52 protein-coding genes (2 of these 52 only partly in view) are annotated in these 57,671 nt (G+C 63.5%); 19 read left to right on the top strand and 33 right to left on the bottom strand.

Annotated features, from left to right (window positions below):
• Positions 1-394, top strand: the end of a protein-coding gene (locus tag HMPREF3157_RS01165) for an acyl-CoA thioesterase (RefSeq protein WP_070435277.1). The gene continues 512 nt to the left of window position 1, outside the view; only the last 394 of its 906 coding nucleotides appear in the window; its start codon lies off the left edge, out of view; the stop codon is at positions 392-394.
• Positions 375-1,307, top strand: a complete 933-nt coding sequence (locus HMPREF3157_RS01160) for an SMP-30/gluconolactonase/LRE family protein (protein ID WP_070435276.1) — start codon at positions 375-377, stop codon at positions 1,305-1,307. The genes HMPREF3157_RS01165 and HMPREF3157_RS01160 overlap by 20 nt, the downstream gene beginning before the upstream one ends.
• Here HMPREF3157_RS01160 and HMPREF3157_RS01155 read toward each other — a convergent pair.
• Positions 1,304-2,077, bottom strand: a complete 774-nt coding sequence (locus HMPREF3157_RS01155; RefSeq protein WP_070435275.1) for a TetR/AcrR family transcriptional regulator — start codon at positions 2,075-2,077, stop codon at positions 1,304-1,306. The genes HMPREF3157_RS01160 and HMPREF3157_RS01155 overlap by 4 nt on opposite strands.
• Positions 2,078-2,197: 120 nt before the next feature.
• On the opposite strand from HMPREF3157_RS01155, the gene HMPREF3157_RS01150 reads away from it, so the two are divergent.
• Positions 2,198-3,106, top strand: a complete 909-nt coding sequence (locus tag HMPREF3157_RS01150; RefSeq protein ID WP_070435274.1) for an NAD-dependent epimerase/dehydratase family protein — start codon at positions 2,198-2,200, stop codon at positions 3,104-3,106.
• Positions 3,107-3,115: 9 nt separating this feature from the next.
• Here HMPREF3157_RS01150 and HMPREF3157_RS01145 read toward each other — a convergent pair whose 3' ends face one another.
• The 10 genes from HMPREF3157_RS01145 to HMPREF3157_RS01100 form a co-directional block, all read right to left on the bottom strand.
• Positions 3,116-4,408 (bottom strand): ABC transporter substrate-binding protein, encoded by a 1,293-nt coding sequence (locus HMPREF3157_RS01145; protein WP_070435273.1) that lies wholly within the window; start codon positions 4,406-4,408, stop codon positions 3,116-3,118.
• 98 nt (positions 4,409-4,506) lie between these two features.
• Positions 4,507-5,337, bottom strand: a complete 831-nt coding sequence (locus HMPREF3157_RS01140; protein ID WP_070435272.1) for a carbohydrate ABC transporter permease — start codon at positions 5,335-5,337, stop codon at positions 4,507-4,509.
• Positions 5,338-5,348: 11 nt separating this feature from the next.
• Positions 5,349-6,215, bottom strand: a complete 867-nt coding sequence (locus tag HMPREF3157_RS01135; protein WP_070435271.1) for a carbohydrate ABC transporter permease — start codon at positions 6,213-6,215, stop codon at positions 5,349-5,351.
• A 91-nt stretch (positions 6,216-6,306) separates the two neighbouring features.
• Complete coding sequence (gene glgP / locus HMPREF3157_RS01130; RefSeq protein WP_070435270.1) at positions 6,307-8,835, bottom strand: alpha-glucan family phosphorylase; 2,529 nt, start codon at positions 8,833-8,835, stop codon at positions 6,307-6,309.
• A gap of 103 nt (positions 8,836-8,938) precedes the next feature.
• Positions 8,939-9,781: a hypothetical protein gene (locus HMPREF3157_RS01125; protein WP_141740571.1), complete on the bottom strand. Its 843-nt coding sequence runs from the start codon at positions 9,779-9,781 to the stop codon at positions 8,939-8,941.
• Positions 9,762-10,478, bottom strand: coding sequence for an ABC transporter ATP-binding protein (locus tag HMPREF3157_RS01120; protein WP_061211227.1), 717 nt, complete (start codon positions 10,476-10,478; stop codon positions 9,762-9,764). The genes HMPREF3157_RS01125 and HMPREF3157_RS01120 overlap by 20 nt, the downstream gene beginning before the upstream one ends.
• Entirely contained in the window at positions 10,475-10,855 is a 381-nt protein-coding gene (locus tag HMPREF3157_RS01115; protein WP_016664212.1) for a GntR family transcriptional regulator, read from the bottom strand. Before HMPREF3157_RS01115 ends, HMPREF3157_RS01120 begins: the two co-directional genes overlap by 4 nt.
• Positions 10,856-10,986: 131 nt before the next feature.
• Positions 10,987-12,669, bottom strand: coding sequence for an energy-dependent translational throttle protein EttA (gene ettA / locus HMPREF3157_RS01110; RefSeq protein WP_070435268.1), 1,683 nt, complete (start codon positions 12,667-12,669; stop codon positions 10,987-10,989).
• A 101-nt stretch (positions 12,670-12,770) separates the two neighbouring features.
• Complete coding sequence (locus HMPREF3157_RS01105) at positions 12,771-13,484, bottom strand: HAD family hydrolase (protein WP_070435267.1); 714 nt, start codon at positions 13,482-13,484, stop codon at positions 12,771-12,773.
• A gap of 47 nt (positions 13,485-13,531) precedes the next feature.
• On the bottom strand, positions 13,532-14,635 hold the full coding sequence (locus tag HMPREF3157_RS01100; RefSeq protein ID WP_168161670.1) for a YlbL family protein: 1,104 nt from the start codon (positions 14,633-14,635) through the stop codon (positions 13,532-13,534).
• Between the two features lie 142 nt (positions 14,636-14,777).
• Between HMPREF3157_RS01100 and HMPREF3157_RS01095 the strand changes: the two genes are divergently transcribed.
• Complete coding sequence (locus HMPREF3157_RS01095) at positions 14,778-16,325, top strand: zinc-dependent metalloprotease (protein ID WP_070435266.1); 1,548 nt, start codon at positions 14,778-14,780, stop codon at positions 16,323-16,325.
• Entirely contained in the window at positions 16,322-16,858 is a 537-nt protein-coding gene (locus HMPREF3157_RS01090; RefSeq protein WP_070435265.1) for an NUDIX hydrolase, read from the top strand. The genes HMPREF3157_RS01095 and HMPREF3157_RS01090 overlap by 4 nt, the downstream gene beginning before the upstream one ends.
• A gap of 89 nt (positions 16,859-16,947) precedes the next feature.
• Here the strand turns inward: HMPREF3157_RS01090 and HMPREF3157_RS01085 are convergent, their stop codons facing one another.
• Positions 16,948-17,505, bottom strand: a complete 558-nt coding sequence (locus HMPREF3157_RS01085; protein WP_246816470.1) for a M48 family metallopeptidase — start codon at positions 17,503-17,505, stop codon at positions 16,948-16,950.
• Between the two features lie 574 nt (positions 17,506-18,079).
• On the opposite strand from HMPREF3157_RS01085, the gene HMPREF3157_RS10340 reads away from it, so the two are divergent.
• On the top strand, positions 18,080-18,241 hold the full coding sequence (locus HMPREF3157_RS10340; RefSeq protein ID WP_016664205.1) for a DUF5679 domain-containing protein: 162 nt from the start codon (positions 18,080-18,082) through the stop codon (positions 18,239-18,241).
• Positions 18,242-18,325: 84 nt separating this feature from the next.
• On the opposite strand, the gene HMPREF3157_RS01080 is transcribed toward HMPREF3157_RS10340, so the two are convergent.
• Both HMPREF3157_RS01080 and nudC read right to left on the bottom strand, forming a co-directional pair.
• Positions 18,326-20,422: an ATP-dependent DNA helicase UvrD2 gene (locus tag HMPREF3157_RS01080; protein WP_083287998.1), complete on the bottom strand. Its 2,097-nt coding sequence runs from the start codon at positions 20,420-20,422 to the stop codon at positions 18,326-18,328.
• Positions 20,419-21,303, bottom strand: a complete 885-nt coding sequence (gene nudC / locus HMPREF3157_RS01075) for an NAD(+) diphosphatase (protein WP_070435263.1) — start codon at positions 21,301-21,303, stop codon at positions 20,419-20,421. The genes HMPREF3157_RS01080 and nudC overlap by 4 nt, the downstream gene beginning before the upstream one ends.
• 57 nt (positions 21,304-21,360) lie before the next feature.
• On the opposite strand from nudC, the gene HMPREF3157_RS01070 reads away from it, so the two are divergent.
• A complete protein-coding gene (locus HMPREF3157_RS01070; protein ID WP_070435262.1) occupies positions 21,361-22,335 on the top strand; it encodes a phosphotransferase in 975 nt (324 codons plus the stop codon).
• A gap of 23 nt (positions 22,336-22,358) precedes the next feature.
• On the opposite strand, the gene HMPREF3157_RS01065 is transcribed toward HMPREF3157_RS01070, so the two are convergent.
• Both HMPREF3157_RS01065 and HMPREF3157_RS01060 read right to left on the bottom strand, forming a co-directional pair.
• On the bottom strand, positions 22,359-25,655 hold the full coding sequence (locus tag HMPREF3157_RS01065) for an ATP-dependent DNA helicase (RefSeq protein ID WP_246816469.1): 3,297 nt from the start codon (positions 25,653-25,655) through the stop codon (positions 22,359-22,361).
• The gene (locus HMPREF3157_RS01060) at positions 25,652-28,858 is read right to left on the bottom strand and encodes a PD-(D/E)XK nuclease family protein (RefSeq protein WP_070435260.1); all 3,207 of its coding nucleotides are present in this window, start codon (positions 28,856-28,858) and stop codon (positions 25,652-25,654) included. The genes HMPREF3157_RS01065 and HMPREF3157_RS01060 overlap by 4 nt, the downstream gene beginning before the upstream one ends.
• 148 nt (positions 28,859-29,006) lie before the next feature.
• Here HMPREF3157_RS01060 and HMPREF3157_RS01055 point away from each other — a divergent pair, with 148 nt between their 5' ends.
• From HMPREF3157_RS01055 to HMPREF3157_RS01045, 3 genes are all read left to right on the top strand, one after another.
• Positions 29,007-29,618, top strand: coding sequence for a TetR/AcrR family transcriptional regulator (locus HMPREF3157_RS01055; RefSeq protein ID WP_061211216.1), 612 nt, complete (start codon positions 29,007-29,009; stop codon positions 29,616-29,618).
• Between the two features lie 195 nt (positions 29,619-29,813).
• Positions 29,814-30,035 carry a DUF3107 domain-containing protein gene (locus HMPREF3157_RS01050; protein ID WP_016664198.1) on the top strand — a complete coding sequence of 74 codons (222 nt, stop codon included), beginning with the start codon at positions 29,814-29,816 and terminating at the stop codon, positions 30,033-30,035.
• Positions 30,036-30,054: 19 nt separating this feature from the next.
• On the top strand, positions 30,055-31,548 hold the full coding sequence (locus HMPREF3157_RS01045; RefSeq protein WP_034372526.1) for a DEAD/DEAH box helicase: 1,494 nt from the start codon (positions 30,055-30,057) through the stop codon (positions 31,546-31,548).
• A 19-nt stretch (positions 31,549-31,567) separates the two neighbouring features.
• On the opposite strand, the gene HMPREF3157_RS01040 is transcribed toward HMPREF3157_RS01045, so the two are convergent.
• A complete protein-coding gene (locus tag HMPREF3157_RS01040; protein ID WP_141740570.1) occupies positions 31,568-32,830 on the bottom strand; it encodes a hypothetical protein in 1,263 nt (420 codons plus the stop codon).
• A 92-nt stretch (positions 32,831-32,922) separates the two neighbouring features.
• A complete protein-coding gene (locus HMPREF3157_RS01035; RefSeq protein ID WP_034372520.1) occupies positions 32,923-33,774 on the bottom strand; it encodes a PHP domain-containing protein in 852 nt (283 codons plus the stop codon).
• Positions 33,775-33,846: 72 nt separating this feature from the next.
• Here HMPREF3157_RS01035 and HMPREF3157_RS01030 point away from each other — a divergent pair, with 72 nt between their 5' ends.
• Genes HMPREF3157_RS01030 through HMPREF3157_RS01015 form a run of 4 tightly spaced genes read left to right on the top strand, consistent with a single transcriptional unit; the run spans position 33,847 to position 38,488 of the window.
• Positions 33,847-35,379, top strand: a complete 1,533-nt coding sequence (locus tag HMPREF3157_RS01030) for an aminopeptidase P family protein (protein ID WP_016664194.1) — start codon at positions 33,847-33,849, stop codon at positions 35,377-35,379.
• Entirely contained in the window at positions 35,376-36,695 is a 1,320-nt protein-coding gene (locus HMPREF3157_RS01025; RefSeq protein ID WP_016664193.1) for a magnesium transporter MgtE N-terminal domain-containing protein, read from the top strand. The genes HMPREF3157_RS01030 and HMPREF3157_RS01025 overlap by 4 nt, the downstream gene beginning before the upstream one ends.
• Before the next feature lie 5 nt (positions 36,696-36,700).
• Positions 36,701-37,363 (top strand): DUF1003 domain-containing protein, encoded by a 663-nt coding sequence (locus HMPREF3157_RS01020; RefSeq protein ID WP_016664192.1) that lies wholly within the window; start codon positions 36,701-36,703, stop codon positions 37,361-37,363.
• A 6-nt stretch (positions 37,364-37,369) separates the two neighbouring features.
• The gene (locus tag HMPREF3157_RS01015; protein ID WP_070435258.1) at positions 37,370-38,488 is read left to right on the top strand and encodes an Mrp/NBP35 family ATP-binding protein; all 1,119 of its coding nucleotides are present in this window, start codon (positions 37,370-37,372) and stop codon (positions 38,486-38,488) included.
• 26 nt (positions 38,489-38,514) lie between these two features.
• Here the strand turns inward: HMPREF3157_RS01015 and HMPREF3157_RS01010 are convergent, their stop codons facing one another.
• A complete protein-coding gene (locus HMPREF3157_RS01010; protein WP_016664190.1) occupies positions 38,515-38,946 on the bottom strand; it encodes a twin-arginine translocase TatA/TatE family subunit in 432 nt (143 codons plus the stop codon).
• Between the two features lie 130 nt (positions 38,947-39,076).
• Between HMPREF3157_RS01010 and HMPREF3157_RS01005 the strand changes: the two genes are divergently transcribed.
• The gene (locus HMPREF3157_RS01005) at positions 39,077-39,733 is read left to right on the top strand and encodes an O-methyltransferase (RefSeq protein ID WP_016664189.1); all 657 of its coding nucleotides are present in this window, start codon (positions 39,077-39,079) and stop codon (positions 39,731-39,733) included.
• 42 nt (positions 39,734-39,775) lie between these two features.
• On the opposite strand, the gene HMPREF3157_RS01000 is transcribed toward HMPREF3157_RS01005, so the two are convergent.
• The 3 genes from HMPREF3157_RS01000 to dapE all read right to left on the bottom strand — a co-directional run bounded on the left by HMPREF3157_RS01000 (position 39,776) and on the right by dapE (position 41,893).
• Positions 39,776-39,946, bottom strand: coding sequence for a DUF3117 domain-containing protein (locus HMPREF3157_RS01000; RefSeq protein ID WP_016664188.1), 171 nt, complete (start codon positions 39,944-39,946; stop codon positions 39,776-39,778).
• A 98-nt stretch (positions 39,947-40,044) separates the two neighbouring features.
• Positions 40,045-40,791: an LOG family protein gene (locus tag HMPREF3157_RS00995; RefSeq protein WP_040386885.1), complete on the bottom strand. Its 747-nt coding sequence runs from the start codon at positions 40,789-40,791 to the stop codon at positions 40,045-40,047.
• A gap of 10 nt (positions 40,792-40,801) precedes the next feature.
• The gene (gene dapE / locus HMPREF3157_RS00990) at positions 40,802-41,893 is read right to left on the bottom strand and encodes a succinyl-diaminopimelate desuccinylase (protein WP_070435257.1); all 1,092 of its coding nucleotides are present in this window, start codon (positions 41,891-41,893) and stop codon (positions 40,802-40,804) included.
• Positions 41,894-41,962: 69 nt separating this feature from the next.
• On the opposite strand from dapE, the gene dapD reads away from it, so the two are divergent.
• Together dapD and HMPREF3157_RS00980 are read left to right on the top strand one after the other, a co-directional pair.
• Positions 41,963-42,913 (top strand): 2,3,4,5-tetrahydropyridine-2,6-dicarboxylate N-succinyltransferase, encoded by a 951-nt coding sequence (gene dapD / locus HMPREF3157_RS00985; protein WP_070435256.1) that lies wholly within the window; start codon positions 41,963-41,965, stop codon positions 42,911-42,913.
• 2 nt (positions 42,914-42,915) lie between these two features.
• Positions 42,916-43,842: a hypothetical protein gene (locus tag HMPREF3157_RS00980; protein ID WP_016664184.1), complete on the top strand. Its 927-nt coding sequence runs from the start codon at positions 42,916-42,918 to the stop codon at positions 43,840-43,842.
• A gap of 19 nt (positions 43,843-43,861) precedes the next feature.
• Here HMPREF3157_RS00980 and HMPREF3157_RS00975 read toward each other — a convergent pair whose 3' ends face one another.
• From HMPREF3157_RS00975 to typA, 11 genes are all read right to left on the bottom strand, one after another.
• Positions 43,862-45,211 carry a citrate synthase gene (locus HMPREF3157_RS00975; protein ID WP_016664183.1) on the bottom strand — a complete coding sequence of 450 codons (1,350 nt, stop codon included), beginning with the start codon at positions 45,209-45,211 and terminating at the stop codon, positions 43,862-43,864.
• Between the two features lie 30 nt (positions 45,212-45,241).
• Positions 45,242-46,393, bottom strand: a complete 1,152-nt coding sequence (gene dapC / locus HMPREF3157_RS00970; protein ID WP_016664182.1) for a succinyldiaminopimelate transaminase — start codon at positions 46,391-46,393, stop codon at positions 45,242-45,244.
• A 31-nt stretch (positions 46,394-46,424) separates the two neighbouring features.
• Complete coding sequence (locus tag HMPREF3157_RS00965; protein WP_070435255.1) at positions 46,425-47,258, bottom strand: inositol monophosphatase family protein; 834 nt, start codon at positions 47,256-47,258, stop codon at positions 46,425-46,427.
• A complete protein-coding gene (locus HMPREF3157_RS00960) occupies positions 47,255-48,058 on the bottom strand; it encodes a glycerophosphodiester phosphodiesterase (protein ID WP_083286352.1) in 804 nt (267 codons plus the stop codon). The genes HMPREF3157_RS00965 and HMPREF3157_RS00960 overlap by 4 nt, the downstream gene beginning before the upstream one ends.
• On the bottom strand, positions 48,055-49,200 hold the full coding sequence (locus HMPREF3157_RS00955; protein ID WP_016664179.1) for an ABC transporter ATP-binding protein: 1,146 nt from the start codon (positions 49,198-49,200) through the stop codon (positions 48,055-48,057). The genes HMPREF3157_RS00960 and HMPREF3157_RS00955 overlap by 4 nt, the downstream gene beginning before the upstream one ends.
• On the bottom strand, positions 49,197-49,997 hold the full coding sequence (locus HMPREF3157_RS00950) for an ABC transporter permease (RefSeq protein WP_061211198.1): 801 nt from the start codon (positions 49,995-49,997) through the stop codon (positions 49,197-49,199). Before HMPREF3157_RS00950 ends, HMPREF3157_RS00955 begins: the two co-directional genes overlap by 4 nt.
• Before the next feature lies 1 nt (position 49,998).
• The gene (locus tag HMPREF3157_RS00945; RefSeq protein ID WP_065247500.1) at positions 49,999-50,892 is read right to left on the bottom strand and encodes an ABC transporter permease; all 894 of its coding nucleotides are present in this window, start codon (positions 50,890-50,892) and stop codon (positions 49,999-50,001) included.
• Between the two features lie 9 nt (positions 50,893-50,901).
• Positions 50,902-52,086 (bottom strand): extracellular solute-binding protein, encoded by a 1,185-nt coding sequence (locus tag HMPREF3157_RS00940; protein WP_070435253.1) that lies wholly within the window; start codon positions 52,084-52,086, stop codon positions 50,902-50,904.
• 233 nt (positions 52,087-52,319) lie between these two features.
• Entirely contained in the window at positions 52,320-52,652 is a 333-nt protein-coding gene (fdxA, locus tag HMPREF3157_RS00935) for a ferredoxin (protein ID WP_016664175.1), read from the bottom strand.
• Entirely contained in the window at positions 52,649-53,125 is a 477-nt protein-coding gene (locus tag HMPREF3157_RS00930; protein WP_016664174.1) for a hypothetical protein, read from the bottom strand. The genes fdxA and HMPREF3157_RS00930 overlap by 4 nt, the downstream gene beginning before the upstream one ends.
• 14 nt (positions 53,126-53,139) lie before the next feature.
• Positions 53,140-55,056, bottom strand: coding sequence for a translational GTPase TypA (typA, locus tag HMPREF3157_RS00925; protein ID WP_070435252.1), 1,917 nt, complete (start codon positions 55,054-55,056; stop codon positions 53,140-53,142).
• Positions 55,057-55,233: 177 nt separating this feature from the next.
• Here typA and pgi point away from each other — a divergent pair, with 177 nt between their 5' ends.
• Positions 55,234-56,925 (top strand): glucose-6-phosphate isomerase, encoded by a 1,692-nt coding sequence (gene pgi, locus HMPREF3157_RS00920; protein WP_070435251.1) that lies wholly within the window; start codon positions 55,234-55,236, stop codon positions 56,923-56,925.
• 197 nt (positions 56,926-57,122) lie between these two features.
• Positions 57,123-57,671, top strand: the 5' portion of a protein-coding gene (locus tag HMPREF3157_RS00915; RefSeq protein WP_016664171.1) for a 6-phosphofructokinase. The gene runs 486 nt beyond the window's last position; only the first 549 of its 1,035 coding nucleotides appear in the window; the start codon lies at positions 57,123-57,125; the stop codon falls past the right edge of the window.

Genomic DNA, 57,671 nt, shown 5'->3' with positions numbered 1-57,671 from the left:
CTTCACTCCGGACCCTGAAAAGCGCGCCGAACAGGCCGTGTGGATGCGCGCTCTCACCCCGATCGACACGCGCGATCCGCTCACCCATGAAGCGGTCCTGACGTATGCGAGCGACTACACTCCCTTCGAGCCGACCATCCGCCGCCAGGGCCTCACGTGGCTCACGCCCGGCCTGCGCGTCGCCACTCTCAACCATTCGATGTGGTTCCACTCGGATGTCAACGTCGACGACTGGCTGCTGTATGTGCAGCGCTCCCCTGCCGCGACCGGCGGCCGCTCGCTCAGCGTTGGTCAGATTTACACACGCGAAGGCTCGCTCGTCGCGACCGTGAACCAAGAGGGCATGTTCCGCATCCGCACGGAGGTGAAGGACAGTGACCACCCCGCCGTTTGATCCGAGCGCCCGCGTCGAGAAGGTCGCAACCGGCGCGGCCTGGGCCGAGGGCCCTCTGTGGTACCCCCTCGAGAAGGTCGTGCGCTTTAGCGACATCCCGAACAACCGCATCATCCAGCTCGACCCCGCAACCGGCGAAACGCTCGTGTGGAAAAGCGGCGTCAACTACGCCAATGGCCGCGCTCACCACCCCGATCTGGGAGTCGTCGAATGCAACCACGGGACCCGCTCGCTCGATAAGGCGCCGCTCGTGCCGTTCATGGACGCGGAAATGCTCATCGACTTCTTCGAAGGCGGGCGCCTCAACTCCCCGAACGACGTTGCCGTGCACCCGATCGAGCACACGATCTGGTTCACCGACCCTCCCTACGGGATCCTCAGCGAGGGCCAGGGGCAGCCGGGCGAGATGGAGTACGGACGCGCGTATGTGTTCAAGCTTGATCATCACGGCGACCTCGAGGCCGTTGTGACCGAACTGAGCCGCCCGAATGGCATCGCTTTCAGCCGCGACGGTAAACGCCTGTACGTCACGAACACCGCCGATAACCCCGATAAACCCGAGGAGAACGCCCCCGAATCCGTCACGGATAGCGCGGGCCGTCACCATATTTGGGCCTTCGACCTCGACGCTGACAACGCGGTCGTCAAGGGCAGCGGGCGTCCGTTTGCCTGCCCCGCGGCCGGGGTTCCCGATGGCATCACCGTCGACGAAGAGGACCGGGTGTGGTCCTCCGGCGGGGACGGGGTGAGCGTGTTCGATTCCGACGGCTCTCTGATCGCCCACGCGCCCGTTCCAGAGGTTGTGTCTAATCTCTGCTTCGGCGGGGAGGACGGCCAGGACCTCTTCATCACGGCCACCACGAGCCTTTACCGGCTCCGCACGAACACCCGCGAGCCGTGGAGTTTCGCCTAGCGACCACCCTTTACCGTCTCGGGGAAGAGCGTCGCGGTCCACGATTCGACGAGCCGCTCGAGAATCTCTCCGCCTACTTTGTCGAGGCCGGGACCGAGCTGGCCGAAAACCTCGGCGCTGATCGTGCCGAGTAGCGCGCACCAGAGGTCGATCGTGGTCGCCGCGCATCTCGTGGCCTCGTCGCGGTTTATTGCGCAGGCTTTTGCTGCCTCTGCTCCCACGTTGTCGAGATCGCTCCGGTCACTGGTCCCGAACACGTCCTCCAACCCGCCCTCGAGGAACGCGGCATAGGGGCCGCTGGGATCGGCGCCGATAAGGTTGCCGGCAGCGACGATGTGCGCGAGACGGGCGAGTAGACGCGTGCCCGGTGCGACAGTTTGATCGGCTGGCGCGGCGTAGCCGGGAACGGGGGTGCCGTAGACGAGACCCCATCGCGTTGTGTTTGCGAGCGCCCATGAGCGCATGGCGCGCGCGAACGTTCCGAGGCCCTCGGGGCTTTCTGCGCCACACCGCTCTTTTGGGTCCAGACCCAAGGCGTCGTCAACAGCATCAGCAAGGTCGGTGTAGGCGTCGATGACGAGGAGCGTGAGCAGCTCATCGCGGTCGCGCACGTATCTGTACAGGGCCGATGACGCGACCGACATATCTCGGGCAATTTCCCGCAATGAGAGGTCTGCGGGGCCCTTTTCCTCGAGCTGCTGCCTGGCAAGGCGCAAGATTTCAGTTTCCATGCGCCGCCGATTCTCGGCGCGGCTTCGGCGTTCACTCATGCGTCCATCCTCGCATTTCACAGGCTCGAAATCGACAGCGAGAGCGGTGCTCTTGTTTTTAAGGGTGCGAACGCCTATATTCCTTAAACGAGAGCACTGATCACATTTTGGAGGGCTGTTTTGAAGATTCTCGTCACGGGGGCCGGGCAAATCGGCAACGCAATCGTCAGGTCACTGCGCGCAACGGGTGACGACGTGACAGTTATCCGGCGCAGCGCACACCCAATCGAAGGGGTGCGCGTCATTGCGGGCGACGCAGGCAAGCGCGCTCTACTCGAACGCGAGGCGCGCGGCGCGGACGCGATCATGCACTGCATCCACGCGCCCTACACCGCAAAGGCCTGGCGAGAGGAACTGCCCCACCGCGAGCAAGCGGTCATGGACGTCGCCGAAGGCCTTGGCATCCCCGTTATCTTCCCCGAATCCGTCTACGCATTCGGGGCACAGGCGCACGACCTGCACGAGGGAGCGCCGATACACCCGTGCTCTCCCCTCGGGGACGTGCGCGCCGAGCTCCTCGAAGCTCGCGCGGCACATGCGGCGCACACCGCGAGTGTCGTTGCCGCCGACCTCGTGGGAAAAGGCGCCTCCGCAAAGGCGTCGGTGCCCACGATGAGCATCGTCAACCCCACCCTCACGGGAAAAACATGCTGGGCTCTCGGAGGCCCCGACACCCCTCACGCCATGACGTTCGTATCGGACCTCGCCGACGCCATGATCCACGTGGCCCGAGAGCACACGCGCGTATTCGCGGGCAACTCGAGCGCTATACTCAACGCCCCCTCCCCCACACCGGTCACCTTCCGCGAACTGGCGCGCATCGTCTCCACCCGCGCAAACGTGAGCGCTCCGAAGATTCACACAATCCCGGCCTGCACACTCTCTTTAACGGGGATGGCGAGCCCCACACTCCGTTCGCTTTCTCAGCAACGCTATCTGTGGGACTCGCCATCACGCCTCGCACCCGGAGCGCTCACCGAAGAGCACGGCCTCGAGTCAACGAGGTGGAGCGAGGCAATTTTCGCCTAAACCGCGGGCTCACGCCATCGCGGCATTACCCTCTTCCTGGGCCTTCTTGACACCTTCCTCGGCGGAGAGATTGCCCGCGAAGATCTCCTGGAAGACGGGCATTACGGCATTAAGGCCGGCGAGGGACTTTGCGCCGGTATCCGCGGGGCCGGGATTCTTCGCCGCTTCGATGAACTGCTCGACGTCGACGCCCTGCTCTTTCCAGAAGTCCACGAAGGACTGCTGCGCATCCACGTGGCCGGGGAACGAAATTCCCTGCTCACCCAGGGGCAGCTGCCCCTCCTTCGAGCCGAGCCATTCGAGAAGCTTCACAACCGACTCCTGGTCCTCGCGCTTCGCGTTACCCGCGGCAACCACGCCGTGCACGAGCGACTTCGCCCCCTTCGGGCCTGCCACCATGGGGGCGATAGCCCACTCGAAGGCGCCGTCGACCGAGTCGTGGATCGTCTTGAGGCTAAACGGGCCGCTCTGGAAGAGGCCGAGCTTACCCTGAATAAACAGGTCACGCGCGAAATCGCCGTTCGTATTGGTGTCAGCGGCCGAAGGCGCAACCTTGAGTTCGTTGACGAGCGCAGCGAGGTAGGAGAACACCTGGACGCCCTGCTCTGAATCGAATGCGTACATATCGTTGGCATCCTGCCACTCGGCACCGTTCGAGCTCAGGAAGGGGCCAATGATGGATTGGCGATCGCACGCCGCATTGAAACCGAACACGCCATCCTTCGTGAGCGCGGTGGCGGCATCGCGAAGGGCATCCGAGCCGGCGGTGGGATCGAAGGCGAGTCTCGTGGGGTCCACGCCAGCGGCGTCGGTGAGGTTCTTGTTATAGAAGAGAGCGATCGAGTCCCAGACCTGCGGAACACCCCACAGCGAGCCGTCGCGGGTGTACAGGTCAACGACAGCCTTCTCCCAGTCCTTCACGGACCCGCCGAGCTTCTCCGAAATATCGACGAGCGCTCCGGCCTGCTGGAACTGAGTGAAGCTCGCGGAGTTCAGCCAGAACACATCAGGGGCGCTATCCGAAGCGCCGTCAGAGAGATCGAGAGGCAACTTCGTCCAGTAGTCGTCCCACGGAACAACCTCGACCTCGACCTTGATCCCCGATTCCTCGGTGAACTTCTTGAGCGACTCCTCGTATGCCGCCTTCGCCGTGCTATCCCAAATGCGGAACTTAAGCGCCCCAGCGTCGGAACCCGAGCCCTTCTTCGCGGACGAGCCCGAATCTGACGGCGAGCACGCGGCGAGCGCCGCGGCCGCGGAGGCTACGAGTCCACCGGAGAGAACTGTGCGACGTGAAACCATGTGATGGCCTTTCTTCAGCGGTCGTGCGGGCACCCTCGTGCCCTGCACATTGTTAACGCAAGAGCATACCGGATATTTATGGATGCCATAAGCGATGTTTATCGCAGTTCGGTTCCACCGATCGACTGCGCTACCTGCTTCTGGAACACGAGATACAGGAGGATGAGCGGAATCATCGCGAGCGTCGTTGCCGCCATGACCATCGTCCAATTGTTGTTGTATTGAGTACTGAGTGCCGAGGTCGCAACCGTAAGGGTCTGCCACGTGTCCCCCGTCGTGATAATGAGCGGCCACATGAAGGAGTTCCAGTGGGTCACCACGGTGATCACGATGAGCGTCACGATAATCGGACGGTTGAGGGGCACCACGAGGCTGCGAATCATCCGCAGATGCCCCGCGCCATCAACGCGCATCGCATCCAGCAACTCCTGAGGCACGCTCCGGAAATTTTCACGGAGCAAGAACACGGCGTAGGGGCTGCCAAACACGAACGGCAACACGAGCGCCCAGAATGTATTGCGCAGCCCCATCTGCTGGAAGGCGAGGAACAGAGGCACGACAACCACGACCTGCGGAACAAGCAAGGTCGCAATAAACGCCCAAAACAGCACGTCACGACCGGGAAATTGCAGATACGCAAACGCGTAGGCCGCGAGAATGGAAAAAACGATCTGCCCCACAAGGATCACCGCGACCATTTGCGTCGTCACGGCAAACGGTGTCACAAAGCTGTGGGGCCCCGTGAAGAGCGACGAAAAGTTCTCGATCGTCGCGGGGTCCGGAAGATGAATGGGGCCCTGGCGCAGGAAGTCACCGGGTGCACGCAGCGCCGTCATGATCGAGAGCGAAAACGGCGCGAGTGTAAGCACGGCAGCAATGATGAGGATCGTGTACGCCACGATCGCCGAAAGCACCGACTTTTTCTTCATAGACACCGCCCTCAGGACATGTCGTAGGTGATGCGGCTCGAGAAGAACCGCTGCTGAATAAACGAGAGAGCCGCGAGGATGACGAAGAGGATCACGGCTACGGCTCCAGCCCGCCCAAGCCGACCCGCACCAAATGCCTCGTTGTAGATGAGCGAGGCAATGACCTGGGTGCTATTGCCGGGCCCTCCCCCGGTCAGCGAATACACGGTGTCGAACACCTGGAAGCTCGCGACCATCTGCGTGAGCGCCACGAAAAACGTCGTGGGATTCAAAAGCGGCAGCGTAATCGCAAAAAACCTCCGGATGCTGCCCGCACCGTCAAGCTCAGCGGCTTCGTAAATCGACGGCGGGATCTTCTGGAGCCCGGCCTGATAGAAAAGCGCGTTATATCCGACGGCCTGCCACACCGCGACGAATGCCACGGCAGGAAGGGCGAGCGTGTGCGAGCTCAACCATTCGATTCGGGTTCCAATCAGCGCGTTCAGGGCCCCGTAGGTGGGCTGGTAGATCCATTTCCATACGACGCCGATCGCAACGGGCGCGCACACCCACGGGATCACGACGATCACCCGGAACAGGGTTGACCCGGGGAACATTTTATTGAGCTGAATCGCGAGCAGTAACCCGAGCGCAATCCCGAGAGGCACGCTCATGAGGGTGAAGAGAAGCGTGACAAACAAGGAGTTCCACAGTGCGTCGCCCGTGAACAGGATCTCGTAGTTTTTGAGACCGATGAAGTCGTGCGAGCCGACGATCTCCCAGTTCGTCAGTGAAAGCCCGAAGGCCACAACGACCGGCAAGAGAATGAAGGCAAACACGCCTATCGCCGCGGGCAACACGAAGAGCCACGAAAGAATCGGGTGGCGAAGTCGCATCATCGATCGACTCCTTCCACCCGATACTCTCTGACATCTTGAGGTCGATACTTATGCCCGACCTAACGACAAGCTATGCCAGCGTACACCCCATTCACTGTGCGACGCGCACTAGGCCAAGCTCAGCGGTGTGAGCAAGAACGCGATGCGACGGCACGACACGCACGGTGTAGCCCACCGACCCGAGGGTTTCGAGCGAGTGCTCGGCCGCATAGCGGCCATCCACGCCCTGCGTCATCGCCACGGTGATGGGATCCTCAAGCTCGCCGTCCTCGTTCGCGGAGCCCACGACAAGTTGGACCTGGACGTCGTCGGCATGGATCTCCCCGAGCTCAACACTCGCGCTCACGGCGAGAACATCGCCGTCAACCGAATCCTCGACGTCGCGAACACTCACGCCGCCCCAGCCTTGCGCGAGCCGCTGCTTGTACTCGGCGAACTCGTGAGAGAGACCCTCATCGTTCGCAAACAGCGCAACCGACTGCGATGCCGGCGCATACAGCTGCTCGACGTAATCGCGCACCATGCGAGTCGCGGTCACCTTCGGCGCGATTTCCACGAGGGAATTGCGCACCATCTGCAACCACTTCGCCGGAACGCCGCTCTCATCCCTGTCGTAGAACAGCGGAACGATGCGGTTCTCGAGAATGTTGTAGAGGCTCTCCGCCTCGAGGCGGTCGCGCTCGGCGCGGTCCTCGATGTCGACGGTTTCGATCGTCCAGCCGGCGTCGTCGGTGGCCATTTCATCCCACCAACCGTCGGAGGTCGAGAACGTGAGACCGCCGTTGAGCGCAACCTTCATACCCGAGGTGCCCGAGGCTTCCTCCGGACGAATCGGGTTATTGAGCCACACGTCCGAGCCGGACACGAGGTACTGCGCCATGCGAATGTCGTAGTCCGCGAGGAACACGATGCGGTGGCGCACGCCGTGATCGTCCGCGAACTGCACGAGGCGCTGCATGAACTCCTTGCCGGGGTAATCCGCGGGGTGCGCCTTGCCAGCCACGACGATCTGCACGGGCCGCTCCTCGTTGAGGAGGATGTCCCGCAAGCGCTCCGGCTGGCTCAACATGAGCGTGAGGCGCTTGTAGGTTGAGACGCGACGCGCGAAGCCGATCGTGAGCACGTTCGGGTCGAGCACCGAATCAACCCAGCCAAGCTCGCCCGGGTGCGCACCACGGCGCACCCACGAACGGCGTACATCTTCGCGCGCACGCTCGACAAGATTCGCGCGCAGCGTATTTCGGACATCGAGAAGTGCCTTGTCACTCAAGGTCCCAAGCTGCGACCAGTCGCTGCGCGCCGACAGGTCAATATCGCCGAACACGCTCTTGTACAGCGCATCCATGGGGCGCGAGATCCACGTGCGGCGGTGTACACCGTTCGTAATCGAGGTGATCGGCACCTCCGCCTCGTCGAAGCCCGGGTAAAGGTCCTTGAACATGCGGCGGCTCGTCTCGCCGTGGAGCTTCGCAACACCATTCGACCGCTGCGAGAGGCGGAACCCCATGTGCGCCATGTTGAAGATCTGCCCGCCATCCTCGACACCGAGCGCGAGCGCAGCCTCCACCGGCAGATTCGGGACGAGGCGTGAAATGCCGTTGCCGTCCGCATCGAGGAAGTGACGCAGCTGGCCCGCATCGAAACGATCGATACCGGCGGGAACGGGGGTGTGAGTGGTAAAGACCGAGCCCGCACGGGTCTTCGTGAGCGCCGCATCAAAACTCAGGCCCTTACCCATGAGCTGACCGATGCGTTCGAGGCCGAGGAAGCCCGCGTGGCCCTCGTTGAGGTGGAAGACGTCTCGCTCGCGGCGCCCCTCGAGCTCAGCAAACCGCTCGACGGCTCGCACACCGCCGATGCCGAGCACGATCTCCTGTTCAATACGGTGGAAGTGGTCGCCACCGTAAAGGCGGTCGGTGATCTGGCGGGCGCCCTCGTCGTTGCCTTCAACGTTCGTATCGAGGAGAAGCAGCGAGATGCGCCCCACCTGGGCCTTCCACAGAGCGATCGTGATGATCCGCTCGCCGGGGAACGTGACATTCACGCACACCTGGTCACCGTCGGCATCCGTCACGGGCACGACCGCGAGATCCTCAGTGACGTTCTGCTTGTAGTTTTCCTGCTGCCAACCTTCGCGGTTGAGCGACTGGGAGAAGTAGCCCCACTGATAAAGCAGACCCACGCCGATGAGGTCGACGCCGAGGTCCGAGGCGGACTTCAGGTGGTCACCGGCGAGGATGCCGAGACCACCCGAGTAGATCGGGAGGGTCGGGGTGATACCGAACTCCATCGAGAAGTACGCGATTGCCGGAGCGGCCGGCACCTCTTTCTGGAACCAGCGCTCACTCGTCATGTAGGTGTCGAGATCCTCGAGGCAGTCCTCGAGGGCAGAGCGGAACTTCGGATCAGCCGCAACCTCGCTGTAGCGGCGCGCGGGCACCATCCCGAGTTGCACAACGGGATTGCGGTTGCTCTCCTCGTACGCACGCGGATCGAGCGCCTCGAAAAGGTCGCGGGTTTCGGCGTTCCAGGTCCACCGAAGGTTGTAGGCGAGGGTGCGAAGCCCCTCGAGCTCGGCGGGGAGTTCTGACGTCACGGAAAGAGTACGAAGTGCCTTCATATCCCTTAAGGTAGCCGAGCCCGCCGCTTACCATGCATGTTCCGCATGAAAAGTTCTTGCGGAGTTTGCTTGAGGTTAGCGGCGGGCTCGACCACGGCGATCATTACTGGATATCGCGGATTTTCGAGCAGTCCCACGCGCACCAGAAGAGAACCGCGAGCGTGACGAGGCTCTGGAGAACAGGAAGTGCGATTGGGAGCAGTGGAACCTCCGCATCTGTCTTCACAGCGTTGATGATGGAGCCGAGGATGCTCACCGTCTCAATAGACCACGAGTCGACGTTAAACGACAGGGGAATGAGGATGGACACCACACCCACGAGTTGCGATACCACGGCCCACATGAACACCGCGACAATCACAGGCCCCGCGACTCCAAGCCTGCCCAAGAACCCCTTACTTCCCACAAGCACGGCGAAATACACGTAGGCGAGGAACGACACGACCCCAAGCACTATCCACATGAGCCCGCACGTCAACACCACCGGGTGCTCGCGGAATAGTTGCCCGACTCCGGTCATGAGATCACCGAGGGCGAGGTCTCCTTTGGGTGCAAGACACGCGAACGAAAGAATCACCATCACGAGCGTCCCCACGACCGATACGAATAAAGCAAGCACGCCGCTCACGAGCTTCCCTGCCAAAAGGGCGAGCCCACCGACGGGCCACGTGCGAGTGACCGGGGCTTCACGCCCCACCATGCTCACGTAGAAATACCCCGCAAGCACTAGGCCGGTCGCAGCGACCAACAGGCCCGCAGCCATCCATACCCCCACAAAAGCAACCGGCTTGAGAGGCGCCACGAGGGCCCCTAGGCCGGAGAACGCGAGTGCCACCGCAATGCCTGCGAGCGTGGCCATACCTGTCATCGGTAACACGCGGCTCATATCGAGCCGCACAATGGTCCCGAAGCCAGGCAACCTCATGCTATCTGCGTGTGCGTTCATATCCATACACCTTCCTCAGTCGTTCGACGAGCCCGTCGCCCGTCTGTTCACGCAGTTCATCGGGACAGACATCGTCGACGATCTGACCGCGGCGCATGAGAAGCGCCCGATCCACGATCAACTCGAGATCCTGCACCATGTGCGAAGTAATAAGGAGAGAACAGTCGTCGCCGAGAGCCGCGATCACCTCGCGCAACGTTTGCTCGCGCGAAAGCGGATCAACGCCAGAGATCGGCTCATCGAGAAGAAATAGCCGCGCGTCGCGTGCCATGGCGAGCGCGATATGCGCCTTTTCCTGCTGCCCTTTACTAAGTTCATGCAGACGCCGCGTTGGCTCTATACCGAAGTTTTTGAGGATCGCGCGCGCCTTAGCCTCGTCGAAGTCCGCGAACACCTGCCCAAACACGCGCATGCAGGACTCGACAGTAAAGCGCGCTGGAAGCGCCGAACGATCCGGCAGGTAGCTCACCATCGATTTCGATCGTGGCCCGACTAATTCGCCGCACACCCGCACTTCACCAGAATCCAGTCGAACGAGGCCCGCGACTGCCTTGAGGAAGGTCGATTTTCCACAGCCGTTCTCGCCGATCAGCCCGACGATGCTCCCAGGCTCGACATCGAGATCGACGCTGTCGAGGGCAATCGTTGCCCCGTAGGCCTTTGAAGCCTTGTCTACTCGCAAAAGTTGCGAAGTCATGGTTTTTCACCCTTTCGAGAGTGATTTAAGAGACGCTCACGGAAGAGCGTTTCAATATCCTGGGGCGAGAGTCCTAGCCCCGTGAGCTGCTCGAGTGCACGATCCGCAATCGCTTCACTCTCGCTAGTTTTGAGGTCATCCGTAGCGTCATCAGTGACGAGCACTATGCGCCCCGATGTTCGCTCGCTCTTGGTATGGCCCCGCCGGTCCATCTCGGCGAGGGCTTTCTGTACGGTGTTGGGGTTGACGCGATAGTCGAGGGCAAGGTCGCGAGTCGAAGGGACCTTTTGGCCCGCAATCCATTCGCCCGCCGCAATTTTTCGCGTGAACTCCTCGACCAGCTGGACCCACACCGGTCTCGAAGCATCGAAGTCCATCCACACCACCTTGTCTTACTGTATTACGTACTTAATACAGTAGCACAGATGTTAAGGCAAAGAAAACCCGGGACCTCGAAAGTCCCGGGTTTTTCGGTCGACTCCTTCGCTCAAAGGAGCGAGCGACGTTATTAGTCCCTCGTGAGGCGGCGATGCGTCACGCGGTGCGGACGCGCGGCATCCTCTCCAAGACGCGCAACCTTGTTCTTCTCGTACGACTCGAAGTTGCCTTCAAACCAGTACCAATTCGAGGGGTTCTCCTCGGTGCCCTCGTAGGCAAGGATGTGGGTCGCAACGCGGTCAAGGAACCAGCGGTCGTGCGAAACGACCACGGCGCAGCCGGGGAAGTTCAAGAGCGCGTTTTCGAGCGAGCTGAGGGTCTGCACGTCGAGATCGTTGGTCGGCTCGTCGAGGAGCAGCAGGTTGCCGCCCTGCTTGAGCGTGAGCGCGAGGTTCAAGCGGTTGCGCTCACCGCCCGAGAGCACGCCGGCCTTCTTCTGCTGGTCCGGGCCCTTGAAGCCGAACTGCGACACGTAGGCACGCGAGGGAATCTCAACCTTGCCCACCTCGATGAAGTCGAGGCCGTCACTAACGACCTCCCACAGGTTCTTCTCGGGGTCGATGTTCTCGCGGTTCTGGTCGACGTAGCTGATTTTCACGGTTTCGCCGACCTTGAGTTCACCACCGTCGAGAGGTTCGAGCCCCACGAGGGTCTTGAAGAGGGTGGTCTTGCCCACGCCGTTCGGGCCGATCACACCGACAATGCCGTTCGGTGGGAGCGAGAAACTCAGGCCATCGATGAGAACGCGATCGCCGAAGCCCTTCTTAAGATCCTTCGCATCGATCACGACGTTGCCGAGGCGCGGGCCCGGCGGGATCGTGATTTCTTCGAAATCGAGCTTGCGCATCGACTCGGCTTCCTTCGCCATCTCCTCGTAGCGAGCGAGGCGTGCCTTGGACTTAGCCTGGCGGCCCTTCGCGCTCGAGCGAACCCATTCGAGTTCTTCCTTGAGGCGCTTTTGGAGCTTTTGATCCTTCTTGCCCTGAACCTCGAGGCGCTCCTGCTTCTTTTCGAGGTAGGTCGAGTAGTTGCCCTCGTACGGGTAGAGGTGGCCACGGTCGACCTCGGCGATCCACTCGGCGACGTGATCGAGGAAGTAGCGATCGTGGGTAATCGCGATAACGGCGCCCTCGTAGCTCTGCAGGTGCTTCTCGAGCCACAGAACTGACTCGGCATCGAGGTGGTTCGTGGGCTCGTCGAGGAGGAGCAGATCGGGCTTTTGGAGGAGAAGCTTGCACAGCGCGACGCGACGGCGCTCACCACCGGAGAGGTGCGTCACCGGCTCGTCACCCGGAGGGCAGCGAAGCGCATCCATCGCCTGCTCGAGCTGCGAGTCAAGATCCCAGCCGTTCGCGGCGTCGATCTCCGTTTGAAGAGTGCCCATCTCGGCCATGAGCGCATCGAAATCCGCATCCGGCTCACCCATGAGCTCGCCGATTTCGTTGAAACGCTGGACCTTCGCGTAAAGCTCGCCCATGCCTTCCTGGACGTTTTCGAGGACGGTCTTCTCCTCATTCAGCGGCGGCTCCTGAAGGAGAATGCCCACGCTGTAGCCGGGGCTGAGGCGCGCTTCACCGTTGCTCGGCTCGTCGAGCCCCGCCATGATCTTGAGGATGGTCGACTTACCCGCGCCGTTCGGGCCAACCATGCCGATCTTGGCGCCCGGGAAGAAGCTCATGGTGACGTCGTCAAGGATGACCTTGTCGCCCACTTGCTTGCGCGCCTTGTACATGGTGTAGATGAACTCTGCCAATGTCTCTCCATTTGACTCGTGGGTTGGTTCCCCCGCCATGCCGCCGGCTCGAGCCGCAGCGGCGGGCACAATGGTTTCAGTCTAACGGTGGCGCCTGCGTTTCAGCCGAGCGGAACCCCACGTTCGGTAAGGATTTCACGCGCGATTTCCCAGCCAGGTCGGTCGGGTTCGGCAGCGGTGTCCGACGCCACCGTGCGGTCATTGCGCGGCCAATAGTGGGCATCGATGCCGAGCTTGCGGGCGGCATCGACGTTTGACTGCAGGTCGTCGAAGAAGATCACGTTGCGAGGTTTGGCGACGCCGCCCGTTTCGTGCGCAACCGCGTCGAGGAGGATTTCGAAGATCTCGGGATCGGGCTTTTGAACCTTCTCTTCGGCGCTAATGATCGCGAATTCAAAGGGCTCGAACCATTCTTGCTGACGCACGTACTCACCGAAGGATGCGTTCGTGTTCGAGAGCAGTGCAATTCGCACCGAGTTGCGCGCGAGATCGTGAATAAGTTCGCGACTCCCCTTGGCGATCTGAACCCAGTACCGGTTATCGAGGTCGATGAGGGCTTCGATCTCCTCGGCGGTCGGCTCGCCGATCGCCCCGGCCTCGCACACGGCCCGCCAATACTCGACGACCGAGATCTCCCCGCCGTCGAGCTTCACGCGCTCGCGCCAGTACACCTCACGAACCGATTCGTACTCGCCACCGACTTCGGCGTGAACGACCGGAACGGGATTGTGGTGGGCGGCGAGCACACCTCCGAAGTCGAACACCACCGTGAACTGAGTGACCGAATCCTGTGACCTGCGCCTTGCGCGTGCCATAACCTCTCCTTCGTGTCGTGTGCGTGTAACGACGATGTTTTCGCTGCCTAACCGCACGTAGGCAGGCCCTTGATCGACCCCGTAGAAGCGATCTGTTCAACCGAGTTGATGGCATCCGAAAGCGTGTCGATCTTGACGACCTGGAGGCCCTCGGGGATGTGTCCGGTGACCTCATCGCAATTGGCCGAAGGGGCGAGGAAGTACTCGGCGCCGTCGGACCGCGCCCCGATCATTTTCTGGCGAATCCCGCCAATCGGGCCCACCGTGCCCTGCTCATCGATCGTGCCCGTGCCCGCGATCTTCTTACCTCCCGTGAGATCGCCGGGCGTCATCTCGTCGTAGATCGCGAGGGCGAAGATCATGCCCGCACTCGGCCCGCCGATCCCGTCAAGCGCGAAGTTCACCTTCACCGGGAACTCGAAGCCGCGCGAGAGCACGATGCCGACAAGCGCCCGCTCCCCCTCGTAGCGCGGCGTGAGCGCGAAGGATTTTTCTTCGCCTTCGCGTCGCACGGTCACGTTTACTTTCTGCCCTCGCGGTGTGCGGCCAATGGCCTCTCCAGCCGAAGCGACATCGGTGACCTGCTGGCCGTTGACCATGAGCACGACGTCGCCGGGCTCGAGGCGATCCGCCGCCGCTCCATCGCTTCGAACGCCCGCGACGATGGTCGTCGTTGAGTACGAAATGCCCTGCTTCGCGAGCGCAGCGGCGATCGCTTCCTGCTGCGAGCCGTTCATCTCAACCGTGTTCATGAGGCTGTTGTCTTCGGCATCCGTATCGTCCGGGTAGAGAGCCTCAACCGGCATGATCGAGCGGTCCCGATCGAACCACGCGGACATGACACCGGCGAGCGGGATGTCATAGCCCGGAGACCCCTGGACCGACACGGTCGTCATGCGCAGTTCGCCTTCACTTGCGGCCCCATCGCGATTCTCGACGCTCACGATGTCCTTGCCCTCGTATTCGCCGAGCACGTTGAGTGAGGGGCCGGGCGATTCGACGACGTAGGGAGCGGGCAGCACGGCGGCAACCACGGTCATCACGACGAGCACGAGCGCCGAGAGGTTCACCGTCCAAAGACGACGCTTGTACAGGCGCGCATTCGTGACACTCTCGGGAACGATCATGAGCTTCGATAGGGCATTTTTCACGCGGTCATTGTCCCAAAGATTCCGCGAAAGCGCCTGCATGCCCCTTCGCGGGAAGCGAAAACTGTACCCCTCGTTCCCCGCGGTCGATACGCTTGGGTAATCCGTGGTCGGCGGCCCGCCGCCTCAATCGACAGGAGCGCGCATGAGCGACGAGTCCAACGAAGAAAACCTCCGCAAGTTCCTCGAGGAGATTTTCCAGGGGCAGATTCCCCCGGGCGCACTCGAGGGTCTCGATCTTTCCGAGCTCGCGAAGAGCGCCGGCCTGCCCAGTGACCCGGCAATGCTGCGCATGGCAGCGATTCAGATGCAGTCACTTTTTGCCGCGGGCGGCGACGGCCCCGTCAATTGGAAACTCGGCCATGATCTCGCGCGCCAGGTCGCGGCCGGAAACGTCACTCTCCTGCCCACGGGCGCACTCCCGCAGATCGGCGGCACGTCAATCGGTACGGCCGGCGATCCAAACGTGAGCGACGCCGAAGAACGCGCCCTGCGCGAAGCGGGGAACATCGCAGCACTGTGGCTTGCGGAAAAAACAGATTTCGCAGTCGTGAGCGACGCGGTCGAGTGCTGGAGCCGCGGCACATGGGTGAACCGTACGCTGCCGCGCTGGCAGAAAATCGTCGAGCCGGTCGCGCAATACATGGCCGAGGCGATCGGCGATGCTTTTGCGAAGCAGCTTGGCGAGCTGGGCGGTCTCGAGCAGCTTGGCGGCACCGGCCCCCTCGGCGCCATGGGCGGGGCCCTCGGCGACCCGAGCGCCATGATGAAGAAAATGGGCGGCACGATGTTCGGCCTCCAGTTTGGCCACGCGATCGGCTCAATTGCGCGCGAGGCGATCGGCGTGACCGACCTTTCGCTTCCGCTGTGGACCTTCTATGCCCCCGTGATCGTGCCCGCAAACCTCACCGATGTTCTCGAGGGCACAGAGCTTGACCTCGATGCGGCGCGCATCTTCTTTACCGCGCGCGAAATCGCCCACCAGACCCTCTTCAAGAGCGCGCCGTGGCTTCCGGAGCATCTGTTCACCGCGATCGAGGGATACGCGCGAGGCATCACCCTCGACATGGGGGCGCTCGAGGAGAAGATCCGCGACTTCGACGTCAACAATCCCGCGGCGATCAGTGCAACCAACCCCGAGGACATCTTCACGTTCACGCGCTCGGCTGAGCAGGAGCGCGCCCTGACCGAACTCACCACGACCCTCGCACTTATCGAGTCGTGGGTCGATCTCGTCGTGACCGAAACCCTCCGCGACAAACTCCCCCGCCTCGACGCGATGCGCGAACTCGTCCAGCGCCGCCGCGCAACCGGCGGGAGCGCGCTCGACAACCTCACGAATCTCGTGGGCATCGAGCTACACCCGCGCTCGGTCAAGGAAGCGTACGCATGGTGGGAGTCAGTGCTCGCGACCGAAGGGATGCAGGGCCGCGAAAAGGTCTGGGCTCACCCGGATCTCCTCCCCAGCCCCGAGGTTCTCAGCGGGCGCCCGCAAGCGCCCCAGGCGCCCGTGCCCACGGAGGATTCCGACGGTGACGGGCTTCCCGACCTTCCCGAGTTCGGCTCGATGAACTCCGCCTCCCCCGATTTCGACGAGGAACTTCGCAAGCTGCTAGACGGCGAGTTCGACGGCCGAGAAGAGGACCCTGGGGATCCCCGAGGCGACGACGAAAACCCGGGCGACGAGCAGTGAGTCTGCCCGGCCGATTCCTCGCAGAACTCGAGACATGCACCCCTTCGCGTGAGAGGGAGCAGTTTCTCGCGCTTGCGACCTCGAGCGAGAACGCACACCTCAAGTCGAGTGGGCCCGTGCATTTCACGGCTAGCGGGATCGTCATCGATGCCTCCGGCCGGTTCGTTGCGCTGCATCACCATCGCAAGGTCGGGGCATGGCTCCAATTCGGCGGGCATATCGACGAGGGAGAGGAGAGCTTCGAGGGGGCCGCGAGGCGTGAGGTTTTTGAGGAGTCGGGGCTTGAAGACCTCGAGATCGTGGGCAACGCTCCTTTTAAGCTCCATGCGCACACCCTCAATAAGAACTTCACCGTGTGCAGCGAGCACTGGGATGTGCAGTACCTCATGCGCGCGGCAGTGGCCCCCACGGGGCCCACGGATGCCCTGAGACTGAGCGAGGAAAGCCACGACGTGCGCTGGTGGAGGCTCGATGCGCTCCCGGCAGGCGTCGTACCTGACCTCATCCCTACACTCGAACGGCTCCGCACCTGATCCCACAGCGTCCTCCGGCCGCGTTTCCGCTCAACTGTTTGAGGTGCGCAGACGCGACCGGGCGAGGCCGGATCAGCGGGCTGGAGGCATCAATCTCCATCCCGAGCTGAGCGCTGAGCAAATACGTACCCCTCGAGGAACCCATTCGCGCGCTCATGCTCGGGGTAAGAAGCCTCGAGGGTGCGGAAGGCCCGCGAGTGATTCGGTTCGAGAAGGTGGGCGAGCTCGTGCACAAGGACCGACTCGATCACGTATGTCGGCATGCCCTGCAGGACGTGTGAAAGACGTATTGAGCCATCCGCGCTCGTGCATGATCCCCAGCGCTTGCCTTGGTTTGTTACCCATCGCACGCTCGAAGGCTCTGGCACGCTCGGCAGGTACTTTTCCCTCAACGCACGGGCGAGCGCCATGAGGTCCTCGTCACTCGCAACTGCCGGCTCAGCGCGGTTGCCGTACTTCGCATACATGTCGCGCGCCCACTTGCGCGTCTCACGTGCCGAAAGTCTCGCGGGCACAAGCAACTCAAACACTCCGCCCCTGCGACGTGCGGTGATGGTTTTGCGACGGCGAGCTGAGCGAACCACGTCGATAGGCTCGCCGATGCCGTCGAGGTGGAGTTGTTCGCGTTCGGGTCGTCGGTGGGGCACGCAGCGAGTGTAGTGCGCGCGAGCTTGACAAGCACCCCGGTGTTGTGGATAAGCGAGGAAGTACGGGGACTCCCGTCCCCTTCGTGACGAATCTTGAGGGGTGCAACACATGTTGCAAGAAATTAATATTCACCACCGAGAAGCAGCATTCGCGCAGGTCAACGCCACTGTTAGACCCCTATGCCCGATTATCCACACACACTTTCCACACAGGTTCAAGGGGTGTCCACAACAACACCAAAGTTATCCACATTCACTCCCCGTCGCCGCTTTGACCCAGCCCGCCCCTGGCACTACATTCGATGAAGAAGCGATCCTCCGGGAAAACAAACGCTCGTGGGCGGGGAAGGCCCATGTGCGTTAAGCGCCCCCGGAGGATCGCCCCTTTATAGACAGCCGGCACCTAAGTCTCCGGAGTCCCTCCCCAACCAGCCGTACTTGCGAACCATTCCCAAAAAGGGCTCTGACGTGCGGTTTCTTTGTCTCATACGCGGAGTGTTGAGTTCTCAAGGGCCCGAAATTGCCTATACAGTGGCCAGGAACAATGAGTTCATCACAATCCCTAGGAGCAACCATGGCTGACGAAACCTACACGGGCGAGTTCTACTGCGTGAAGTGCCGCGCGAAGCACGAAGCAACCGGCACCATCCAGGTCAACGACAAGGGCCGCCGTGCGGCAAAGGCTGAGTGCCCCGAGTGCGGCACGAAGCTCAACCGCTTCCTCCCCAGCAAGTGAGGCACGCGAGCGCACATTCGCTCGCCATCCCCGCGAACAAAAAAGAACCGGCGCCACGGTGGCGCCGGTTCTTTTTACGTGCGTTCAGCGAACCTCGCTGATAATCGCGAGAACCTCCTCACCGAACTGGGTGAGCTTCGTCTGCCCCACGCCGGGCACCTGGTGAAGCTCCTCGAGGCTTCCGGGTGCTCGATCCGCGATCGCGAGCAGAGTCGAATCGGTAAACACCGCGAAGGCAGGACGCTTGAGCTCGCTCGCGCGCTCGCGACGCCACGCGCGTAGTCTCCCGAAGAGCTCCGCGCTCTCCTCTCCCCCGCACTCCGCATGGCGCCCGACTTTCTGTTCACCAGGCGTTGTGAGAGCCTCGCCGCACCCCTTGCACGTCGTGAACACACGTGCACCACGCCGACCCGTCGTCCGCTTCATCGCCACGCGTTCAGCAGCGCCTTCGTCGCGGTGATCGAAAGCCCCCGCGATAAACCGAGAGGCCTTCCTCGATGCCTTCGCGCCCTCGGCCCGTGCCGCGGCCCAGGTGACGGTAAGGACGTCGCGCGCACGCGTCAGGGCGACGTAGAACAACCGGCGTTCTTCTTCGATTTCCTTGTCGGTCTTCGCGTACGAGATGGGGAACGTCCCCTCACTCGCTCCCACGACAAACACCACTGGCCACTCAAGGCCTTTTGCCGCGTGCACCGTTGCAATCGTGACGGCCTCGCTCACGGGGGCGCTTTGCGCCTCGCGGCGCTCCTCGAGCTCAGCCACGACGTCTCTCAAGCTCGCTCCCGCACGCTCGGCAATCGAGTCAGCCACCTGCACGAGTGCGTTGAGGGAAGCCCACCGCTCGAAGATTGCCCCGCGGGATTCGGGAGCCTTCGGCGACCATCCGCGCGAGGACAGGACATCGCGAACGACACGGCCCACATCCGGGTCGTTGCCTCCGCCCGTGCCTAGCGCCGCCCGCAGAGCGCTCATCGCCTCGTGCACCTCGCGCCGCTCGAAGAACTTTTGACCACCGCGCACCTGGTACGCGACCCCCTCGCGGTCGAGAGCATCCTCGAACCGCTCGCTGTGAGCATTGACGCGCAAAAGAATGGCGATCTCGCTCGCATTCCTGCCCTTCGCGAGAAGCTCGGCAATCGAGCGCGCAACCTCACGCGCCTCAACCGTTTCATCGGGGTAGCCAACGACGAGGGGCCGGGTGGCGTCGGACCGCTGCGCCCGAAGCTCCACGTGAGAGTCCCTGCCCTCTTGCGCCCGCGCGAGCACAGCGTTCGCGACCTGGACGATTTGCGGACTCGAGCGGTAATTGCGCTCGAGCCGGATCACGTTCGCGCGGGGGAATTCCTTCCTGAATTCGAGGAGATAGCTCGAATCCGCCCCCGCGTACGAGTAGATGGTCTGTGCGGCATCACCCACGACGCACACGTCGCTCGCGTTGCCAAGCCACGCACGCAAAAGCCTGAATTGCAGAGGGGAGATGTCCTGATACTCGTCGACCGTGAAGTGACGGTACTGGGAGCGCACGGCGTGCGCCATCTGCGGATGCTCCTGAATCATCGTGGCCGTCAGCAAAAGAACATCGGCAAAGTCAATGAGGTGAAGCTCGGTTTTCAGATCCTCGTACTGGGTCATAATCCGCGCGAGAGTGCGCGGCTCGAAACCTGCAACTCCCGCCCGAGAAAGACGCGCCGCCGCGAGCGGGTACTCCTCGGGAACGATCATCGAGGATTTCGCCCATTCGACCTCGGCGGAGATGTCGCGAAGGGCCGCCGGATCCACACGCATGTGCAGACGGCTCATGGCCTGCCCTACGAGCGGCAGGGTTCGGTCCACGAGGTCCGGGGCCGGGCCTCCGACGGTTGACGGCCAAAAGTAGCTGAGCTGCCTGAGCGCCGCGGAGTGGAACGTTCTGGCCTGGACGGCCGGCACGCCCAGGTCACGCAGACGCGAACGCATCTCGGCAGCCGCCTTGGTGGTGTACGTCAGCGCGAGAACGTGATTGGGCGCGTAGCCCCCACTGGCAATCGCGTAGGCGATGCGGTGGGTGATCGCCCGTGTTTTGCCCGTGCCGGCGCCTGCGAGAACACACAGTGGCGCGCCAACGGACTGGGCGACCTGGCGTTGCTCGGGGTCAAGCCCCTCGAGAATGCGCTCGGCACCTCTCATCTCCGCAGTGCTCACGCGAGCTCTCCCTTCCTCCATGCGTCGATCATCGAGTGTGCGATCGACGTGGGCGATGGCAGGCGTAACTCTCCGCGCTCGAGGGCTCTCGTGAGTTCATCTCGCGTGAACCATGTGGCGCTCGCGAGCTCCTCGCGCTGGAGGGTGATGCTCGTACCGCTGCCTTTCGCAAGGCGCGAGGTGAACGCCACCATGATCGAGCGTGGGAACGGCCACGGTTGGGAGCCGAAATAGTTGATGTCACCGATGATGAGCCCCGTTTCTTCATGAACCTCGCGCTTGAGGGCATCCTCGAGTTCTTCTCCGGGTTCGACAAAGCCCGCGAGCGCCGAGACCATGCCGCCCGTGAAGCTGCGATTGTTGGCGAGCAGCACGCGATCATCGTGGTCGCGAACGAGAGTGATCACGGCGGGGTCGGTGCGGGGGGAGGAATCATGGCCGTTATCGCATGACTGCGACCATCCTCCGCGGGTCATTTTTACGGGGCTGCCGCAGCGCGCGCACGCGCGCGAGTCTCGATGCCACGTGAGCATTCCCACGGCGCTGAGTGCGAGGCTTCTCTCACGCGGGGAAAGCATGGGCGCGACCTCGCGGAGGCTTCGCATACGCACGTCGCTCGGGGGCGGCATGCCCGCGCCGCCAAGGCTTCTTTCGTGGCAGGCCCAGGCCTCGCCACCCTGCCACGGGCCGAGAAACACAGCGCCCGAAGCCTCGGGCATCCACAGGCGAACGTCACCGTTCGAACACTCCTGCACCGCCACCGTGTCGCCGTGAACGACGACCGCGCGCCGCTCGAGTGTCGCGTGGGAGGGAGCGGGAATTCCTCGCGCATCATCTGGTGCCACGAAGTGGGACGTGAGGTACGTGTGAGGAAAATTCATGGGCGCTCGCATGTGTCCCACAGTATCCAACCCGCAGACAATGGATACGGTTAGGGGGTGAGACGAAATTCCTATGCACTGGCTGCCCTTGCCACGGCCGGGATTCCAGGTGTGATCCCCGTGGCCACTTCCGCGACCACCCCAGAGGGTGAGGAGATCGAGTCTGCACTCGTGCGCGACACGCAGGAACGACTGTGGGTCGTGAACGCCCCCTCGACGCCCACTGCGGGCGCGCGTCTCGCGAAAGAAATTGGTGTACTCGAGGCGCTTTCGCGCACCGAGCTCGCTCCTTACCTGCAGGCTCCTCAGGGGTTTGCGTCGATCCCCGAGGGCGGTCGCGCAGCCATCGCCCTCGCGCTCGAGGGCGTCCCGCTGCACCTTGATGAAGTCAGTCACGACCACGTGCTCGCCGCGAACGTCGGCCGCGCCATCGCGACGATCCACAACACTCCGAAAGCCGCGTGCCAGGCCTCTGGAGTCGAGGAATTCACTGCGGAGGAGATCCGCTCGAACTACCGCGCGAGCGTCGAGCGTGCCCGTGACCGTCACCCGATCCCCTCGGCCGTGGCGCAGCGATGGACCCACTTGCTTGCCGATGATTCACTGTGGCAGTTCACGCCGCGTTTCACCCACGGCACTTTGAACGAGGACACGACCCTCACCACGGGCACCGAAATCTCTGGCTTTACCGGCTGGGAGAACGCGCAGGTTGCTGATCCGGCTCGTGATCTCACATGGATGCTCCACGGCCTCGACCCGGAAGCGTTCGACGCCTTCTTCACGGCGTATTGCGCGAACCTCGATGTGCGTCCGGATGCACGCCTCCAGGAGCGCACCCAGCTCGTCGGCGAGTTCGCCGTTCTCGAGTGGCTACTGTCGGGAAGCGACACCGACGATCAGTCAATCGTTGCCGATGCCCTCGAAATGCTGCGCGAGGTTGATGATGACCTCGCCGAACTTGCCCGCCGGGAAGCAGAGCACGAGTTCGATGAACTTGCCTCTCACGACCCCGAGATCACGCCCGAGCGCTAGCGCCTTTCAGCCCATACGCATAACTACGCGAGCGCGGCGAGCATCCGGCTCAGTTGCGCCTCGCTCGGGTGTCGCGTGATGTCGATCGTGCGTTCGGCTTGGACGTAGTGGAACTTGGTCTCAATCTGGTTGAGCGGCAGGCCGGTCTTCTGGTGCCACGCGAGGCGGTATACGGAGAGTTGAAGCGATTTGCGCGCGAGCTCCTCGCCTGAGGGGACGCGGCCCGTTTTCCAGTCCACGATCCATACCCCCTCACCAGACGGGTTCGGGTACACGGCATCGATCACGCCGGAGAGAAACGCCTTCTCAAGCGCGAGCGAAACCGGAACTTCGAGCGCGAGGGGAGTCATCGTGGCGAACACTGAGCGATCGAACTTGTCCTTTAGCTCCTGGAGGCTTTCGCGGACGTCATCGTCATCCTGATCGAGGGAGAGTTCATCCACATCGAGCAGGGCGCCGTGAGCGTGGGTTTCCTCGACCCACGAGTGAAACCGTGTTCCGAGCCGCGCACTCGCGGAGGGTTTTCGCGGCATCGGTCGCACGAGTTCTCTCACGCGCTCATCGGCGTTTGCGCCCGAGAGCGCCACGAGATCCGAGGGGCTTAAGCGCGACGGGAGGCGCACGCGCCGTGCTTCACGCTCGGCACGCTGACTCGCGATGACGTGTCGGGTGGCTTCGGTGAAGCGCGCCAGGTCGGGGTGGGGCTGGGGCGTGGCGAGAGCATCCACATCACTCTCGCGCGCGAGCGCGACGGCTGCTGCCGCCGCCTTAACAGCTGCTTCTCGCGGGTGAGCTTTCGCGGGCCATGCGGCGAGGCGTGGAGAGGATTCGAGCGGGTTTTTCTCGCCGACTTCGCCTTCCATGTCAACGACCGCGACGCCCTCGAGCGCGCGAATCTCATCGGCGAAACGAGAGGCGCGGCGCGGCTTTGAGACTCCCTCGCCCCACGCCGAATACGTGAGCAGAGCGCTCTTTCTCGCACGTGTGAGCGCAACATACATGAGGCGGCGCTCCTCTCGCAGACTCTCTTTCCCACTGTCGAGACGAAACTCTTCGAAGAGTTCGTCGAGTTCAACCTGGGTTTCTGCCTCTGCCCAGCGAAGCTCCGCGAGAGTCTCGCTATCGCCGCGAAGTTCGACGGGGATCGTGGCGAGAGAAAGTTCGTTGATCCACCCGGGCTCCCTCGGCGCGGGATACTCACGCGCGCCCTCCGGTTTTGCTGCACTCTGGCTCGTGTAGGAGGGGAAGGTCCCCTCGGTGAGGGAGGCAATCGCCACGTGATCCCATTCGAGTCCTTTCGCGGCATGAATGGTCGAGATCACGACTGCGCTCGAGTCACGAGGCCGGGTGGGCGCGGCTTCAAGACCACGCTCCTCGGCCTCGGACACGTCGAGATGCGCGAGAAACGCCGAGAGGCTCGGGGCTGTGGCTGTGCGGGCGTAACTTGCCGCCTGCGCACGAAGCCGCTCGATGTTCGCGAGCGCGTGTGACACGTCCCTATCCGGATCTGATTCGAGCGCGATATCGATGCCGAGGGCCCGCACGGCGACCGTCACGAGGTCTGGAATATCGAGCCCCTGGGCGCCGCGCACCTCCCTCACGATTTGCGCGAGCCTGGCGAGTCGTTCGCGGGCAGGCACGCTGAGGCGCTGGCCCGCAGGGCTCACGAAATCAACCGGGGGCGGCGAGGTAATGGCATCGACGAGCGTGAAGGCCGCAGCCGGATCAATGCGGGCTGCCCGCGCCCCATCACTGCGTTCGAGCACACGTCGCCACTCACCGAGCACGGCGATATCCGCCGGCGCGAAGCGGAAGCACGGCCCTTCGAGCAGCTCAACGAGCGCATCGGAGCGCGAGGCATCGTTCACGACTTCGAGCAGCGCGCGCACATCGCTCACTTCGCGCTGAGCGAGGAGTGAATCGCCGCCCGCGACGCTCACGCTGAGCCCTGCGTTTTCAAGCGCGGATTGCAGAACCGGGATCCGCGCGCGCGAACGCACGAGGACCGCCGCGCTCGCTGGCGCCTCGTCGAGCGCTTCGCTCTCGGCTTCATGGGCGGCACGGATTTCGCGGATCCACTCGGCGATGGCGCGGGCCTCGTCGAACTCTGTCGCGTGTGCGGCGACGGTGATCGAGCCCGGGCCTGCGCCGGGTCGCGGGGCAAGCGTCGGAACCTTCACCCCGGCCGTGCTGCCCGCGAGCGGGGCGCTGATCGCGTTTGCCCCCTTGAGCAGGGCCGCGTCGTTGCGCCACGAGGTGCTGAGCGTGTATTGGCGTACTGGTGTGTCCTCGCTCCCCCACCTCTCCACGAACGCGGACAGTGACGCAGCCGAGGCACCGCGCCACCCGTAGATCGCCTGGTTCGGATCCCCCACGGCACACGTCGCGTGCCCCGTGCCGAAAAGTGACGCGAGTAGGTCGAGCTGTGCGACCGAGGTGTCCTGGAATTCGTCGAGAAGAACCACGCGGTGCTGGGTGCGTGCGTCCTCTCTCACCTCGCTGCTCGCCTTCGCAATAGCAGCGGCGAAGCTCACCTGATCGGAAAAGTCGATCGCACCTCGTTCGCGCTTCGCGCGAGCAAATGCTTCGAGGAGCGGCACGAGGGCTCGTCGCTGCTCGAGAACGCGCCACAGCCTCTTGACGCTCGCTGGAGAGGTGCGTTTCCTCCCTCCATCGCTTTGAAGCGGGAGGTTCATCGTCTCGACTTCGATCTGTCGAAGATACTCATCGAGGTCCCGCGCAGTGCGAAGGTGATCGCTGAGCGCCCCCGAAAGCGAGAGCACCGCCGAGGCCACGGACCCGCTCGAATGATCGAAGGGAAGTTCCCCCTGCCATGATTCGACGAGGTCGTAGGCGATCTGCCACGCCGCTGCGGGCGGGAGCACCGTGAAGTCTGGGTCAATGCCGATCCGCAGCGCGTGCTCGTGCACAAGATCGAGCGCAAAACCGTTGTAGGTCGCCACGCGCGGCGACTGGCCGCCGAGGTGAACGGTGCTCGCCGCAAGCGTCGAGGGCAGCTCGATTCCCGCCGAACGCATGGCGGACGCAAGGCTCGAGAGCCGCCGATCGATGCGCTCGGCGAGCTCGTGCGCCGCTTTCTTCGTGAACGTCAGTCCAAGCACGTGGCGCGGTTCGACAAGGCCGTTTGCAATAAGCCATACGACTCTCGCCGACATCGTCTCGGTTTTGCCGCTTCCCGCGCCGGCAACGACGAGCGCGGGGGCGAGAGGAGATTCGATGACGGCCACCTGTTCGGGCGTCGGCTCGGGCTGGCCGAGAAGGCGCGCCACCTCGCGCGCGCCCAAGCGCACATTCGTCACATCTCCTCCTGAAATAGCGGGCATGAACGCTTGACGGGGCACACCTTGCAGTGGGGGTTGCGCACGAGATTCACGCGCGCCGAGCGCAGTCGCGCGTCGATCTCCCGAACGAGGTTCTCGAACCAGTCGGGATCATCTCCCTCCCCGAGCGGCGCCTGATGCCGCAGGGCACTCGACTTCGCGTCAGTGCCAACGTAGACGAGGCTCGCCCCGACAACGGGCTCGTCCTTTTCCATGTGCGCCAGCGCGTACTGGTAGGCGGCCAGCTGAGGGTCGCGTTCTGCCTGGGCTTTCGACTGTGCAGACTTACCCGTCTTGTAATCCACGACCCTGAGTCCGCCCGCTTCACGCTCAACCCTGTCGATGGAGCCGCGAATATCGACCGCTTCACCAAGCGGAACGGAAAAACGCTTCTCGACCGCTGCGACGTCCGGATGCGCGCTCTGGTAGGCCCCGAGCTTTTCGAGCATCTGCACGATTCGAGCGCGTTCGGCGCGCGTGCGCCAGTTCTGTTCGACCTCCTCGCCCTCGGGTGCGCGCTTCGCAAATTCAGCAACGAGCTCGGCCGCCCCCGCCCTGGGGTGGGCCTCCGCGAGAGCGTGGATGAGAGTGCCCACCTCCTGGGCGGTTCCACTGCTTGTGCGGGCGCCCGCGCTTTCGAGGAGAAACGCACGCGGGCATTGCGCGGCTGTCGCGAGACTCGACGGGGAAAGCGCGAGGGTGCTACCAGAGGGGAACGGGGGGTCGGTGCGGGTGAGCGGCTGGTGATACCAGTTCCCGGGGCCTGCGCTTTCGATCCCCTCCCGCTCAAGAGCTGCGAGGAGGCCTGCGAGGTGGGGAGGGTCCGCACTCTCGGATGCGAGGGCGCGCGCGAGCGCGGAAACGAGTTGGCGAGATTCGGGAAAGGGCCCGGGATTTGCGCTGTGGAGGGCCGACGCTACCCAGCCACACGGCACTGCCTCGCACTGCACGGCGCTTTCGAGCACGCGAAACATGCCCGAGGGCGCCGATTCATCGTTCTCAACGGCGGTCACGAGAACGCGGCTTCGTGCACGTGAAAGTGCCGCGATCGCGAGGCGAATCTCGTCGTGGAGGTTCGCGTTTCGCCTCATCGCCCGAAGTTCCGCTCGATTGGGCATGGGCCCGGGCCGGTCGATAAAGAGTGCCAGATCGGCGGCGCCGAGCACCCCCGAGCGGAGGCGGAGATTCGGCCAGGCCCCCTCGTTGAGGCCCGCGAGAATCACGGTATCGAAGCTCTCTCCCGCGACGGCTGCGGGCGTGAGTACGCGCACGATACCGCTCACCCGCCCGCGTGCGCTGAGGGAGTCCTCCGGCACGGCCTGGGCCTCGATGTGCGACATGAATACCGCGATGTCGTCGCCTCCGCGTCGCTCTTCGTAGCGGTCGGCCGCAGTAAAGAGCGCGCCGAGCGCATCGAGGCGAGCGTTGGCGAGCTGCGCGCGCGAGCGCGCCTGCACGCTCCCGGTCACGGCAATCGCCTCGTTCTGCCACCGCGCGGCAAGGTGCGAAGCCTCCCACGCCGCCCACAAAAGCGGAAGAATCCCTGAATCGCGCGCGGAAACGATCGCGTCGTGCATTCGGCGAAGTCGCCGAAGCGGAGCCGTCACCGCACGAAGGTAGCGCTCTCGGCCGCTTTCTGGCTCAGCAGCGCCACCTGCTGGCGCCGGTAGCGCAACTTCCGCATCGTTGAGGATCGAGAGGATCGCGGCGTCGCCGCGCGTGTGTGCACTGTGCGAGAGGGCCCAGCGCCGCAGCTCGCGCACCATGCCGTCGTCGATTCCGCCCCACGGCCCGCGGAGAATCTCGACGAGGCGCTCGTCGCGTAACTGCTCGATTCCGAGCGCCCACGCAAGGATCGTGAAAAGGTCACGGATCACCGGCTCCTCGCGAAGAGCGGTAGCGCGAAGCGTCGCTTCGGCTTCAATCCCGACTCGTGACAGCCGCTCCGCGAGGGCCCGCGCGGCCGACGCCGAACGGCATACGACGGCGATATCGTCACGGGACACGCCGTGAACGGCCGCGAGGAGCCGAATCGCCGTCGCGATATCACGGGCTTCTGCCTCGTCACTCGAGGCGGTCGCGAGCGCGAAAGAATCAGCCACGCCTTCCTCACGGGTGAGCTTCCTCAGTGCAGTCGGAGCGCCCTCGAGCGGGAGGTGTGAGGCGAGTGCTGCAACGACGCGCGAAAGGGCCGGTTCCTGAGCGTAGATCTGCTCGAGCGTGACTACGGCACACGAACGCGAGTCAGAGGCGAGCGCACTTGCCACCCGCGATGCCGCATCGGCCATGCCACCACGAAAGCCCTCAACAGTCGCATCCGGGTTCGAGGTCACGAGGAAACGTCCGGAGCGGGCCGCGAGCGCCGTGACGATACGCACCCCGCTCGCGGTGAAGTCCTGGGCGTCGTCGATAGCGAGAAACCCCAGCGCCTCAGCGTTCTCGATCACCGCGCACGCGCGATCGACCAGAACCCCCAAATCAAGGCGCGCGCCCGCTTCGATCGCCATACTTCCCTCGAGCGCAAGCGAATCAAGATAGGCCTCGAAAACCGGCGCGGCTGCCGTCCATTCCTTGCGCCCGCACTGCTCGCCGAGCTCGGCGAGCTGTAGGGGCCCGAGGCCCCGCTCGGTGCAGCGATTCATAAGGTCACGAAGTTCCGCGCGAAAACCCGCAAGTGGGATCGATGCCGGATCAATCGACTCGGGCCACTGCGCGGGTACCTGCGCGAGAAGCTCCTCGAGTAGCACATCTTGATCAGCCCCCGTGACGAGACTCGGTTGCGCACGTGAATTGCGCGCCGCCTCCTCACTCACGAGCGCGAAAGCGTACGCGAGAGGGGTCATGACCGTCGGTAGCTCTAAATGAATCTGCGCACCCGCAGCGCGCTCTGCCATCGCTCGCCTCGAGAGTTCCTCGCGAAGAAACGCTGCACGCTCCCTCGTGGGGGCGAGAAGAACGACGGTGCGAGGATCAACGCCTCCGCGCATCGACTCCCACGCGGCGTGGCCACACAGGGAGGATTTCCCACTTCGCGGGGGGCCGTAGGCGAGCGTCGGAACCCCCTGCGCCACCGACTCGAGCGCGTGCTTTTGCGCGGGCCCCGCAGTAACCAGCGCAAAATCCGCGAGCATTGCGCCAGAATCGCGCGCGGCAAGCCGCAACTCCGCAGGATTTTCCTGCATGCCGCTTCCCTCCAATGCTTTAGGCCAAACCATGTCACTCAGTCACTCATCGAGATATCACCCCACCATGGAGGTGAGACAATTAAACTACCCAGACAATGTTTTTCCGCGTTGATCGCCAGCGCCACCCGAAACACCAGGAGACACCATGCGCCGCCGCCTCCCTCGCGCAGAACGCCGTGCCCAGCTGCTCAGTGTTGCCACGTCAAAATTCGGTGAGCGCGGCTACCATCCCACGTCGATGGACGACATCGCCGAGGCCGCCGGTGTCACAAAGCCCGTGCTGTACCAGCATTTCAGCTCCAAAGAGGACCTCTACATCTCCGTGATCCAGCAGGTTGGCGAGGTGCTTCGGGAGCGCATTGACGGTTTCGCCTTCGAAGGCGCCACGACCTACGACCGCGTCCGTGAGGGCATCGACGTGTTTTTTGGAGTGTTCGATGAGAACTCGAACATGCTGAAGCTCTTCTTCGGCAGCGAGTACGTGACCGAGAGCGTCCAGGAGGAGGTTACCCGTGCGACGTCGCGCGCAGCCGAATCCGTCGGGACACTCCTCGCCCGCGCGCGAGACCTCTCCCCCGAGGAAGCCATCGTCGTTGGTCGCACCTTCGTCACGTCCGTGCAGGCGATCGCGCGCGAAACGGATGGCGCCACCGAGGAACGCCGAGAGGCCATGCTTTCCTCACTTGCACTGCTGCTCACAGGCGGGATTCGCGCGTTCGACCCTCGCGACGAAAAACTCACGCAAAACCCCGAGTAGGGCTCTGAGCGAACGCTGCACGGTTTCAGCTCTTCGCTCGATACACTTGCATGAGCGTGTGCTGAGCGGTCAGGCCGCTAAGCCTCGCTCACCTTTGCCGCGCCCCCGAATCTCGAAGCATTCTCAGCGAGACTCGTGCGGAGTGTGCGGCTCGCAAACCGTGCGCCCAGTGCGCACATGAGAAAAGGACACCCCATGGAAATTCGCATTGGCGTCACGCATTCGTCGCGGGAACTGTCGCTCGAAACCGACATGAGTGCAGCGGACCTCACCGCGCTCGTGGAAACGGCCATCAATGAGAGCTCACTCCTCACGGTCACAGACACCAAGGGCCGCACGGTTCTCGTGCCCGGGGCGCGCATCAACTACGTCGAGTACTCGACCGAAGAGCCGCGCCGCGTTGGTTTCCTGGGCTAACGGAAAGTAGACCCCGAACGTGACTGACAACCAGACCTTTGCCGATTTCGGCGTGAGCGGGGAGATCGTCTCCTCGCTCGCCGATAAAGGCATCACCACTCCCTTCCCGATCCAGGCCATGACCCTCCCGATCGCTCTTAAGGGCCGGGACATCATTGGCCAGGCCAAGACCGGCACTGGAAAGACCCTCGGCTTCGGGATCCCCGCACTCGAAGCCGTCGACCCTAACGTCGCCGAAACCGATTCGGCATTCGGTAAACCGCAGGCTCTCATCGTGGTCCCGACCCGCGAGCTCGCCGTCCAGGTCAGCACCGATATTCAGGCCGCCGGCAAGCGCGGCGGCGTTCGGGTCCTCACGCTCTACGGTGGCCGCTCCTACGAACCTCAAATTGAGGCACTCAACAAGGGCGTCGACATCGTCGTGGGCACACCTGGCCGACTCATCGACCTCATGCGCCAGAAGTATCTCGATCTTTCCCACGTGAAGGTCGCTGTTCTCGACGAAGCCGATGAGATGCTCGACCTCGGCTTTCTCGAGGACGTCGAGAAAATCCTCAAGGCCGTGCCCGCGAAGCGCCAGACCATGCTTTTCTCGGCCACGATGCCCGCGCAGATCATGGCGCTTGCGCGCCGCTTTATGACCCAGCCGACCCACATCCGTGCCCACGATCCCGGGGATACCGCCCGCACCAAGGCGGACATCACCCAGGTTGTCTACCGTGCGCACCAGCTCGACAAGATCGAGGTTCTCGCGCGGATCCTCCAGGCTGAGGGCCGTGGCCTCACAATCGTCTTCACGCGCACAAAGCGCGAGGCTGACCGCACCGCCCACGACCTCGAGGCACGCGGTTTCGCGGCCGCCCCTCTCCACGGGGATCTCGGCCAGGGTGCGCGCGAGCAGGCGCTTCGCGCGTTCCGGACCGGCAAAGTCGATGTCCTTATCGCGACCGACGTCGCCGCACGCGGCATCGACGTTGATGACGTCACCCACGTCATCAACTACACCGCACCGGAAGACGACAAAACCTTCCTGCACCGCACGGGTCGCACGGGCCGCGCGGGTAAGCGCGGAACCGCCGTGACGTTCGTGGACTGGGAGGATCTCGCACGCTGGGCACTTATTGCCCGCCAGCTCGGCCTCGAGTCGACGGAAGCGCGCGAAACCTACTCCACCTCTCCGCACCTGTTCAGCGACCTCAACATTCCCGAGGGCGCTAAGGGCACCCTCCCGAAGGACAAGCGCACGCGCGCGGGCCTCGACGCCGAAGAGATCGAAGATCTCGGCGGCCCCGATTCGCGCAAGCGTCGCGGCACGAACGGCCGCGGCAAAGGTCGCGGTGAGGGCCGTGGCCGTGGCCGCGGCAATGGCCACCGCCGCGGTGGTTCTTCTCGAGGCGGCGAGTCCGTCGATTCCGGGACGAAGGCCGAAGGTGACAAGGCGCCGCGTAAACGCCGCCGCCGCTCGCGCACGCGTCGTGTCAACGGCAAGGTCGTCGAGCGTAGGAACGACTAACCGCCCTCGGCGCTCGCGATTAACCGCAGTTCGCGATCTCGGTGCGGTTACTCGCGAGCCACGCGGTGAATTCGCTAGGACTGAGCGCGGCCTTTTCTCGAGCTTCGGGAAGGGCCGCGCGCACGGCTTCGGTGTCGGGCACGATTGAATCGGGGGCGGCGCCGATCCTATTGAGGTTGACTTCGCCGTCCGTCGCAAGACTCACAAACGCGAGGTAGGCCGCGAGGTTTGTGCCGCTCGCCTTCGAAAAGCCGCCGCACGGCGCGACGAACTCGCTCATCCCGAGCGCGCCTACCGTGTTGAGGAGATTCGGCCTATTGGACGGCAGTGCCTCACGGTCGCTCGGATCAACGAGGAGCGTCGCGGTCGACACATCGGATTCAACGAAGCGGTGCGTGCCGACAACGCTCGGAATCATGTCGCTTGGCAGCAGGTTCACTCCCGGCGCCAGCTGCGCCTGGAGCGCCGAAAGCGAGGTCGCAAACGGGCGCGGCGTACATACCTTGGGGTTCTCGCCCACGCAGCTAGCCCCGAAAGCCGTCTCGACCGGCTGAACGCGGCCGTTGTTGGAGATTCCCCCGGCGAGTGCGAGCACGGCAACGAGCACACCCCCGCTCGCCCACGTGAGAGAGCGCTCGCCAATGGCGGGCATGATGATCCCCACGCCGAGCCAGAGGATTGCGCGAAGGCCCGCGCTTGCGAGCGTCGGCTCGTAGAAGAACCACGGCGTGTCGATGTAACCGCCGAGGGCCGGAATTGACGCCGATACACCAAAGACAAGGGTCCACCACGCGATGAGGTACGCGATGACGCCCGCGATCCCCACCGCTAACGCATTGTTGATGACAAACGTGAGCACGGCCCCGCCGATCGCGAGGCTCGATATGAACGCCCATGTACCGATGCTCCACAGAATCCACAAGAGCGGGTTGATCGCCTTCGCGTCCCCCACTCCCCAGTGAACAAGACTCAGCGCGAGGACTGCGAGCGTCGGAATGAGCGTGAAGACTGCACCCCAGAGAATCGCTGCCAAGACGATTCCGGGCGAGAGCCGCCGGGACGGTTTCCTCATTCCCCGTTCAAGCTGGTGGGACTTCTCTCGCGCCTCGTCCGCGGCGCGCTCGGCGAGGCTTCGCCACGCGAAAACGAGTGCCCCCGCGACACTCGCGATAAGGCAAGCGAGGTTCTGCGGGGCTACGAACGCGCTAGGCCCCCAGCCGATCCACACGCTCGACGTGAGTGCGAGGGCCATGGCGATAATCCCGAGGGTCGCCACGGTCACGAATAGCGAGGCTTGTGGGTTGCCGACGATGGCTCGGGCAACTTCACGGCTATCGCCCCTACGGCGAGCGCGCTGAGAGCTTGACATCCCCATCACAGCCTTGCGGACGTCGCCGCGAGGATGCGCGCGAGGTTCTCGTCGCTCGTCGTGTTTTCGCCGAGGCGATTCGGTTTTCCGCTCCCGTGGTAGTCGCTGCCGCCCGTGACGATGAGATTGCGCTCGCGTGCGATCGCCGCAAGCGCTGCACGCTCAGCCTCACCGTGCTCGCGGTGGAAAATCTCGAGGCCGTCGAGGCCGCAGTCGATGAGTTCTTGGCATCCGTCGGAATCGAGCCCCTTGCCGCGCGTACGTGTCATGAGGTGCGCCCCTACCGCAAGCGCTCCAGACGCGTGAATCCCCGCGATCGCGTCTTCGGCTTCGAGGGCGCGGTAGGGCACGTAGTAGGGCGAGTGGGGAGCGAGCAGGTGCGCAAAAGCTTCAGCTCGGCCGCTCACGACGCCAGCGCGCGTCAGGGCGTCCGCGATGTGGGGGCGTCCGACGCTTGCCACGCTCACATCGCGGCTGCTTTCAGTATCAAGGACCGCCTCCCACGTGATAGGGAAATCCTCGCTCAGCCGCTCGACGATACGCTGCGCGCGTCGCTCTCGCGACTCACGCACCTCGTCGAGCTTGGCGGCGAATGCCGACCCCGGAGCGGGAGTATTACCAAGGGCGAGGATGTGGATGCTCCGGCCGTTGAGCTTCGCGGAGACTTCCATGCCGGGAAGGAAACCGAGGCCTGCGCTCCTCGCGGCCCCGCGGGCCTGAGCGATCCCGCGGTCAGTGTCGTGGTCGGTGAGAGCGATGACGTCGACTCCCGAGCGGCGCGCCTGTTCGATGACGGCCGCAGGCGGCTCTGTGCCGTCCGATACCGCCGAATGGGTATGAAGATCGATGAGGCTCATCGTTCCTCCTCTCACACCTCTTCTTGGCCGGCCCGGGTGGCTCTTGGCGCTCCCCCGTGAGAATATCGAAGGGTGAGTGAGATCAATAATTCAAAGTCCAGCGCCCCCGAGACCACCGACGATCTGAAGTCGAGGGGCGATACCCGCAGCCAGCGCCCCACGAGCGAGGCTTTTCTTAGCTTCCTCACCCAAGGGTGGGATGAGACGCTCCCGCCGGCAGGCCGCCGTGCCGTTGCCGATTTCACGCCCGCACGGCGCGACTGTCTCGTCGAGACGGTGCCCGCAACTCGAATGGTGCTTCCCGCCGGGGGCCTCAAGGTCCGCAGCAACGATTGCGACTATCAGTTCCGCCCCCACACGGCGTTTGCGTACTACTCGGGCCTCGGCACCGATGAGGAGCCCGATTCGGTGTTCGTCGTCGAGCCCGACGCCGAGGATCCCCGCAAGAGTCAGGCCACGTACTTCTTCAAGCCGCGCTCGGGCCCGGAGACCAACGAATTCTTCGCGGATTCTCGCTACGGCGAAATGTGGGTCGGGCGCCGCCCCACGCTCGAGGAAGTCGAGGAGCAGATCGGCGTGCCGTGCCGCCACATCGACGAGCTGCGCGACGCGCTTGCGAAGGACCTTGGCGACAACCTCGACCTCGCTGTCATCGAAGGAGTCGATGAACGCATCGATGCGCTCGTCGCCGAAATCCGCGAGCAAAACGGCCTCGAAGGCGGGCAAAAGGCCCGCACGGTCAATTCGTTCCTCGAGCAGAGCGCGTCTGAGTCCCGCGTTGTCAAGGACGCATGGGAAATCGAGCAGATGCGAGCCGCTGTCGCGACGACAATCAAGGGTTTCCACGAGGTCGTGCGGAACTTCCCGGAGGCCATCGCCCACGAGCGCGGTGAGCGCGTCGTGGAGACGGTCTTCAACCGTACGGCGCGCGCCGACGGCAACGGCGTCGGCTACGACACGATCGCGGCCTCCGGCCCGAATGCGTGCACGCTTCACTGGGTGCGAAACAACGGCGCCGTCAAGGAAGGCGACCTGATCCTCATCGACGCAGGTTGTGAAGTCGATTCGCTCTACACCGCGGATGTCACGCGCACGCTCCCCGTGACGGGTACCTTCACGGAGCCGCAGAAGAAGGTCTACCAGGCCGTTCTCGACGCTGCCGATGCCGTGTTTGCCGCGGCGAAGCCCGGAATGAAGTTCCGCGACCTGCACGCGACCGCGATGGAGGTTATCGCGGACCGCCTCGATCAGTGGGGCTTGCTTCCCGTGAGCGCCGAGGAGTCCCTCAAGCCCGAGGGCCAGTATCACCGCCGCTGGATGGTGCACGGCACAAGCCACCACCTCGGCATGGATGTTCACGACTGCGCCCAGGCACGCCGCGAAATGTACCTCGATGCGACCCTCGAGGAGGGCATGGTGTTCACGATCGAGCCGGGCCTGTACTTCAAGGAGAACGACCTCCTCGTTCCCGAAGAGCTGCGCGGCATCGGTGTGCGCATCGAGGACGACGTTCTCGTGACGAAGGACGGCGTCGAGAACCTCTCGCGCGAGCTTCCCCGCGAGATCGACGCGATCGAGGCTTGGATGGCGGAGTTGCTCAAGTGAGCCCGCACGAGCGTTTCTTTGCCGCACGCCTCGCGGGCACCGGGCTTTTCGACCCGCTCGGTGACCGCATTGGCAAGGTCCGCGATGTCGTTCTGATTCCGCAAGAGACCCACACCGCACGCGCGGTGGGACTCGTCATCGAGGTGCCCGGGAAGAAGCGCATTTTCTTGCCGATCACGAAGGTCACGTCGATCTCGACCGGCCAGGTCATTTCCGACGGTTCCCTCAACCTTCGCCGCTTCGAAATGCGCAAGAGCGAAATTCTCGCGGTGGGTGATCTGCTCGACCGCAAGGTGAACCTCGTTGACGGGACGGGCGACGCGTTCGTTGAAGATGTCGCGCTCGAGCAGGACCAGATCTCTAAGGAATGGGAGATCACGAGGCTCCACGTGCGCCGGTCGAAGGCTAAGAACGCGTTTTCGAAGCTCGTGGGCCGCAATGAGACGCTCACGGTCGGTGTCGATGAGGTCAAGGGCCTCTTCGGGACTCAGGCGGAGCAGTCCGCACAGATTCTGCTGGCCTCGTATTCGGACCTCAAGCCCGCTGACCTCGCGGATCTCATCCAGGAGATGGAGCCGAAACGCCGCGCCGACATCGTGCGTGACCTTTCAAACGAGCGCCTCGGATGGGTTCTCGAGGAACTTCCCGAGGACATCCGTGTTGAGCTCATGCAGGGACTCGAATCAGAGCGCGCCGCGGACATTCTCGATGCGATGGACCCGGATGACGCTGCGGACCTTCTCCAGGAGCTTCCCGAACCTATGGGCCAGGATCTCCTCACGCGCATGGAGCCGGAGGAGGCCGAGGACGTGCGCCGCCTGCTCGCCTACGACGAGTACACGGCCGGCGGGCTCATGACGACCGAGCCGCTGATCGTCGCCCCCGAGACCCCGGTCGCGCACTGCCTCGCTCTCATATCTCGCGAGGAGATCTCCCCCGCGCTCGCGTCGATGGTGTACGTGTGCCGCCAGCCGCTCGAGACGCCCACGGGCAAGCTCCTCGGGGGCGTGCACTTCCAGCATTTGCTTCGCGAACGTCCCGAGCGCCCCGTGGGCGAAATCATCGATCAGGATCAGGTGACGATGGCCCCTACGAGCCATCTCCATGACGTGACTCGCGAAATGGCGACGTACAATCTTGTGTCGCTTCCCGTGGTCGATAAGGATTCCCACCTTCTCGGTGCCGTGACGGTCGATGACGTCCTCGACCACGTTCTTCCAGAGGATTGGCGCGAGAGCGATGAGCCCGTCGCAACGACGACGGGGCAGATCGACCTCACGGGGATCGCGAGGGCAATTTCGGACCAGGAGGGGTGAGCTAGATGGCACGTGGCAAGAAGAAGCGCCCCCAGCTCGATGATCCCGCGCGCAAGAGGCGCGGGCTGTGGCGCATGTTTTCGAGGCGCCGCCCGAAGGACGACAACAATGATGGTTTCGGCCGCATGGCCGAGGCGATTGCGCGGTTCATGGGTACGCCCGCGTTCCTCGTGGGCATGACGATTTTCTGTGGCGTGTGGCTCGGGTGGAACACGTTCCTTCCCGAATCGGTCCAGTTCGACCCCCGCGCGCTCAACTTCACGCTTCTGACCCTGATTCTCTCGCTCCAGGCGTCGTATGCCGCTCCGCTTCTGCTCCTTTCGGACAACCGCCAGGCCGACCGCGACCGCGTGCAGGCCGAGCAGGATCGCCAGTCGAACGAAAAGGCTCACGCGACCACGGAGTTCATCACGCGTGAAATCGCGAGCTTGCGCATCGCGATGGCGGATGTGGCCACCCGCGACTACGTGCGCGGCGAGCTTCGAGACCTCCTCGAGGAGCTTCAGGCTGGCGACGACGACCCCACACCGGCCGCGGAAACCGCGGATGGCGCTGAACCGATCGAACCCGCACGCGATCACGCGCATTTGCGCTCGCTCCTGCGCGAGGACATTCGCGCCGTGCTCCGCGAGGAACTCGAGCAGATGCGCAGCGATGCCGCGGAGTGAGGCCCCGTGAGCACTGACCTTGCCTCGCAGGTTCGCTCCGCGCTCACGCGCGTGATCGACCCCGATCTCGGCCGCCCCATCACCGATGTTGGCATGGTCAGCTCTGTTGAGGTCACACCTGAGGGGGTGGCTCTCATCCACCTCGTGATGACGGTCGAGGGGTGTCCCATGCGCTCCCGAATCGAGAAAGAGGCCGCCGAGGCTGCGTCTCACGTTTCAGGCCTCACGGAAGTGCGCGTGACGTCGGGGACGATGAGCGAGGAGCAGCGCCGTGCCCTTGTCGAGGATCTTCGCAAAAGGCGCCGCGAAGTTCCCTTCAATAAGCCTGGATCTCTCACGCGAGTGATAGCGATCAGCTCGGGCAAGGGAGGCGTCGGAAAGTCCACGGTGACGGCTAACCTCGCCCTCGCCCTCACTCGCCTCGGCTATAGCGTGGGCGTCCTTGACGCCGACATTCACGGTTTTTCGATGCCCGGGATGTTTGGGGTGAGCACCCAGCCAACCCGCGTGAATGACCTTCTCATGCCGCCCATCGCCCACGGTGTCAAGGTCATGTCGATCGGCGTTTTCGTGCCCGAGCATCAGGCGGTCGTGTGGCGCGGCCCGAAAATGCATCGCGCGATCGAGCAGTTTGCGACGGACGTGTTCTGGGGCGATCTCGATTTTCTCCTTCTCGATCTCCCGCCGGGAACCGGCGACGTCGCTATTTCGGTCGCGCAGGTGCTGCCCACCGCGGAGCTTCTCGTCGTCACGACTCCCGACTCAGCTGCGAGCGGCGTCGCTTCGCGCATCGGCTCTCTCGCCCGTTCCACGGAACAGACGATCATCGGGGTGATCGAGAACATGAGTTGGTTGAGCACCGATCACGGTGAGCGCCTCGAGATTTTCGGTAGTGGCGGCGGCGAGCGCGTCGCCGCTCAGCTAAGCGAGGATCAGGGCGCGGACGTTCCGCTCCTCGGGCAGGTTCCGCTCGCGCAAAGCGTGCGCGAAGGGTCCGACGCCGGCCGGCCTCACACCGCCTTAGAGTCGTCGAGCGAGGCGTACCTCGCGTTTATGCACATCGCTGAGCAGCTCGCGAAACCGCGTGGTCTTTCGGGCCGGAAACTCCCGCTCTCGCTCGCGTAGCGCGCCTCGCAAGGTGCGGCGTAGGCTCAGGTTGCCTCGGGGTCGAACGGGGTCCCTTCGGGCTCCTGGGCCGCCTTGGAACCAGCCGCGCTGCCGGAGCCTTTCGCTGCCGCGCCGACACTCGCCACCGCTGCCGATGTGGCGCTCGTAGAACTCTTCACCGCATCGCGAAAATCGTTGACGTCGTCCTCGAGGCCGGTCGAATCCCACGCATCGCGAATAATTTTGCGCGGATCGTATTGGCGCGGGTCGTACTTCTTGAGATCGTCGACGGCAATGCCCATTTCATCCTCGATCGACGCACGGGAGTTATCCGCCCATTTACGCAGATCGCGCACCCAGTGGATGACCTTGCGGGTGTATTCGGGAAGGCGCTGCGGGCCGATCAGGATCGTGAAGAGCAGGATGATGATGAGCAGTTCCCATCCCCCAAAAGTGAGGAAGACATCTGAACCCATCGACGTGCCTGCCTTGTCTCGTTCCGCTCAAAATGGTGCTCCGTCATTATTGCACGCACAAGTGGGAAACTCGCGCGGCGTGGCCTAAGCTTGAGTGCCACGAAATTCACGGCAAAGAGGGAGAGTGCACATGGCAACGGGCAAGTTGGCGAGCTGGGCGCTCAGCGAGCAATTCCTCGATGAGGAGCGGCTGTTTGCCGCCCCCGGGGTGTGTGAGCGGGCGCGCGAGCGCGGCAGCGCGATAGGCCTTGCGCCGGTTCTTGCGGGCTCGGCCGCACACGCGCGTAGCGTCGTCGCGATGCTCGGGGCACGGGCGATCGTGCAGGTGGGTGCTGGGGCGGGTGCGCTCAGCCTCTACCTCGCGAGTGCGATGGGTTCCGACGCCACCCTCACCGCAATCGATCCTGAGCCGGAAAACGTGCGGCTCGTGCGCAAGGCCTGTGCTGAGGCCCAGATCCCGGAGGCGCGCGTGCGCACGATTAACGCGCAGCCGCTCGACGTGTTTACGCGCCTCACGCGCGGCGCCTACGACATGATCGTCGTGAATGCGAGCGAGCCAAGGCTCGGCGCTCTCGTGGAGGGGGCGCTCGACATTATTCGCCTCGGTGGGGCACTGGTCATTATGAACGTCATGCACCACGATCGTCTCGGCGATTCGTCAGCGAATGACCCGGAGACGGCCCACATTCGGGAGGTCGTTGCCGATCTTAAGGAGCGAGACAATCTCGTGCTCGCGCTGTCACCCGCGGGGGACGGGGTGCTGACAGCAGTCAAGGCGAGGCTGTGAGGGAATAACCCCCACAGCCTCTAGGCAATTCAGGAGATGAGGTTAGGCGGGAACAACCGTGTTGAGGGCGTCGCGCAGCTCGCGCGCCTCATCCGCCGAAATTTCTACGACGAGACGACCGCCGCCCTCGAGCGGTACTCGCATGATGAGGCTCCGGCTCTCTTCGGCCACTTCGAGGGGGCCGTCGCCTGTACGAGGCTTCATCGCTGCCATGATCGTTCGCCCTTTCTCTGGCAATGGATCTGTCGTCCCTATTCTTTCACTTTGATCCGCCGATTCCTGGGAGGGCATAGAAAGCGCGAGGTAAACGGCTACTTCATATCGCGTTTGAGGACCTCGATAACCTCGTCGGCCGTGTCAACGATATTGATGAGATCGGTGTCGCCGGGAGAAATGTAGCCGTACTCTTCCTGGACGGTTTGCTCGAGCCAGGCGACAAGCCCGCTCCAGTAATCGCGGCCCACGAGAATAAGCGGAAACTTCTTGATCTTGTGCGTCTGGATGAGGCACAGCGCCTCGAAAAGCTCATCGAATGTGCCGAAGCCTCCCGGGAAGGCCACGAACGCCTGCGAGTACTTCACAAAGCAGGTTTTGCGCGTGAAAAAGTATCGAAAGTTCACGCCGAGCTCGACGTATTCGTTCATGCCCTGCTCAAACGGTAGCTCGATGCCAAGGCCCACGCTCGTTGTTCCTGCTTCAATCGCGCCGTGGTTGCCGGCCTCCATGATTCCGGGACCGCCGCCCGTAATGATGGCGAGCCCCATCTCGCCGATGCGCCTGGCCACCTCGCGTGCAAGCGCGTAGTGCGGGTGATCAGCTTTCGTGCGTGCGCTGCCGAAGAGCGCGACAGCGGGCCCGAGTTCGGCGAGCGCGCCGAAGCCCTCAACGAACTCCGACTGAATGCGCATGACCCGCCACGGATCGGTGTGAACCCAATCGCCCTCGCCCGCGTTCTGGAGAAGACGCTGGTCCGTGGTCTCGGTGGGGCGCTGTTTACCGCGCAGGAAAACGGGGCCCTTGCGGTAGTCGCTCAGTGGTCCGTGAAAGTGCTTTTTCATGATTTCCACGTTAGCTCAGGAACCGTTCAAGAGACCTGTAACAGTGGGTGAGGGCAGCCGTCGGAATGTATTCCCCATCCGTGTGGGCCAGAAGCGGGTCTCCCGGGCCAAAGTTGACGGCTGGCGTGCCGAGTGCACTGAAGCGCGCCACGTCGGTCCATCCCTGCTTCGCTTCCACGCTCACCCCATCGCCAAGGGCCGCGAGAAAGTCCCGGGCTGCGGGCCGTGTGAGGCCGGGCAGGGCGCCGCCCGAGGAGTCCGTGACCTCAAACTCGAGGTCGAGCCCAGCAAACACCTCTTCGATATGAGCGAGCGCCTCCGCTTCGCTCGTGCTCGGCGCGAAGCGATAGTTCACGAGTATTTCGGCCCGGTCGGGAATCACGTTCGTTGCGATGCCGCCCTCGATTGCCACCGCATTGAGGCATTCGCGGTACAGGAGACCGTCGATTTCCACGTCCTTCGGCTCGTAGTCCGCAAGCCGCGACAGCGCACCGGAAAGAGCGTGGATCGCGTTCTTCCCAATCCATGCGCGACCCGAATGAGCCGCGATGCCCCGCGCGGTAAGTCGCACCCGCATCGTGCCTTTGCAGCCTGCCTCCACTCCCCCGTTCGACGGCTCACCGAGAATCGCAAAATCGGCTTCGAGAAGCTCGGGGCGTTCGCGCGCGATACGCGTGAGCGAGTTGAGGCTTGCCTCCACTTCCTCGTGGTCATAGAAGATCCACGTGAGATCGTGACGAGGCGACGCGAGAGAGCACGCGAGCGCAAGGAACACGGCGACTCCCCCCTTCATGTCGCACGCACCGCGGCCGATGAGCCGCTCCTGCCCGTCCACGACCTGCACGCACGAAGGAAGATTGCCTGCGACGGGAACGGTATCGAGGTGGCCGGCGAGAATGACGCGCTCGGCGCGCCCGAGGTGGGTGCGCGCGATGACGGTGTCGCCATCGCGAATAACCTCGAGGTGCTCGCACGCACGAAGCGTCGCCTCGACCCTGTCGGCAAGGAGAGTTTCGTTACCCGAAATCGACTCGGTATCGACGATTGCACGCGTGAGCTCGGTCAGGCCCGCATCGAGGGGCAGCGGTGTCGTGTTCATCATGCACACAAGCGTAGAGGTTTTCGGCGCGCTCCAACGAAATCCGAAGAGGCGCGCTATAGCCTGTGAGCCATGACTGAGAACAAAAGCGCATGGGGCATCGGCCTCGCAACCATCGCGGACAATGGGACGACCCTTGACACGTGGTACCCCGCACCCGAACTGGGCTGTGCCCCCGATGACCTCGCCAACCATCCTCTCGCCGTCGCCCTCGCAAAGGCCGCGCGAGACGATGCCGCACGCGGCACCCGTCAGGAAGTCGTCACACGAGCCATTTCCCTGGCAGAGGCGCCGCGCGATGCGTCCGATGCGTACTTGCGCCTCCATCTACTCTCCCATCGCCTCGTAAAGCCGAACGAGCAAAACCTCGACGGTCTGTTCGGCGCGCTCACGAATGTTGTGTGGACCTCGGAAGGGCCGTGCGCCGTGGACGGCTTCGAAGAGACGCGCCTGCGCCTCATCAGTGAAGGCCGGCGCCCCACGGTCTACTCGATCGATAAATTCCCCCGCATGGTCGACTACGTGGTTCCCGACGGCGTCCGCATCGGCGATGGCGACCGATTGCGCCTCGGCGCTCACCTCGCGAGCGGCACAACCGTCATGCACGAAGGCTTCGTGAACTTCAACGCGGGCACCCTTGGCACCTCGATGATCGAGGGGCGCATCTCGCAAGGTGTCGTCGTGGGCGATGGCTCCGACATCGGTGGTGGCGCCTCGACCATGGGCACCCTTTCGGGCGGCGGGACGGAGCGCGTGAGCGTCGGAGAGCGCTCGCTCGTTGGAGCAGAAGCAGGCGTCGGCATCGCCCTCGGCGACGACTGCATCGTTGAGGCCGGGCTGTATGTCACCGCGGGCACGAAGGTCACCCTCATCAACGGCGAGAATCGTTCCGTCGTCAAGGCTCGCGACCTCTCCGGGGTGCCGAGTCTCCTGTTCCGCCGTAACTCGCAATCGGGCGCCGTCGAGGCCGTCTCGCGCTCGAACAAGCGCGTTGAGCTGAACTCCGACCTTCACGCGAACTAATCATGGCCAAACGCCCCGCGCTGTCTCGCGTGGTCATCCCGCTCACGCTCCTTGCGGTTTTTCTCGCGGTCGTGGGCGGGAGCTTCGCCGCGCTCACTCTCTTTGACGGCGGCCAGCGCACGGGCCGCTGCACCGCGAGTGGGCTCTCGACATCGCATTCGTACTCGACCGAGCAAACCCTCAATGCCGCCACGATCAGTGCGGTCTCGATCGACATGGGACTGCCCCCTCGCGCCGCGTCGATCGCCCTCGCGACCGCCTACCAGGAGTCGAAGCTTAAAAACATCGACTACGGGGATCGCGATTCGGTAGGGCTCTTCCAGCAACGCCCCTCCCAGGGGTGGGGCACAAAAGAGCAGATCATGGATCCTGTGTTTGCCTCGACGGCCTTTTACGAGAAGCTCGCCAAGGTCAAGGGGTACGAGGACATGGACATCACCGTCGCGGCGCAAAAAGTGCAGCGGTCAGCGTTTCCCGATGCCTACGCCGATCACGAGGTCGAGGGGCGCCTCTTCTCCTCTGCGCTCACCGGCAACAGCGGCCCCGAGCTCGAATGCGACCTCGCCGCCGCTGGAGGTCCAGCGCATCCAGAGAAACTTCGCGAGTCTCTCGCGCGCGAGTTCACCCGGATGAGCGAGTCAGGCGAGGTGAAAAGTTCGCTCGGCGCCGCGGGATCAAACGCGCCTCAGGGGGCGGGTCACACGACCGTGGTCATCAAGACGGCCGACGAAAAGCGCGGCTGGGCGCTCGCGAACTGGGCCGTCGCCCATGCCGCACAGGACAATATCGTGGGCGTCGACTACCGCGGGCACCGTTGGGATCGCTCACGCCACGTCTCCCAGACGTCGTCGCAGTGGGACAGCGACGCAACGGGCGGGGCAAGCGGCGAGGATGACGCGGTCGTGATCTATTTCGCGAAGGGGGCGTGAGGCACGGCCGCAGCCTCGGTTATTTGGCCTTGTTCTCGCGCGCCTTCAGTTCCTCGCGAAGATCGTGGAGCAGGAGCTCCGACGTGCCCGTACGCTCCTCGATCGGAACGTATGCGCGCTCGGCTTCGCCCGTGTAGATCTGCCGCGGCCGCATAATCTTCGTGTCGGGATCGTTGATCGCCTCTTGCCACTGTGCGATCCACCCGGGCAGGCGCCCGATCGCGAACAGCACCGTGAACATGTGCGTGGGAAAACCCATCGCCTTGTAGATGATGCCCGTGTAGAAGTCGATGTTCGGGTAGAGATGGCGTTCAATGAAGTACTCGTCGCGAAGCGCGATCTCCTCAAGCTTCATCGCGAGCTCAAGGCGCTCATCATGGATCCCGAGCCGCTCGAGCACCGTATCGGCAATGCCCTTCACGAACTTCGCACGCGGATCGTAATTCTTATACACCCGGTGCCCGAAGCCCATGAGACGGGTAGAATCATCCTTGCTCTTGACCTTCTCCATGAACACTCGCGGATCCTGACCAGACTTTCGAAGGTCGTCGAGCATGTGCATGACGCGCGTGTTAGCGCCGCCGTGCGCCGGCCCAGACAAGGCCGCAACGCCGGCCGAGATCGAGGAGAAGAGGTCCGCTCCCGCCGAGCCGACGAGGCGCACCGCGGTCGCCGAGCAGTTCTGCTCATGATCGGCGTGGAGAATAAATAGCTGCTCGAGTGCACGCACCACAACCGGGTCCGCCACGAAATCCTCGACGGGAAAAGCGAACATGAGCCTCAGGAAGTTCTGCACGAGGCTCAGCGAGTTATCCGGGTACATGAGCGGCTGCCCGTTTGCGACCCGGTGGGCGTACGCCGCCATCGTGGGCATCTTTGCGAGAAGACGGAACGTCGAAATTCGGACCTGCTCAGGGTCGTTCGGGTCGAGCGAGTCCTGATAGAAGGTCGACAGCGCACTCACGCCCGCTTGGAGCACGGCCATGGGGGCGGCATCGCGCGGAAGGGCGATGAACACGCGCTTGAGGTTCTCGTCGAGAAGAGTCCGCTGCTCGATCGAGTGCACGAACTGGTCGAGCTGTCCCTTCGTGGGCAGCTCGCCAAAGATCAAGAGGAATGCGACCTCAAGGTAGCTCGAGTGCTCGGCGAGCTGCTCGATCGGGTAGCCGCGGTGCCGGAGAATCCCCGCCTCACCATCGATGAACGTAATGGCCGACGTCGTCGGCGCCGTGTTCATGAGCCCCGGGTCAAACGTCACCGCCCCCGTTTCCTTGCGCAGCCCCGCGATCGAAACACCGAGGTTGCCCTCGGTCGGCTCGACGAGCGGCAGATCCAGGTTTCGGTCATTCACGCTAAAGTGTGCGGTCATCGCGTTCCTTTCGTGTCTGTCGCAACGCTCTTAGCGGGCGGCTCGGAGCCTTTCGGCAGCGCTAGCGATCCGCTCGTCCGTCGCGGTAAGGGAGATGCGCACATGTCGCGCACCCGCCTCGCCGTAAAAGGTACCGGGGGCAGCGAGGATTCCCAATTTTGCAAGGCGCTCAATGCTCGCTTCGCTCGCCTCACCGAATGTCGTCCACAGGTAGAGGCCGGCCTCGGAATGCTCGATTTTTCCGCCGAAAGCTTCGAAAGCGGGTGCGAGAGTCTCACGGCGAGCGCGGTAGGTTTCGCGCTGGCGGGAGGCCGACGCTTCCTCTCCGAGGGCCGCTGCCATGGCGTTTTGAACGGGGCCCGGCACCATGAGCCCGGAATGTTTACGAACCGCGAGCAGCTCGCCGACGAGGGCAGGGTCGCCGGCGACAAAAGCGGCACGGTAACCAGCGAGGTTCGATTGCTTCGAGAGCGAGTAGGCGCACAGCACATTCGTGAGGTCGCCGTCATTCACGCGCTCATCGAGAATCGATGGGGCCTCGTCCACATCCCACGTGAGTGGCGCGTAGCATTCGTCGGAAGCGACGATGATGTCCCTCTCGCGTGCCCATGCAAGGAGGGCACGCAGCTCGCCGATATCGTGCACCGCTCCCGTCGGATTCGACGGCGTATTGAGCCACAGCAGGCGCACCGAGTCGAGGCAGACGTCGGAACCGAGCGCCCCCTCCCCCTCGCGTGCAAGCGCCCGCACATCGAGTGGGACGGGCCGGGCTCCCGCGAGCCGTGCGCCGAGGTCGTAGGTCGGGTAGGCGATATGGGGAAAGGCGACTGCCTCCCCGGTGCCGATGCCGAGCTGGAACGGAAGGTGCGCAACGAGTTCTTTCGAGCCGATCGTGGGAAGCACGCCACTGGCGCTGAGAGCTGAGGGAGCACCGCGGTGTGCGCGACAGAAATCGACGATGGCCTCGCGCAACTGCCCCGTTCCGGCGACCGTCGGGTAGCCGTGCGCATCCGAGGCGGCCACAAGTGCTTCCTGGGCGACGCGGGGCGTTTCATCAACGGGAGTGCCAACCGAGAGATCGACAATCCCATCCGGGTGTCGCTCGGCGAGTGCGCGCGCCGAGGCGAGCGAATCCCACGGAAAGGACGGCAAGGTCGAAAGGAGCGGCGTTCGCGAAGTCATGGTGCTCATCCTACGACCCCAGTGCCAGCTCTTACCGAGCTCGATCGCCTTCGCTCTCAACGGCGCGGCGCCACATACCGTGCAGCTCCGCCGCGATCGCGGGGTGCGCGACCATGATGCCGGTGGACGGGTCAGAAGGAAACAGGGTGTCGTGGCCGTCCCAATCGAGCACCCTCAAACCGGCCTCGTGTGCGATGAGCATGGACGCGAGGTGATCCACGGCTCCGAATCGCCCCACGAGCGCACCGTGCCCTCTGCCGACCGCAGGCCCCACGAGCGACAGGGTTCCCGAACCCATGATCCGGCTCGTCACATCGATCTCGCCCAGAGAGCGGATAAATTCCGCCTGGCCCTCGAAGAATGTCGCCCCGAGAAGCTCGGTGAGAACGACAGAGCCGGGCAAAGTGGACCGGTGTTCGACTGAGATGGGGCCACCGCGGTGCATGGCTCCGCGCCCCCGAATCGCCGAAAAGACCTCTTTCGTGCGCGGGTCTGCGACGACACCAACGACGGGGCCGTCCTCATCACACATGGCGAGGGAGAACGAAAACCAGGAGATGCCGTGCGCGTAGTTCGTGGTGCCGTCGATGGGATCGCAATACCACGTGTACTCAACCCCGGCGCTGTCCTCGAACTCTTCCCCGACGAAGGCGTGCGTCGGAAATTCTTCCGCAATGGTCCGGCGTACCCAGAGCTCGATCCCCAGGTCAATATCCGTCACGAAATCAGCGGCGTTCTTTTTTGTCGCAAACATCGAAACGTTCGAGGATGTCGAGCGGATCATCGCCCATGTGGCAAGTGACTGTGCAAGCTCGTGCGCGCGCGTCAACACATCGCGCCCTCGTCCCACGTGATCGGCGCTCATGCTCCCCGCACCTCCGCGTTCTGGTTAAGGACGCGCAGGAGGTCGCCCGCACGGTTGGACGTCACGGCCTCAACGCCCATCGCCGCAAGCGCCCTTGCAGTCTCGGCATCGTCAACGGTCCAGCAGGTGGTACGAAGCCCGAGGGCACGTGCAGCGCTCACGGTCGTGGGCGAGCAGACGCCAAAGTGGGGGTTCCACGAGTAAGGCTCGAGCTCCTCGACGAGGGCGGGATCCGGAACACCATCGAGCGGGTAGGTCATACGCAAACGTGCCGTGGGAAGGACCTCGCGCACGGCACGCATGGCGGTGACTCCCCCCGTGAACTCCGCCCGTGCCGCTGCCGCGCGACGCTCATCCGAGTGGTCCCCCTCTCCCGAGGCAATCGCCCGGATCCGCGAGGCGCTCACGCGCGCAATCTCCTGCTCCGCGCCGTCAGACTCACCCGGAAAATCGAGAAGAAGCACAGCATCGCCCACGGCGTCGAGAGCACGCTCGAGCGTGGGGACTCCCCGCTCAAAGCCGTGGTCATTTGCGCACGTGCCATGCTCAGCCGGCTCACGGGCTTCAAGCGCGCTCACCGAGAGCTCAGCGGGACTGGCCGTGCACTCCCACAAGCGCTCGAGCGTGGAGTCGTGCAGAAGAATGGGCTCCCCTTCGGCGCTGAGCCTCAGATCGACCTCGACAACCTCGAGCCCCTCGGCTGCCGCGTGTGCGATCGCTTGGAGAGTGTTCTCAACGTGGGCGACGGGATCGCCACGATGTGCAACGAGCTGCACAGGACTCATCATTTCTCCGTTCATGCTGCTGACTGCTCCCCGGTAGGTCCGGCAGGCGAGGTAGCCGCGTCGACGAGAACACCATCGCGATACACCAGCGCTTCGGTGATGCGCACCCCCACCTCATCGTCAACGCGCAAGTCGTCGGCCTTCGCGAGCGAGCGCACACGAATGGCGCCGACCCGCACGACGAGGTCGCTGAGGTGGCCCTTTGGGGTGATGCGCTCAATGGTGCCCTTGAGCTGGGCGGCGCGGGGATCGCCAATCACGACGTTCTCGGGGCGAATACCGCATTCGGCATGTTCGGCCGCTCCGGTCACGAGGTCAATCGGCAGCGGCTCGAGACCTTCGACGTAGATGCGACCGGAACCGTCGGCACGGCGCTCCACTCGCCCTTTCACGAAGGACATCGTCCCGATGAAACCCGCGACAAACCGCGTCGCCGGTCGGCGATACAGAGTCGTTGGATCAGTCAGCTGTTCGATCCGGCCGCCGTTCATGACGGCGATGCGATCAGCAACGGCGAGCGCCTCCTCCTGATCGTGCGTCACAAAGACGCTCGTCATGCCAAGTTCCTGCTGGATACGACGAATCTCTTCGCGAACCTGGACGCGAAGTTTCGCGTCGAGGTTCGAAAGCGGCTCATCGAGAAGCAAGAGCGAGGGGTTTTGGACGAGCGCACGCGCGAGAGCAACGCGCTGCTGCTCGCCGCCCGACAGCCGCGCCGGTCGGCGCCCGGCCTTCTCCTCGAGTCCGACGAGCGCGAGGGCCTCACGCACGCGTGCGGTGCGCTCGTCGCGTGGGACCTTGGCAACCTTGAGCGGGAATGCCACGTTCTTTTCGACGCTCATGTGGGGCCAGAGCGCGTAGTTCTGGAACACCATCGCCGAGGGCCGGCGCTCCGGAGGCAGCGACGTCACATCACGCTCACCCACGGTGATCCGCCCCGCATCCGGCGTGAGGAACCCACCGATCATCCGCAAAGTCGTCGTTTTCCCGCATCCCGAAGGGCCGAGCAAACAGACCATCTCTCCCTTCCCGATCGCGAGATCAAGATCTTTGATGATGCTCTTGCCACCGAGCGTGATGCTGACGGAGCTAAGCGTGAGCGGCTCGGGAGAGAACCGGCGAGCGGTTCGGGCAGCTTTCGATGCGGACTGTGTCATCGGATTTGGAAACCTTCTGCGAGAGCCCCACCCATGATGTGCTTCCTTACGAGAAGAAGAAGCACAACGGAGGGGACGGTGAGCATGATGGAAAAAACGGCCGCGACCTGTTCCGGCGAGTTGAGAACGAGCGTGTAGAGCTCGGTCGGCATCGTGGAATAACTGGGGGCACCAACGAGGTAGGTGGCCTGAGCTTCGTCCCACGACGCGAGGAAAGCCATGATGAGGGCGACGAAATACCCCGGGGCGGCAAGTGGAAGCGTGACGCTCACGAAAGTCCTGAGCCATCCGGCGCCGCTATCGCGCGCGGCATCTTCGAGCCTGCGCGGTACCGCCGCAAACGAGGCGGCAGGAATCCACGTAAGAAAAACAACCTGACCGAGCATGTGCGCGATCGTGACACCCGGAATGGTCTCCATGAGGTTGAAGGCGTAGTACAAAGCCGCAATGCTCACAAAAAGCCCCATTTTCGGGAACGCATTCGTTGCGAACAGGCCAAGGAGCATCACCGTGCGCCCCGGGAACTGCATGCGCCCAAAGGCGTAGGCAGCGGGCATACAGATGAGAGCCGTGAGCGTCGTCGATAGGACGGCGAACATGAGCGAATTGAGGATCGAGGTGACGAACTTCGGAGTACCGAAAACCTTTCCCCACCAGTCAAAGGTGAGCCCGGCCGGAAGGAGGTTCGGCACGCGCCACTCGGTCGCGAAGGCGTGAAGGGCGAGCCACACGATCGGCCCGGCCACGAAGAGCAGCAACGCAAGCGCGGCAAGCCCCGACGCAATTTTCCTGGGCATATCAGGTCATCTCTTCTTTTGCTTGTCGGTAATTGGCCCAGACGTAAAGAACCCCAATCAGCGCAGCGAGCGCAAACACGACAATGGCCATGACAACTGATTGCTGCGGCTCTCCGTACGTGTTGAAGTGTTTCGTCATACTGACGCCGAGCATGGTCGGCGCGGAGGGGCCCGTGAGCCACGGAACAGTGAACGACCCGACGTTCCCAATCGCGGTAAAGGTCATAGCGATGACCGTGGGCACGAACGCCATCGGTGCCACGACGTCCTTCACAATGCGGATCGTTCCCGCACCTGCATCCCGAGCGGCATCAATCAGGGCATCAGGCACCGATTGAACCCCCGACGACACCATGAGGACCGCAAACGGAAGCGAGGACCACACCTGAGTCATGAGCACGAGGGTCGACGTGAACGCAATTTGAGGTGGGCTCGCCACGCCAAGACTCCGCATCACTGAGCCAAAGAAACCGTCGGCCGCCCAGAACCGAATCATGGCCCACGCCCCGATTACTCCCGGGATAAACATCGGGATGACGGCGAAAGCGGGAAGCATGCGGGTGATGCCCGACGGCCGCAGCCGCATCGCGAGAGCCACGAGCCACGCAAGGGCCGTGACGATCACGGTGGTGAGAATTGAAATGCTCACCGTCACCCGCAAATCCGAGAGAAATCGCGGGTTCGAAAAGACCTCGCGATACGCGTCGAGAGTCGGAGCCCATGACTGCGTCTCGTGCGTGTTCTTACCGATCATCGCAATCGTCGTGTTCAACCCGCCCGTGTACCCGAGGCTCAAGCCGAAGGCATTGATGACGGGAAAGCCGATGAAAACGATGATGAGGAGGATCGGTGGGCTCGCGAGGAGCACACCGATCCATGATTGCCTCGATGCCACGCTTGCTCCCTAGGCGGTCGGAACCTTCTGGTCCCAGAGCTTGGCTTTGTTGTCTTCGTGGTCGCCAAAGTAGCCCTGGCCGAGGTTCTGCGTGTCGATGCCGTCGAATTTCTTTTGAATCTCCTCGGGCATGTCCTCGAGCGGGATGATCGGGTAACCCGCCATTGTCGTGGAGATGATCTGCTGCCCCTCGGGGGAGAGCGCGAATTTCGCGAGCGCGAGCGCGGCAGGCTTGTTCTTCGAGTTCTTCGGGATCCCGAGGAACGATGCGCCGCCTGCGAACGGCGGATTCGAGATCTGCGTCGCCTTGACCCGTTCCGGGATCTTCCCGGACTCGCGACCGGAAATGAACTGATCGGACCACACCGGGATCATCGCGACCTCGCCGTTGACCAAAAGCTCAATGCTCTGCTCGTTGCCGTTCGGGTAGGTGCCCTGGCCGTACGTGAACTTACCGATGCGCTTGAGCTCTTCCCAGCCCTTGTCCCAGTGCTTTTCGTCGGCCTCGTCGTAGCTCGTCGTCATACGCTCGCGGACGTCCTTCGGGATGTACAGGTCGAGCACACTCGTCACGAAGGCCGAGCCTGAGCCGCCCGTCGAAGGAGAGTTGTAGGCGAACTTGCCGGGGTTCTGTTCGATCCAGGTCAGAAGCTCCTTGAGAGTCTTCGGAGGGGTGGCGACTTGCTCCGTGTCGTACGCGAGGAGCACGGAGGAGGCTCGGTAGGGGAAGGCTTGTCCAAGTCCTTGGGCAAGCGCTTCCTGGGGAACATCGCCGAGGGCGGGAATCTCTTTGGCGCTCACGTTGAGCAGAAGTTTCGCGTCTGCCGCGTCCGTCACCCAGCCGTCATCGATGAAGTCCATGCCCGAATCGCCGTCGCCGGCAGCGGACAAGCGCGCGAGCGATTGCTGGGAGCGTTCGGAGTGCAGATCGTGGTCAACCTTGATCGTGACCTTCGGGTATTTCTTCGTGAAGGCCGGCCCAAGCCCGTCCTGCCATAGGTCGCGCACGTTGGTGTCGCCGCCCGCGTGGATGCGAAGGGTCCCTTCGACCTCACCCGTCACATCGGCTGCCGACTCACCTCCCTTGTCGGAGGCTCCTGAAGAGTTTTTCGAGGCTGGCGCACATGCTGTCGCGAGGCCCGCGAAGCTAAGGGCAGCACCACCAAACAGAAGTGAACGTCGATTGAGGGACATTGCGTGGCCTTTCCACTGGCGCGCAAGGGGCGCATCGATTTGGACGACGCCTCGAGGTTAAGCGCGCCGATGCCCCCGCTACGCCCGTCCCCCGCCCACGCTCGCGAAAGGTCGTCAAGAGTTCACGCAGTGGTCATGAAAGACCCCGTTTAAAACGGGCTTTGCTAGCCGAACTTGGGCCTTCTGTTACTTGATGCTCACCTGCAGGCCACGTGGACTTTTGCTTCGAGGTTTTAGCCTTCGAGCGGGTTTTCCTGTGGGGGAAGTTTCTCGATGACCTCGTGGTCAAACGACTGCGGACCCAGCTTCGCCGCACCACCGGGGCTTCCGAGCTCGTCGAAGAACTCTACATTCGCGCGGTAGTACTCGCTCCACTGATCGGGCAGGTCGTCCTCGTAGTAGATCGCTTCGACGGGGCACACGGGTTCGCACGCACCGCAATCGACGCATTCGTCAGGCTGAATGTACAGCGAACGCTCGCCTTCGTAGATGCAGTCGACGGGGCATTCGTCAACGCAGGCACGGTCTTTGACATCAACGCACGGGAGGGCGATGACGTAGGTCATGGCTTCACAGTCCTTTCTTCGCGCTGGTTCGCGCGCGCGATGTTTCTGATTTGGATGGCCCACACGATAGCGACACCCACGAGAGGCACGATCACGCCGAGGAACTGGGCGGCCCAGCCCTGCCACTGCGCTTCGCCCGCAATCTGTGCTGGAACGAGAAGCCCTCCCCCGAGCGACGTGCCCGAAAAATACACGGCCACGAGTGTGAAGGCGAGAGCATCGATGAACAGTGGGAGCTTGCGCCCGCTAAGCGCGACCAGCATGCAGGTTGCGACGACCTCGTAGGCGCAACCAAACAGGAGCCCCCACGGCACGGACACGTCTTGGACGGTCGAGCGCATACGGTGCGTCCCAATCACGACAAGGCCGCCGAGCACCCCCACGATCGCGCCGACAACGATCTCGGTCGCGCGCGAGGTGGGCCTCGTACCGTCGGCGAAAATGACGCCTTCGTTGGGGTCCTTGTGACTCATTGTCTCGCCCTCGATTACGAGTTGCGGGCGCGAGCGCGAGCGCGCGCACGCTCGGTCGGGTCGAGGACGACCTTACGGATGCGCACGATTTCGGGGGTGACCTCGACGCATTCGTCCTCGGCGGCGAATTCGAGCGACTCCTCGAGCGTGAGCTTGCGCGGCGGAATGAGATTCTCGAACGCGTCTGCCGTGGCCGAGCGCATGTTCGTGAGCTTCTTTTCCTTCGTGATGTTCACGTCCATGTCTTCATTGCGGGAATTTTCGCCGACAACCTGCCCCATGTACACCTCTGAGGTGGGTTCCACGAAGAACGAGCCGCGTTCCTGGAGGTTGATCATCGCATACGGCGTCACGGCACCCGCGCGGTCAGCCACGAGGGAGCCCGTGTTGCGGAATTCAATGGGGCCCATCCAGGGCTCGAAGCCTTCGGCGAGCGAGGAGGCGATGCCGGTACCGCGCGTTTCGGTCAAGAAGCGCGAGCGGAAACCAATGAGGCCGCGCGCGGGGACGAGGAATTCCATGCGCACCCAGCCCGAACCGTGGTTGTTCATGGTTTCCATGCGCCCCTTGCGGGAGGCCATGAGCTGCGTGATTGTCCCGAGGTATTCCTCGGGAACGTCGATCGTCATACGCTCGATCGGTTCGCACGTGACGCCGTCGATCTCGCGGGTCAGCACCTGCGGCTTCCCCACGGTCAGTTCGAAGCCTTCGCGACGCATCTGTTCAACGAGAATCGCGAGAGCGAGCTCGCCGCGGCCCTGAACCTCCCATGCGTCTGGGCGATCAGTGGGCAGAACCTTGAGGGACACGTTGCCGACGAGCTCGGCATCGAGGCGGTCCTTGACCTGGCGGGCGGTGAGCTTGTGGCCCTTGACCTTGCCGGCGATCGGCGAGGTGTTGATGCCGATCGTCATCGAGATCGCGGGGTCGTCCACGGTGATGAGTGGGAGCGGACGAGGATCGTTGAGGTCGGTGAGGGTTTCGCCGATCATGATGTCGGGGATACCCGCAACGGCCACGATGTCGCCGGGGCGCGCCGTGCGCGTCATCTGCTCGCGTGTGAGCCCCTTCGTTTCGAGAAGTTCGGTGACCTTCACGCTCTTGATATCGCCGTGGCGGGTCGCCCACGCGACCTGCTGGCCCTTCTTGAGCTCGCCGTTCTCGATGCGCAAGAGCGCGAGACGGCCGAGGAACGGCGAAGCATCGAGGTTCGTGACGTGTGCCTGCAGCGGCATGTCGTCGTCATATTCGGGAGCGGGGATCGATTCGAGAATCGTCTTGAAGAGCGGTTCGACCGTTTCGGAATCGGGAAGCTCGCCCTCTGCGGGCTTGTTCGCGCTCGCACGCCCAGCTTTGCCGGAGGCGTAGATCACGGGGACGTCGAGCAGTGCGTCGAAGTCAATCTCGGCGTTGTCTTGCGAGAGGTCCTCAGCGAGGCCGAGAAGGAGATCCGTTGTTTCGTTGACGACCGCGTCGATGCGGGCGTCGGGACGATCAACCTTGTTCACGACGATGATCACGGGAAGGCTCGCGGCAAGAGCTTTGCGCAGAACGAATCGGGTCTGCGGGAGCGGCCCCTCGGACGCGTCCACGAGCAGCACGACGCCGTCGACCATGGACAGGCCGCGCTCTACCTCGCCGCCGAAGTCGGCGTGCCCGGGGGTGTCGATCACGTTGATCGTAATGCCCTCGGGGTGCCCGATCTCGGCTGCCGTCGGCCCCGAATAGTGGATCGCGGTGTTCTTCGCGAGGATGGTGATGCCCTTTTCGCGCTCGAGGTCACCGGAGTCCATCGCACGCTCGTCAACTTTGTCGCGTTCGCCGAACGCGCCGCCCTGGCGGAGCATGGCGTCCACGAGGGTCGTTTTGCCGTGATCGACGTGGGCGACGATCGCGACGTTTCGAAGATCGGAGCGGTGCTGAATGGTCATAGGAGCCTTATCTGTTCGGGATCGGCGGAAGTCTCGTGAGGTGTGGGGGTCCGACGCTTGCCTGGCCCACGCGCGCCCGATTCATGGTAACGCGTCCGGGCCCCTTATCGGCTGCGTGAGCCTTCTCGCGTGACGAATAGAAATCTGCCTCACAGGGTGAGGGATCACAATGGAAACATGAGTGAAAACAGCAATCTCTCCCCCGCCCCCGTTGATCCGACGACTACCGAGGCCTGGCAGCGCCTCGAAGAGCACGACGGCATGCTCGACAAAGGCCTGCGCGAAGCGTTCGCCGAAGATCCCGATCGCGCCAAGAAGCTGAGTTTTGAGGCGGCGGATCTGTTCGTTGATCTCTCGAAGAACCTTGTATCCGAAGAAACCGTCGGACTCCTTCTCGATCTCGCAAACGAGACGGGCGTGTGCAAGCGCCGCGACGAGATGTTCGCGGGCGCGCACATCAACACGACCGAGGACCGCGCCGTTTTACACACCGCGCTTCGACGCCCGAAAGGCGCATCCCCCGCCCTCGACGTCGACGGCCAGAATGTCGATGCCGATGTGCGTGAGGTCCTCGAACGCATCTATGAGTTTGCGAATAAGGTTCGCAGCGGCGAGTGGACCGGCGTGACGGGTAAGAAGATCGAGACCGTCATCAACGTTGGCATCGGCGGCTCCGACCTCGGCCCCGTGATGGTGTACGAGGCACTGCGCCCGCTCGCGGATGCGGGGATTGAGGCACGCTTCATCTCGAACATTGATCCGACCGACGTGGGCGAGACGACGCGCGACCTCGATCCCGAAACAACCCTCGTGATCGTCGCGTCGAAGACGTTCACGACGCTCGAAACGATCACGAATGCGAAGCTCGTGCGCGCGTGGCTGCTCGACGGCCTGCACGCCGCGGGCGTCGCTGAATCACAGGATGCCGAAGCCGTCGCGAAGCACTTCGTGGCCGTCTCGACCGCACTCGACAAGGTCGAGGAATTCGGTATTGACCCGGCCAACGCCTTCGGGTTCTGGAGCTGGGTGGGCGGTCGCTACTCGGTCGATTCGGCGATCGGCACGATCCTCGCCGTCGTGTTCGGCCCCGAGGCCTTCGAAGAGTTCCTCGGCGGTTTCCACGCGATGGACGAGCATTTCCGCACAGCAGCTCCCGAGGAAAACCTGCCTTTGCTCATGGGGCTCGTGAACGTGTGGAACGTGAACTTCCTCGGCGCCGAGACTCACGCGGTTCTTCCCTACAGCCAATTCCTTCATCGCTTCCCCGCCTACCTCCAGCAGCTCACGATGGAGTCCAACGGCAAGTCCGTGTGTTACGACGGCTCAGCCGTGACTGCGGAGACCGGCGAGATCTTCTGGGGCGAGCCCGGCACGAATGGTCAGCACGCCTTCTACCAGCTCATCCACCAGGGTACGCGCCTCATTCCCGCGGATTTCATTGCGTTTGCTAATCCCACCTACGCACTCAAGGACGGCGATACCGACGTCCACGAGCTCTTCCTCGCGAACTTCTTCGCGCAGACCAAAGCGCTCGCCTTCGGCAAGACCGCAGAGGAAGTTGAGGCCGAGGGGACGACCGGCGCGCTTGTTCCCGCACGCGTGTTCTCAGGCGACCGTCCGACCACCTCGATCATGGCGAGCGCTCTCACTCCGAGCGTCCTCGGCCAGCTGATCGCGCTGTACGAGCACATCACCTTCGTGCAGGGCGCAGTGTGGGGCATCAACAGCTTCGATCAGTGGGGCGTTGAGCTCGGCAAGCAGCTCGCGAAGCAGTTGACGAGCGCCGTCGCGGGCGACGAGTCGGTTCTCGCCGAGCAGGATTCCTCGACGCGTCAGCTCATCGAGTACTACCGCGCGCACCGCGCCTAAATCGCGTACACAAGAAGAACGGGGCCTCGCTTCGGCGAGGCCCCGTTTTCTTTGACGAGTGGGTAACCCCCACAACCCCTATGCAATCCAACGCCGTTGCGGCTCGGCAGTCGGTCCGCCTAGCGGGATTCCCGCGAAGTCCCGCGACTTTGTCTCTAGGATGGACGTGGCGTAAGACATAACCGAAGGAGAGTGGCATGAAGGTCGGCATTCTGACTTCTGGCGGCGACTGCCCGGGACTCAACGCGGTCATCCGCGGAGCTGTCCTCAAGGGAGATTCCATCTACGAAGATGAATTCGTGGGCTACCTCGACGGCTGGAAGGGAGTGCGCGACAACGAATTCATCCCGATCCCTCGACGCCTTGTGCGCGGCATCGGCCGTCAGGGCGGAACGATCCTCGGCACCTCGCGCGTCAACCCCTTCCACGAGGACGGCGGCGGCGCCGAGGGTGTGCGCAAAGTTCTCGAGGACCACGATGTCGACGCCCTCATCGCTATCGGTGGCGACGGAACACTGTTCACGGCCAATCGACTCGCAGAGGCCGGCATCCCCGTGGTCGGCGTCCCGAAAACAGTGGATAACGACCTCGACGCCACGGACTACACGTTCGGTTTCAATACCGCCGTTGATATCGCAACCGAGAACCTCGACCGCTTACGCATGACGGGCAACAGCCACCACCGATGCATGGTCGCCGAGGTCATGGGGCGCAGCGTCGGCTGGATCGCGCTCCACTCGGGTATG

It is taken from the genome of Dermabacter sp. HMSC06F07, from assembly GCF_001807345.1.
Classification (GTDB): Bacteria; Actinomycetota; Actinomycetes; order Actinomycetales; family Dermabacteraceae; genus Dermabacter; species Dermabacter hominis.
This window is presented reverse-complemented; position numbering and strand designations above follow the sequence as displayed.

Coding starts and splice junctions, on each gene's coding strand:
- pgi (WP_070435251.1), top strand. CDS start 55,234: ATGAGTGAAAACAGCAATCTCTCCCCCGCCCCCGTTGATCCGACGACT.
- HMPREF3157_RS01060 (WP_070435260.1), bottom strand. CDS start 28,858: ATGCAGGAAAATCCTGCGGAGTTGCGGCTTGCCGCGCGCGATTCTGGC.
- HMPREF3157_RS01115 (WP_016664212.1), bottom strand. CDS start 10,855: ATGGACTTCGATGCTTCGAGACCGGTGTGGGTCCAGCTGGTCGAGGAG.
- HMPREF3157_RS00940 (WP_070435253.1), bottom strand. CDS start 52,086: ATGTCCCTCAATCGACGTTCACTTCTGTTTGGTGGTGCTGCCCTTAGC.
- HMPREF3157_RS01095 (WP_070435266.1), top strand. CDS start 14,778: ATGAGCGACGAGTCCAACGAAGAAAACCTCCGCAAGTTCCTCGAGGAG.
- HMPREF3157_RS01145 (WP_070435273.1), bottom strand. CDS start 4,408: ATGGTTTCACGTCGCACAGTTCTCTCCGGTGGACTCGTAGCCTCCGCG.
- dapE (WP_070435257.1), bottom strand. CDS start 41,893: ATGATGAACACGACACCGCTGCCCCTCGATGCGGGCCTGACCGAGCTC.
- HMPREF3157_RS01140 (WP_070435272.1), bottom strand. CDS start 5,337: ATGAAGAAAAAGTCGGTGCTTTCGGCGATCGTGGCGTACACGATCCTC.
- HMPREF3157_RS00965 (WP_070435255.1), bottom strand. CDS start 47,258: ATGAGCGCCGATCACGTGGGACGAGGGCGCGATGTGTTGACGCGCGCG.
- HMPREF3157_RS00975 (WP_016664183.1), bottom strand. CDS start 45,211: ATGACCGCACACTTTAGCGTGAATGACCGAAACCTGGATCTGCCGCTC.
- HMPREF3157_RS01125 (WP_141740571.1), bottom strand. CDS start 9,781: ATGAACGCACACGCAGATAGCATGAGGTTGCCTGGCTTCGGGACCATT.
- HMPREF3157_RS00930 (WP_016664174.1), bottom strand. CDS start 53,125: ATGAGTCACAAGGACCCCAACGAAGGCGTCATTTTCGCCGACGGTACG.
- HMPREF3157_RS00950 (WP_061211198.1), bottom strand. CDS start 49,997: ATGCCCAGGAAAATTGCGTCGGGGCTTGCCGCGCTTGCGTTGCTGCTC.
- HMPREF3157_RS01105 (WP_070435267.1), bottom strand. CDS start 13,484: ATGGCACGCGCAAGGCGCAGGTCACAGGATTCGGTCACTCAGTTCACG.
- glgP (WP_070435270.1), bottom strand. CDS start 8,835: ATGAAGGCACTTCGTACTCTTTCCGTGACGTCAGAACTCCCCGCCGAG.
- dapC (WP_016664182.1), bottom strand. CDS start 46,393: ATGACTTCGCGAACGCCGCTCCTTTCGACCTTGCCGTCCTTTCCGTGG.
- HMPREF3157_RS00995 (WP_040386885.1), bottom strand. CDS start 40,791: ATGAAAAAGCACTTTCACGGACCACTGAGCGACTACCGCAAGGGCCCC.
- HMPREF3157_RS01010 (WP_016664190.1), bottom strand. CDS start 38,946: ATGGGTTCAGATGTCTTCCTCACTTTTGGGGGATGGGAACTGCTCATC.
- HMPREF3157_RS01120 (WP_061211227.1), bottom strand. CDS start 10,478: ATGACTTCGCAACTTTTGCGAGTAGACAAGGCTTCAAAGGCCTACGGG.
- typA (WP_070435252.1), bottom strand. CDS start 55,056: ATGACCATTCAGCACCGCTCCGATCTTCGAAACGTCGCGATCGTCGCC.
- HMPREF3157_RS00960 (WP_083286352.1), bottom strand. CDS start 48,058: ATGAACGGAGAAATGATGAGTCCTGTGCAGCTCGTTGCACATCGTGGC.
- HMPREF3157_RS00955 (WP_016664179.1), bottom strand. CDS start 49,200: ATGACACAGTCCGCATCGAAAGCTGCCCGAACCGCTCGCCGGTTCTCT.
- HMPREF3157_RS01020 (WP_016664192.1), top strand. CDS start 36,701: ATGGCACGTGGCAAGAAGAAGCGCCCCCAGCTCGATGATCCCGCGCGC.
- fdxA (WP_016664175.1), bottom strand. CDS start 52,652: ATGACCTACGTCATCGCCCTCCCGTGCGTTGATGTCAAAGACCGTGCC.
- HMPREF3157_RS01050 (WP_016664198.1), top strand. CDS start 29,814: ATGGAAATTCGCATTGGCGTCACGCATTCGTCGCGGGAACTGTCGCTC.
- HMPREF3157_RS01135 (WP_070435271.1), bottom strand. CDS start 6,215: ATGATGCGACTTCGCCACCCGATTCTTTCGTGGCTCTTCGTGTTGCCC.
- HMPREF3157_RS01000 (WP_016664188.1), bottom strand. CDS start 39,946: ATGGCAGCGATGAAGCCTCGTACAGGCGACGGCCCCCTCGAAGTGGCC.
- HMPREF3157_RS01035 (WP_034372520.1), bottom strand. CDS start 33,774: ATGAGCCTCATCGATCTTCATACCCATTCGGCGGTATCGGACGGCACA.
- HMPREF3157_RS00980 (WP_016664184.1), top strand. CDS start 42,916: ATGGCCAAACGCCCCGCGCTGTCTCGCGTGGTCATCCCGCTCACGCTC.
- HMPREF3157_RS01155 (WP_070435275.1), bottom strand. CDS start 2,077: ATGAGTGAACGCCGAAGCCGCGCCGAGAATCGGCGGCGCATGGAAACT.
- dapD (WP_070435256.1), top strand. CDS start 41,963: ATGACTGAGAACAAAAGCGCATGGGGCATCGGCCTCGCAACCATCGCG.
- HMPREF3157_RS01055 (WP_061211216.1), top strand. CDS start 29,007: ATGCGCCGCCGCCTCCCTCGCGCAGAACGCCGTGCCCAGCTGCTCAGT.
- HMPREF3157_RS10340 (WP_016664205.1), top strand. CDS start 18,080: ATGGCTGACGAAACCTACACGGGCGAGTTCTACTGCGTGAAGTGCCGC.
- nudC (WP_070435263.1), bottom strand. CDS start 21,303: ATGAATTTTCCTCACACGTACCTCACGTCCCACTTCGTGGCACCAGAT.
- HMPREF3157_RS01005 (WP_016664189.1), top strand. CDS start 39,077: ATGGCAACGGGCAAGTTGGCGAGCTGGGCGCTCAGCGAGCAATTCCTC.